This window comes from Chachezhania antarctica, assembly GCF_003646465.1.
GTDB lineage: Bacteria > Pseudomonadota > Alphaproteobacteria > Rhodobacterales > Rhodobacteraceae > Chachezhania > Chachezhania antarctica.
This window is the reverse complement of record NZ_QZEX01000002.1, coordinates 510,165-567,835: the sequence shown is the minus strand read 5'-3', so window position 1 is coordinate 567,835 and position 57,671 is coordinate 510,165. Positions and strand designations below refer to the sequence as shown.

Below are 57,671 nucleotides of genomic sequence, written 5' to 3'. Positions count from 1 at the left end.
CTTGTGGGGGCAGGCGTTCGACACGGCATAGACCGCGTCATCCGCCGTGCGGAAGACAGCGATGCAGCCCTCCGCCGTCTTCACCTTGCGCGCGCCCCGGACGGGGATGCCTTCGATCGGTCCAAGATCCAGCCAGCTCATTCCGCAGCCTCCAGTGTCAGATCTGCCAACGGGGTATAGTCGTCGGTGCGGTCCTTCACGTGTTCCGCCCAGGGGTCCTTCTGGTAGACCGATTGCGACAGCGCGAAGGCGTCGATCAGCCTTTGACGTTCGTCCAGGTCGTCGACAACGCGCGCCTTCACCCAGTCGAGCCCCACCTTCGCGACCCACTTGTAGGGCCGGTCCAGGTACTTGGCGTTCTCGCGATAGAGCTGGATGAAGGCGATGGTCAGCGCCATGGCCTCCTCTTCCGTCTTCGCATCGGCCAGACGCTCGGTCTCCTTCAGGTCCATGCCGGCAGCCCCGCCGACGCCGACCTGGTAGCCGGAATCGACGCAGATGATGCCCACGTCCTTGCAGGTGGCCTCCGCACAGTTCCGCGGGCAGCCCGAGACCGCCAGTTTCACCTTGTGCGGTGTCCATGATCCCCACAGGGCCCTTTCCAGCTTGATGCCCAGCCCGGTGGAATCCTGCGTGCCGAAGCGGCAATGATCGGTGCCCACGCAAGTTTTTACGGTGCGCAGGCCCTTGGAATAGGCGTGGCCCGACACCATCCCGGCGCGGTTCAGATCGGCCCAGATCCCGGGCAGATCCTCGCCTTTCACGCCCAGAAGGTCGATCCGCTGGCCGCCCGTCACCTTCACGGTCGGGACGTCGAACTTGTCGGCGGCATCGGCGATGGCGCGCAACTCGTCCGGCGTGGTGATCCCGCCCCACATCCGCGGCATGACGGAGAACGTCCCGTCCTTCTGGATGTTGGCGTGCTTGCGTTCGTTGATGAACCGGCTTTGCGGATCGTCCTGGTATTCGACCGGCCAGTCGGCCAGCAGGTAGAAGTTCAGCGCCGGACGGCAGCTGTGGCAGCCATCGGGCGTCTTCCACGCACCGGCCTGCCAGACGGCGGGCATGGATTTCAGCTCCTGCGACTTAATCAGGCGCCGGACGTCTTCATGGGTCAGGTCGGTGCAGCCGCACATGGGCTGGGCGGTAGGCATCTGAAAGCCGTCGCCCAGCGTCACCGCCAGCACCTGTTCCACCAGCCCGGTGCAGGTCCCGCAGGACCCGCTGGCCTTGGTCACCGCCCGGACAGCGCCCAGATCACCGGCGCCGCCTTCGATGGCCGATACGATATCCCCTTTGCATACGCCGTTGCAGCCGCAGATTTCTGCCTCATCCGGCAAGGCTGCAACGGCCGCCAAGGGGTCCACCGGGGCACCTCCCTGAAAGGCCGGTCCAAAGATCAGCGTGTCACGGTTTTCCGAGATATCCTCGCCCGACTGGATCAGGCCGAAGAACCAGTTGCTGTCCGCCGTGTCGCCGTAGAAGACGGCCCCGATCAGCCGGTCGTCTTCGATCACCAGCCGCTTGTAGACACCGCGCGCCGGGTCGCGGAACACGATGTCCTCGCGACCGTCGCCTTCGTTGAAGTCGCCAGCCGAAAACAGATCGCACCCGGTGACCTTCAGCTTGGTCGACAGCTGCTTGACGTTGAAGACATCGCCTTCGCCCAAGAGCGTTTTCGCCAGCACCTTCGCCTGATCGTAAAGCGGCGCGACAAGGCCAAAGATATTGCCGTCGAACTCCACGCATTCGCCCAGACCGTAGATATCCGGATCGGACGTGCTTTCCATCTGCGCGTTGACCAGCATGCCGCGGTTCACGTTCAGCCCCGCCGCCTTGGCGACGTTGGTCTCGGGCCGGATGCCGACCGCCATGACCACGATATCGGCAGGCAGTTCAGTGCCGTCGGCCAGCTTCACCATCTCGACCTTGCCGTCGCCCGTGATCTCGGCGGTCGAGGCTTCGGTCAGCACCCGGATACCGCGCCGTTCCAGATCGGCCTTCAGCAGGTGCCCGGCCGAGGCGTCGAGCTGACGTTCCATCAGGTGGCCCATCAAGTGGAGGACGGTGACCTCCATGCCTCGAAGGCGCAGACCGGCCGCGGCTTCCAACCCCAGCAGACCACCGCCGACCACCACCGCGCGCCCGCCGCGGGTGCCGGAGGCATCGATCATGGCGTTGGTGTCTTCCAGATCGCGGTAGGCAACGACGCCGGGCAGATCCTTGCCCGGAACCGGGATGATGAAGGGCGACGATCCGGTCGCGATGACCAGCTTGTCATAGGCCACGTCGCCCTTTTCGCCGGTCACGACCTTGCGGTCGCGGTCGATCTTCACCACCCGCTCGCCAAAGCGGCAGGTTATGCCACGGTCCGCGTACCAGGTGTCGTCATGGGTGACGATTTCGGGGAAGCTCTTTTCGCCCGACAGGACCGGCGACAGCATGATGCGATTGTAGCAGCCCCGCGGTTCGGCATTGAACAGCGTGACGTCATAGGCGCTCGCGTCAGCCTCCAGCAGGTGTTCGAGCAACCGGCCCGAAGCCATGCCTGCACCGATGATTACCAGTTGTTTACGTGTCATCTGCCCTTCCTCAGCAATACCAGGCGACGACGCGAGAGACCTGGCCCTCGCGATAGATCGGCAGCCCGACGAAGGTTTCATATCCATGGGTTCCGGCACCGCCGCGCTCCACCACCGGCAGGCCGGAGCCCAGCACCTTGCCCACAAGGCCCTCCCACGCCTTCACCCGGCGCTCAGCTTGCGTTTCATCCGACCACAAGGCGCCTTCGCGGGCGCAGATCCCGTCGGCCAGCACGGCGGCCTTGTCCTGACCCACTTTGGACGGGCGGGCATCCCAGATCTCGAACCGGTGCGCGATGGGGGTGCCAAGCGCAGACAGAAGCGTCAGCACATAGGTTGTCTTGCCCGGCGCGGGGATCGGCAGGCCCAGACCGGTGGTCAGCCCCGCCTTGCCGGCACTTTCCGCGCGGATGAACTTGTAGCCCGACCCGAGGTCGCGCATCAGGATCGGCGTGTCGGACGCCCAGACGCCCCCCGGCAGGCCCTGGCCCGGTGGGAAATGCGTGTGCTGCGAGACCCATTCGAACTGCTTGGCGGCACCGTAGTAGCCATCGTCCAACATCAGCAGATCGTCGCGATTCTCCCAGATCTCGATAGCGCCGATGCGGTCTTCGCTGTCGGAGCACAGGACCACCAGAACGGCTTTCAGAGTGCTTCCGTCAAAGACCGGGATGGCGACGGCGGCGGTCAGGCCAGCGGCCTTCGCCGCCTCCGTCCGCTTGAAATAGGAACCATCAAATTCCTTCAGCACCACGGGGCGGCCTTCGGCCCACGCCTTGCCCGGAAGACCTTCGCCCTTGGCAAAGCTTTCCTGTTCAGACTGGGACCGGAATTCCGTCAGGTCGCCGTAATTGCCGCCGGCATGCACCAGCCTGTCCCCGTCGGGGACCCACATTTCGGAGGCGTCGATGAACGGCTTCACCAATGTGTCGACTGCGGTATCCATCACGCGGCCTCCTGCTTGCTGCCGGGCTTTTCAGCCTCGGATTTGGCTTCGGTTTTGCCCTTCGCGCCGTGCTCGTATTCCTCGAGGAAATCGAGCACCTGCTGGCGGAAGAGGTAGTAATCGGGATGCTCCAGCAGCGCCTTGCGCGTGCGGGGGCGGGGCAGGTCGACATCGACGATCTTGCCGATGGTGGCCTGCGGGCCATTCGTCATCATCACCACGCGGTCGGCCAGAAGGATGGCCTCGTCCACGTCATGCGTGACGCAGATCGCGGTCACCTTGGTGCGGGACCAGACCTCCATCAGCACTTCCTGAAGCTCCCACCTTGTGAGGCTGTCGAGCATGCCGAAGGGCTCATCCAGCAGCAGCAGTTTCGGGGAAAGCGCAAAGGCCCGCGCAATGCCGACCCGCTGCTTCATGCCGTTCGACAGCTCGCTGGCCTGCTTGTTCATCGACTCCGCCAGACCCACGCGTTCGAGGTAGTATTCCACCACGTCCTGTCGTTCGGCCTGGCTCGCGCGGGGGTAGACCTTGTCGACCCCGATGGCGACGTTTTCGCGGGCCGTCAGCCACGGGAACAGGCTGGGCGACTGGAAAACTACCGCGCGTTCGGGATCGGCGCCCATCACGGCCCGGGCATCAAGCTTGATGGCCCCCTTCGAGATCTCGTTCAGACCGGCGGCCATGGTCAGCACCGTGGACTTGCCGCAGCCGGAATGCCCGATGAGCGAGATGAATTCGCCCTTGTTGAGCTTCAGGTTGAAATCCTCGACCACCGTCAGGGGACCTTTCGGCGTGGGGTAGATCTTGTGAAGCTGCGAGAACTCCAGATAGTTCGTGTCGCGGATCGATTTCTGCGCTTCCTCGACCACAACTGGCACCTGTTCGGCATGGATCGGGGTGACCTTCGGCAGAATGCGCGTGCCTTCGACGGTGCCTTTCACGCCCACGTCCATCAGGTACTTGGTGACCTTGGCGCGAAGCTTCTTGAAGCCTTCGTCATGGTTCATCGCCGACCGGTCGCGGGGGCGGGGGATGTTCACTCGGAACGCCTCGCCCAAGGTCCCGTCGGGGTTCAGTGCGATGATGCGGTCCGCCAGCAGGATCGCTTCGTCCACGTCGTTGGTGATCAGAACGCAGGTTTTCTTGTCCTGCTCCCAGATGTGTTCGATCTCGTCCGCCAGGTTGGCCCGCGTCAGCGCATCGAGCGCCGACAGAGGTTCGTCGAGCAGCAGCACCTCGGGGCTCATGGCCAAGGCGCGCGCCACGTTGACCCGCTGGCGCATGCCACCCGACAGTTCGGCGGGGCGGCGCTGCGCGGCGTGGGAGAGGCCCACCATCTTGACGTAATGGTCGACCTTTGCCGTTTTCTCCGCGCGGCTCATGCCGGGAAACACCGTATCCACGGCCAGCGACACGTTTCCATGCACCGTCAGCCAGGGCATCAGCGAATAATTCTGGAAGATCACGCCCCGTTCGCGCCCCGGGCCGGTGATCGGCTTGCCCTTGAAGCTGACCTTGCCGGCGGTCGGAAACTCCAGCCCCGCCAGCAGGTTGATCAGTGTCGTCTTGCCGGTGCCGGAGAAGCCGAGGAGCACGAGGAATTCGCCCTCCTCGACGCTCAGGTTGATGGTCTTCAGCACGTCCGTCCTGTGCGTGCCTTCACCAAAGCTTTTGGCGACGTCTTTGAGTTCGAGAACTGGCATGGCGCTCACCGATTGTTCGTGAAGGTGAAAAGGGACTGCAGCGCGAACATCACCCGGTCCAGCAGGAAGCCGATGATCCCGATGGTGAAGACCGCCACCATGATCTTGGCGAGCGAGGACGAAGACCCGTTCTGGAACTCGTCCCAGACGAATTTCCCCAGCCCCGGGTTCTGCGCCAGCATTTCCGCCGCGATCAGGACCATCCAGCCGACACCAAGCGATAGGCGCAGGCCGGTGAAGATCAGGGGCAGGGCCGAAGGCAGCACCAGCTTGGTGATCTTGGTCCAGGTGTTCATCTTCAACACCTTCGAGACGTTGATCAGGTCCTTGTCGATGGACGCGACCCCCAGCGAGGTGTTGATCAGCGTGGGCCACAGCGAACACAGCGTCACCGTGATGGCCGACACGAGGAAGCTTTTCGAAAACAGCCCGTCATTGGTGGCATAGATGGCCGACACGATCATGGTCACGATGGGCAGCCAGGCCAGCGGCGAGACCGGCTTGAAGATTTGGATCAGCGGGTTCAGCGCGGCATTGGCGGTGGGGGACAGCCCGGCGGCGATGCCCAGCGGCACGGCCACGACCGTGGCGATCAGGAAGCCGAAGAACACCGTCTTGATCGAGGTCCAGATCTGCTCGTAATAGCTGGGCGACCCGGTATAGGGGATGTCCTTGACCTTCTCGGGCTCACCACGGTCGATGTAACGCTGGTTGCGCTTTTCGACGCGGTCGTAATGCTGTTCCTTCTTCTCGCGTTTCTGGATCGCGTCCTGGTTCAGGAGCTTGGCTTCGGTCCAGACCTGCGACGGTCCCGGAACGGCGCCCAGCGATGTCTGCACCTGCGGGGCCAGCCAGGCCCACAGCATCAGGAAGCAGATGATCGACAGGATCGGCACGCCCAGCAAGCGCCAGACTTCGGCCATCTGCGCCTTCGGGTTGTCGCCGGCCGCGCCCTTCATCAGCGGCGTGATCCATGCCAGGCCTAGAACCTGGAACCACTTGTCGGCGGCGTTGATGCGGGTGAACAGGCGGGCCCGCCGCTCTTCGCGCCGGCGGGACGATTGGAAATCTGGATCGACTGTCGTCATGTTTGGAAATCTCCGGATGCAGGCCTTGCGGGCAGCAGGGGAAGGGACCGCCCGGCGATGGGCGGCCCTGTGGCTCAGGTCAGCCCTGAACCGAGTTGCCGACGACCGTCTGGCCCGACTTCAGGCCGATGGGCAGGCTGTCGAGATAGGCGTTGGGGGCGCGGCCATCGAAGGGGATGCCGTCGATGATGTCCTCGGCCGGGGTCGGCACGCGGTAGCCATCGGTCTCCCAGGGGAAGTCCTTCTCCTGCACGTGGCCTTCCTCGACCAGCATCTTCGCGGCTTCCAGGTAGATGTCCGGGCGATAGACGGACTTGGCGACCTCGTCATACCAGCTGTCGGGCTTGGTGTCGGCGATCTGGCCCCATCGGCGCATCTGGGTCAGGTACCAGACCGCGTCGGAATAGTAGGGATAGGTCGCGAAGTAGCGGAAGAACACGTTGAAGTCGGGCACCTCGCGCTTGTCGCCCTTTTCGTATTCGAACGTGCCGGTCATCGAATTCGCGATGACCTCGTAATCTGCGCCCACGTAATCCGGGCGCGACAGGATCTCGACCGCCTCTTCCCGGTTGGCGTTGTCGTTTTCATCCAGCCACTGCGCGGCGCGGATCAGCGCCTTTGTCACGGCGAGCGTGGTGTTGGGGTACTGTTCGGCGAATTCGGCACTCATGCCGAAGACCTTTTCCGGGTTGTTCTTCCACAGCTCGTAATCGGTGATCACCGGCACGCCGATGCCCTTGAAGACGGCCTGCTGGTTCCACGGCTCGCCCACGCAGTAGCCGTTGATGGTCCCGGCCTCCAACGTTGCGGGCATCTGCGGCGGCGGGGTGACGGACAGAAGCGCCTCGGCCCCGATCTGGCCGGTCACGTTTTCGGGGCTGTAGTAGCCGGGTTCGATGCCGCCCGCGGCCAGCCAGTAGCGCAATTCATAGTTGTGGGTCGACACGGGGAAGACCATGCCCATGTTGAAGCTCTTGCCCTGGGCATTGAACGTGTCGATCACCGGCTTCAGGTGGCTGGCCGAGATGGGATGAGTGATCTTGCCGTCGGGATCGGTGGGCAGGCCGGGCTTCATCATCTCCCAGACCTCGTTCGATACGGTGATGCCGTTGCCGTTCAGGTCCATCGAGAAGGGGGTGATGATATGCGCCTCGGTGCCGTAGCCGATCGTGGCTGCCAGCGGCTGACCCGCCAGCATGTGCGCGCCGTCTAGCTGGCCGTCGATTACGCCATCCAGAAGCACTTTCCAGTTGGCCTGCGCTTCCAGCGTCACGAACAGGCCTTCATCGTCGAAAAAGCCCTGTTCGTACGCCACGGCAAGCGGGGCCATGTCGGTCAGCTTGATGAAGCCAAAGGTCAGGACATCTTTTTCAAGGTCCAGCATTTCGGCGAAGGCGGGGCTGGCAAGGGCCGATGAGGCAAACAGAGCGAGCGCGATTTTCTTCATTACGTCGTTCCTTCCTGTGGGACGGATGATTTTTTTGAAGTCGGAAAACAAAAAAGCCGCTGACACGATTCGCGGTTTCGCGAACGGTCGAGCGGCTTTGCTCAGCAGTCCCAATCATCGGGACAAATTCTGTCAGAGAACGACACTGCTCCCTGTGGTCATCTTGTTGCCGCATCCTGCCGTGATGCTGCAAGTGCAAACTGGTCTGCGGGTACTCTGTTTCGCGGTTTCTCGACGTACTCTTGTGGTTGTGGTGCCGCGATCAGATGAATTTTTGCGCGTTATGTCCCGGTGGGGTCAAAAATTGCATCGTCGAAGAAAGCGTCAGGCTCAAGGAACAGGCGGCCGGTTTCCGAGGCGACGGCGGTCGTGTGCCGAATCGCGCCTTCCAGTTTCTCGGAGGCGCCGGGAAGCACGGCGCCCGCGGCCTTCAGTTCGCGACGGTAGAGATCGGTGCGGAAGACGGTTTTGCCTGCCTCGATGGCTCTGGCCGGGTCCAGCCCGCTGCGCAGGGCAATCCGGTTGGCGATCCACGCAGCCTGGCTGCGCCACGGGAAGGTCGCGGCCCCGGCGTGGAATTCAAGGAAACGGTCGACCTGCCGCTGATCTCCGCGCGGTGAAATCGTCAGCGTGCCGGTCAGCGCCCGGTCGATCACCTCGGCCGGAACATCCAGGTACTGGCTGCGCGACAGGATCTCGGCCGCGGTGATGCGGCTTTCGGGTTTGGCCAGCCATTGGCCCGACCGCCAGACCGCCCGCATCAGACGGCCCAGCAGGTGGGGTTCCGTTTCCGCCCAGTCGGTGCGGACGGCCAGCACCTTTTCCGGCGCAAAGCCCCAGATCGCGGTGCCGGGGAGGAGGAGTTCGCCGAACCCGTTCTCCACCGCCATGGATCCCCAGGGTTCGCCCACGCAGAACGCGTCGATCTCGCCCGCGCCCAGGGCATCGGCCATCAAAGGGGGCGGGATGGTGTGGATCTCGGGTGCGTTGTCGCCCGCAAGGCCCACGGCGTCGAACCAGTAATGCAGCAGCTCGGCATGCATCGAGAAGGGGAAGGGCACGCCCACGCGCAGCGGGCCTTCGGCGGCTACGGCCAGCGCTTCACCGGCCGCGCGGGCATCGCGGAAGTCGAACCCGTATCCGTTGCCGCGCAGCCGGTCGGCCAGGGACTGGCTTACGCCCACGACATTGCCGTTGACCGACAGCACCTCGACGGCGGAAATCCCGCCCGCCACACCGCCCAGTCCCAACGCCATGGCCACGGGGACGGGGGACAGCAGGTGCGCGGCGTCCACCCGACCGAAGGACAGCATGTCCCGGACGGAGGACCACGACGGCGCGCGGACAAGATCCAGCGTCAGGCCTTCGGCTTCGGCAAAGCCCATCTCCTCGGCCACGATCAGGGGGGCCGCGTCGACCAGCGGGATGAAGGCGGCCGAGACGGTGACGGTTTTCATGACAGCAGTCCCGCGGCGGTGACCAGTGCTTCGGCGACATCAGCCACCTTGCGGCCCTGGTCCATCGCCGTCTTGCGGAGAAGCGCATAGGCCTCGTCCTCGCCCATGCCCTTGGCTTTCATCAAAAGCCCCTTGGCCCGGTCGATGACCTTGCGTTCCTCCAGCGCGCGCTTGGTTTCGGCAAGCTCGGTCCGCATGCGGCGGAACAGTTGGAACCGCGCGGTGGCGGCGTCGAGCACCGATTTCAACCGCTCGGGCTGAAGGCCGTCGACGACATAGGCCGACACGCCCGCCTCGATCGCGGTGCGGGCAAGGCCTCCTGCGTCATTCGATACGAACATTGCCACGGGCCGGTCCAGCGGGCCCGAGGCCAGCGTCAGCTCTTCCAGCGTATCCCGGGACGGGTTGTCGATGTCGATCAGCACGATGTCGGGCGCGTGGGCCGCGATCTGGCGGGCCAGCGCCGTGGGTTCGCTGATGACGTGGACTTCGAAATCGTCCGCCACCCGCAGGGCGTCGACGATCTGGATCGCCCGGTCGCGGTCCTTCTCGACAACGACGATGGTCAGGCGGTCGGGCATGATTTCCTTTCCAGGGTCCCGGCGGGCGGGACGGATGGGGCACGCGGCAGAGCGGCATCGTTCCGCCGCATCGCAGCATAGCGCGAGAGGGCCAGCGGCGGCAACGGGTGTTGCGATGGCCTTCGGGTGCCAGTCCCGGAACAATGGCAGGTTCGCGCCCGACCCGAGGGCGGGCCGAAACGCTTGGACAGCCTTCCCGTATGCGCGCGACTTCCGAATGCTGCGAACGGGTGAGCCATTCGCGCCTGCGTCGTGCCGAAGGCATGTCTCCGGTGTGACGGGGCGGGTCGGGCGCGAACCGGATCGCTTCGCGCTACGGGGTCTTTGAGGAGTTGCTTTGAAAGACGTGTCGGGCCGAAAGGTTGGCGCCGAACTCTTATCTATCAAAACGAAAATGGCCCGGTCACCAAGTGACCGGGCCATTCTGATTTCTGATTTCCGGAACCGACCGTCAGGTCAGTGGGCGTGGCCCTTGTCCCAGTCTTCCCGCTTCGGGAGCTGCTCGAACGTATGCTCCGGCGGCGGGGAGGGCAGGGTCCATTCCAGCGTGTCCGCGTATTCGTTCCAGTAGTTGTTCTCGGTCACCTTGGCGCCGCGGGTCAGCGTGTAGAAGATGATCCCGATGAAGAACACGAAGGACGCGAAGGACAGGTAGGCACCGATCGACGACCAGAAGTTCCACTCCGCGAAGGGGGCGGGATAGTCGATGTAGCGGCGCGGCATGCCCTGACGGCCCAGGAAGTGCTGCGGGAAGAAGGTGAGGTTCGACCCGATGAACATCATCCAGAAGTGCAGCTTGCCCGCCCATTCAGGGTACTGACGGCCCGACATCTTGCCGATGTAGAAGTAGATCCCGGCAAAGATGGCGAAGACAGCCCCCAGCGACATCACGTAGTGGAAGTGTGCCACCACGAAGTAGGTGTCGTGGTAGTAGCGGTCGATGGCGGCCTGCGACAGGATCACGCCCGTCACGCCACCGGCGGTGAACAGGAACAGGAAGCCGAACGCCCAGAGCATCGGTGTCTTGAACTCGATCGAGCCCTTCCACATCGTGGCCAGCCAGCTGAACACCTTCACGCCCGTGGGCACGGCGATGACCATGGTTGCCAGCATGAAGTAGGCCTGCTGGTGGATCGACATCCCGACCGTGTACATGTGGTGCGCCCACACGACGAAGCCCAGCACGCCGATGGCGATCAGCGCCCAGACCATCGGCAGGTAACCGAAGATGGGCTTGCGGCTGAACGTGGCGATCACGTGAGAGATGATGCCGAAGCCGGGCAGGACGATGATGTACACTTCCGGGTGGCCGAAGAACCACAGGATGTGCTGGTACAGCACCGGGTCGCCGCCGCCGGACGGATCGAAGAAGGTGAAGCCGAAGTTACGGTCCATCAGCAGCATGGTGATCGCGCCCGCCAGAACCGGCAGGGCCAGCAGGATCAGCCACGAGGTGACGAAGATCGACCACGCGAACAGCGGCACCTTGAAGAGCGTCATGCCTGGCGCGCGCATGTTCAGGAAGGTCGTGATCATGTTGATCGCGCCAAGGATCGACGAGGCGCCCGAAAGGTGCACGGCGAAGATGGCGAAATCCATCGACAGGCCCTGCGCCCCGGACGTGGAGAGTGGTGGATATAGAACCCAGCCCACGCCGGCCCCCAGCTTGCCACTGGCAGCCCCCGGCACGAACAGCGACAGCACCGCCATCGACGTCCCGGCAACATAGAGCCAGAAGGACAGGTTGTTCATCCGCGGGAACGCCATGTCCGGCGCGCCGATCTGCAACGGCATGAAATAGTTGCCAAATCCGCCGAAGAGAGCCGGAATCACCACGAAGAACATCATCAGGATGCCGTGGGCCGTGATCATCACGTTCCACAGGTGTCCGTTCGGGGTGCAGGTCTCGGCACTGGCGAACAGGCGGAAGCCTTCGTCGCACAGATGCTGGACTTCGGGGTACATGAGCTCGAGCCGCATGAAGACGGTGAAGAGCACCGAAATGAACCCGACCGCGCCAGAGACAAACAGGTAGAGAATGCCAATGTCTTTGTGGTTCGTGGACATGAACCAGCGCTGGAAGAAGGTCCGCGTGTCTTCGTGTTCGTGGCCGTGAATGGCTGCGTCCGCCATTAGGTCCCTCCTGATTGAAAGCGCATCACCGCCGTATTTCACCGGCGGAGTGTTATGCAGGTTTTAGAATGTCGCTCCCCTGCCGGCAATGGCACATCTCTTTTCAGGCCAAGATAAATTGACGCGGTTGGTCCGGTTGCAGGGGGCCGGTCGGCAGCACTTGGCCGCGCCCGGGGCCTTGTCGCTTGACCTGCCCCATGCCCCCGTTCAGAACACGAGGGACCCGTTTTTGTTAAGGTTTTGCGACATGAGCTATGCGCCCGAAAGCTACGATCCCGACAATATCTTCGCCAAGATCCTGCGCGGCGATCTGCCCTGCCACAAGGTTTTCGAAGACGACGACACATTCGCCTTCATGGATATCATGCCCCGCACGCCGGGCCATGTTCTGGTGATCCCGAAAACCCCCTGCCGCAACATGCTGGATGCGAGTCCCGCCCAGATCGCCGCGGTGATGGCGACCGTCCAGAAGATCTCGCTGGCGATGCTGGAAGGCTACGGCGCCGACGGGATCACGCTCCAGCAGTTCAACGAACCGGCCGGCGGGCAGGAGGTTTATCACCTCCATTTCCATATTCTTCCGCGGCACGAGGGCGACACGCTGCTGCCGCCGCGCACGATGGCCGATGCGGACGATGTCGCGGCCGAGGCGGAAAAGATCCGCGCAGCACTGGGATAGGTGGCTCATCTGCTGGAAGCCTGCTCGCGGGCAGGGTAAGGCTGGACGCACAGGCCCGTTCAGCCGATGGAGGCATGAATGACGGACAAGACGGCGGAACACGATCACGACGGTCATGGCGGTCACGATCATGGCGGGCATGGCCACGGCGGGCATGGTCACGGGCATGGTCATCACCACCATCATCACATCGACCCGTCGTCGGGCGATGCGCGCATTATCGGTGCGGTGATTGCCAATTTCGCACTGACCATCGCGCAGATCATCGGCGGGATCCTGTCGGGCTCGCTCGCGCTGATTGCCGACGCGCTGCACAACATGTCGGACGCGATGGCTCTGGTCATCGCCTTCGCCGCCCGCAAGATCGCCCGTCGGCCGGCCAGCGAACAGATGAGCTTCGGCTACGGCCGGGCCGAGGTGGTGGCGGCGCTGATCAACTACGTCACGCTGATCATCGTGGCGCTCTACCTTGTCTACGAAGGCATCATGCGGTTTTTCGAGCCGGAGCCCGTCGCAGGCTGGATCATGGTCATCATCGCGGGCGTGGCGCTGGTGATCGATCTTGCGACCGCGGCGCTGACCTACACGATGGCCAAGACCAGCATGAACATCCGCGCGGCCTTCCTCCACAACGTGGCGGATGCGCTGGGGTCGGTCGCGGTGATCGTCGCGGGGACGCTCGTCATCCTCTACGGATGGACATGGGTCGATCCGCTGGTGACGCTGATGATCTCGGCCTACATCCTGTGGCACGTGCAGATGGAAATCGGCGGTGCGATCCGGGTTCTGATGCTGGGCACGCCGGGGCATCTGGATTTCAACGAGGTCGTCGGCGCCGTGCGCGCCGTGCCGGGGGTGACGGATGTCCACCACGTCCACCTGTGGCAGATGCAGGAAAACGACTCGGCGCTCGATGCCCATGTCATCATCGACGAAGGTGCCTGGGGACAGGCCGACGGGATCAAGGCCGCGATCAAGGACGTGCTGAAGGGCAAGTTCGATATCGGGCATTCCACGCTGGAACTGGAATGCGCCCATCATGCCTGCGACGATCCACAACTGATCGGCCACGGGTAGGGCTTGTCGGAAGGCCGTTCCCAAACGGCTTTCCGCAGGCTGTCATTGGCCTTGGTCGAACGAAACCGCGAGGGTCAGCCCTCGAACACCTGCGGGAAGGTGCGTTCCAGCGCCAGGTCCAGGTCTTCCATCGTCACCGGCAGTCCCAGATCGACAAGGCTGGTCACGCCGAAATCGTTGATGCCGCAGGGGACGATTCCGTCGAAATGCGACAGGTCCGGGTCCACGTTGATCGAAATCCCGTGGAAGCTGACCCATTTCCGCAGACGGATACCGATCGCCGCAACCTTGTCTTCTGCGGGCAGGCCCGTGGCGGTCAGCGGCTTTTCAGGTCGGGCGACCCAGACGCCGACGCGGCCGTCGCGAATCTCTCCGGTCACGTTGAACTCGGCCAGTGCCGCGATCACCCATGCCTCCAGCGACTGCACGAAGCGCCGCACGTCCCGTCCGCGCCGGTTCAGGTCGAGCATCACGTAGACGACGCGCTGTCCGGGGCCGTGATAGGTGAACTGCCCGCCGCGGCGCGTCTGGTGGACGGGGAAACGGTCGGGCGCGCGGAGATCCTCGGCCCGGGCGCTGGTGCCCGCGGTGTAAAGCGGCGGGTGTTCAAGGAACCACAGGCATTCCGGCGCCTCGCCCGCGGCGATGGCCGTGGCGCGCGCTTCCATGAAGGCCAGCGCCTCGTCATAGCCCACCAGCCCGTCCGACCGCTTCCATTCCAGCGGCGCGGTGTGGGCGTGGGCCAGCGTCTCGTCCTTCATGCGGCTTCTGCCTTGCAGCGGCGCAGAACGTCGGCATAGGTCGCGGGCTCCTGCGCGCCGGTCAGCAGGTAGCGGCCGTCGAACACCATGGTCGGCACGCCGGAAATGCCGTTCTCCGTCCAGAATTCTTCCTTCTCGCGCACCCGCGCCGCATGATCGCCGCTTTCCAGCACCTCTGCCGCCTTTTCCGGGTCAAGCCCGGCCTCCCGCACTGCGTCCAGCAGCACGCCGGTCGCCGACACGTCGCGGCCTTCGGTGAAGTAGCTGTTGAACAGCGCCATCTTCAGCGGATGCTGCAGCCCGTATTCCGCCGCCCAGTCCAGCAGCTGGTGCGCCCGGAACGTGTTCACGATCCGCGACTCGGGCGTGAAGGCGAAGGTGAAGCCCAGGGCTGCGCCCATCTCGGTCAGCCGCGTTCGGGCGGCCTGGCTTTGTTCGGCGGTCGAGCCGTACTTTTCGGCCACGTGTTCGGCGATGTTCTGCCCTTCGGGCGGCATGCCGGGGTTCAGTTCGAACGGATGCCAGCGGATCCGCGCGCCCATGCCGGCCATGGCAAGCCCTTGCTGCAACTGCAGGAATCCGACGATGCACCAGGGGCAGACGACGTCTGAGACGATGTCGACCTGGATCGCGCTGGCTTCCAGTTCGGTCTGGTCGGGCTGGGTCATCTTGCGGCTCCGCTAAGGCTGAAAACGGGGCCAGCCTAGCAGAGCTGGCGGGCGGCGTCCAAATCAACTCTGCGCGCGATTTTTCCGTCTCTTCCGGTCTTCACATCGGTTTCGGCTTCGTCTATACGCCGTCCACCAAGTCAGGATGCGGTCGTGGCGGAATTGGTAGACGCGCAGCGTTGAGGTCGCTGTGGGGTAACTCCCGTGGAAGTTCGAGTCTTCTCGACCGCACCATTCTCACTCAATATCAAGCCGTTGGGTCCGCAGATCATCTGCCGGACCTTTTCGCGTTGAGGGTGCCCCACGCGCTGGCGCGGGGCACGGCCTGATCATTTGCTGTTCTGGATGGCCAGGTAATCGTCAAGATACTGGTAGTTCGTCTGCGGGCTGCCATCGGGGTGCGGTTCGACCCCGCCCAGATAGAACAGACCGCCCATGTACCAGGGCGGACGGTCGGTGCTCATCTGCTTCCGGCTGGGACCATCGTCATCCTGCGTCAGGACGAAGGTCGACCCCCGGACGCCGTATTCCTGGAACAGTTTGTAGGAATCGAGGATGAAGTTATCCAGCCACCACTCCCGGCTCGCCATGAAGTCGTTCCATTCTGCCTGGCTGACCCGCCAGTCCTTCCTGCATCCCTTGGTCATGCCGAAGACGTTGCACGCCAGGTAGTCGGTCGTTTTGGTGTTCGGGTCGTAACCCCAGGCCTTGGCGAACTCCGGCCCCAGCGTGCCGTCCTCCAACCCCTTCTTCGTCCGCCAGACGAAGCTGAACTCGGTCACCAGCATCGGTTTCGTCGAATACTGGCGGGCGAACTTCAGCGCCTTTTCCAGCTGTTTCACGGTGGTGACATGCGTGTGCAGGTCGATGCCGTCGACGAAGGTCGCGTTTTCCGCATAGCCGAGAAGCGCCTTCAACGCGGGCTGGTCCTGCATCTTCTTGGTGTGAAGGCGCGTGAATGCGCCCATGTACAGGTCGATCCGGTCCCGCATGTCGTTTTCGACCAGGTAGTCGTTCACGTGCTCGGTGACCCGTTCATAGAACGCGACCAGGGGTATTTCCTGCCTCTTCTTGTTGAAGGCCCAATCCTGTTCGCGTGTGTTCACGAACGGTTCGTTGCCCGACACGATGATGTCGGCATAGGGCGCCAGATCGTCCAGGATCCGGGTGTCGAGATAGGCGAACAGCTCTGCCTCGCGCTTGGAACCCGGGGCGGGGGGCGCGATCTCGTAGCGTCCGAAATCCCACATCAGGTTCAGGATGGCCTTGCGGTCGTCGTCTTCGACCGCGGCCTTGAAGACATCCCAGTCGCCGTACTGCCACCGCTTGTCTTCGCTGCCGGCCTTGTCCTGGGCTTCGTACATCAGGATATCGACATTCGCGCGAACCCAGTCGGTTTCCGATACCTCCAGAAGTTCGGGCATCAGCAAGCCCGGTCTCCGGTTCACGTTCGCGCCCAGGAAGTATTCCAGCGTGATGCAATCGTGGTAGCGATAGCTGTCGCTGCCCGACATGTCCCCGGCGTCGCAAGTGCGGGTCTGGGCGACGCTGTCGCAGCTTTGGCCCTTGGGCACGCTGCGAGCGCTGTAGAAGGCGCGGCCTTCCCCCTCGACGACCTTCGCACCGTCGAGGTTGCAGACCAGCGTCTGCGCCATGGCGGGCATGCCGCCCAGCAGCAAAAGCGACAGGGCCAGCGCCGTGCGCAAGCCCCGGTTCCTTCCTGACGTAAACACCGTTCCGATCATCGTGCCCTCCTGTCGTGTCGCGTCCTTCAAGCCCGCCACGTTCGCCGGCGCGGGACAGTTCCCTGACAACTTGCTACCCCCAGATGCCATTTGCATCCAGAATTCTTCCGTGGGGAAGCGGCATTTTGTGCGACGGGTCACAGTCGAAGGCAGGCGGCCCGGCGGACAGGACATGTGACGCCCGCGGTGCGGCGCGGCGTGTTTTCCGTGATTTCCTGCGCATGCCACGGCGGCTACCATCCCGAAAAAACAGGGGAGCCTTCAGGATGGCCGAACCCGACAGGGACGCAGACCGCAGCGATCTTCAAGGGCTGGCTCAGCTCGACCGCGCCCCGGCCCAGGAGATCGACGAGGCCGCCATGCGCACCTACCGGCAGGGGCAGGTCCGCGCCGAAATGGCAAAGCTATGAAAATCAATGCTAGTAAAGGTCGATCACACCGGCCTTCATGGCCTTCGCGTCCAGTTCCTCCATCGTGCCGTCAAGCTGCGCGTGGACCTTCATCACCGTGCGGATATCCTGCAAGCCTTCCGTCGATGGCCAGGCCCCGGGCTCCCACAGGTGGGAGCGGATGACGCATTTCGGGCAGTGGATCATCACCCGGGCGATCTCGATCACGATGACCAGCTTCGGCGCGCGCCCGTTGATTTCGAATTGTCGGGTCAGGGCGTCGTCCCGGACCAGCTTCGCGGTGCCGTAGACCCGCAATGTCTCGCCCCAGCCGGGAATCAGGAACAGTAGCGCCGCGTGCGGGTTGCGGATCAGGCGGCGCAGCGTGTCGGCGCGGCGGTTGCCGGGGCGTTCGGGCAGGGCAAGGTGGCGGTCGTCAAGGATCGCCACGAACCCGGCCGGATCGCCGCGGGGGGAGATCTCGGGCATGCCGTCCTCGTCGGCGGTGGCCAGGACCGCGAAGGGCGACCGCGCGATGTAATCGCGGCATATGGCGTCGAGGCAGGGCAGCTCCTTCGCCGCCGCGGGCGGGAAAGGGGCGCCTACGGTGGCTTCCAGATCGGTCTCGGTTTCGATCAGGTCGGTGTAGGCGTCGATTGGCGTGTCGGTCATGGCCTGCCCTCGCACGTCGAAGCAGGGCGCGGCCGTCCGGCGTCGCGCCCGGTTCTGCTCAGGATGCGAACAGGTGCGGCGTCTGTCCAGAGAAAGTCGGCCCCGCGAATTGCCGGCGCCGCGCGGCAGACGTAAGGATTGGTCGAAACACCCCGGGAAGATCCACATGCCCCTGATCGACATCGTCCGCACCAAGGCCAGTTCCGGTCTGCCTCCCAGCGCCTATGCCGCCGATGTGGGGTCAACGGACCGGGTCGGGCTGATGTCCGACATCCGCACCGACGTGGCTATCGTGGGCGCGGGCATCATGGGGCTGTCGACCGCCCTGTCGCTTGCGGAAAGCGGCGTGAACGTTGTGGTGCTGGAAGCCAACGAACCGGGCTGGGGCGCGTCGGGACGGAACGGCGGGCAGGTGAATTCCGGCCTGAAGCACGCCCCCCAGATCATCGAGCGCGATCAGGGCGCCGAGGCAGTGCGCTTTTCCTACGATGCGCCGAACCGGGTGAACGCCCTGGTGCAGCGGCTGGGGCTGGAGTGCGATTACGTCAACGGCGGCGGCTACCGCGCGGCGACCGATGCGAAGCTGCAGCGCGAGGTCGACGAGCTGATCGCCCAGCTGGAGCGGCGCAACATCCCGGTCCAGTCCCGCAGCGCCGGGGATTTGCAGGCGGCGACGGGGACGGATCGTTATACCGGCGGGCTGTTCGATCCGGCGGCAGGACAGCTCAATCCGATGAAGTATTCCCGCGCGCTGGCTATGGCCGCCCAGGATGCCGGGGCGGCGGTCTATTCGAATTCCCCGGTGGTGAAAGCCTTCCAAGGCAATGGCTGGGTGCTGGACACGCCCGGCGGCAAGGTGACGGCGGAAAAGGTTCTGTTCGCCACCAACGGCTACACCGACGGCCTGATCCCGCGGCTGCGGCGGTCGCTGATGCCGGTCTTTTCGACCATCGCGGCGTCGCGGCCCTTGCCCGCGGCGGTGCAGGCCCGGATCCTCGCGGGGCGCGAGGTGCTCTACGAGACGGGGCTGGTGACCTATTACTACCGCGTCGACGCGCAGGGCCGATTCCTGTTCGGCGGCCGCGGGCCCATGCGCCCGATCGACGGCGCCGAAGCGCCGGGGCATCTGCAGGCGCTGGCCGAGCGGCTGTGGCCCGAACTGCGGGAAATCGGCTGGGAATACTACTGGAACGGCCGGGTGTGCCTGACGGCGGATCACTACCCGCATGTCCATGAATTCGGCGAGACGGGACTGGCCTGTGTCGGCCTGAACGGCCGCGGCGTGGCGATGGCAACGGCGCTTGGCCCGGTTCTGGCCGCGCGGCTTCGCGACGGTAGGCAGGCGGCGCTGCCGTTGCGATCGTCGCAGATCAAGCCGGTGCCGTTTCAGCCGTTCTGGCCCCTGGGCGTGGAGGCCCGGTTGATGTGGAACGGTCTGGTTGGCCGGTAGGGTGTGTGCTCTGCACGCACCGTAACCCGGTTGCCAGCGAGTGGTGCGTGGAGACCACGCACCCTACGGTTGGCTGGGCACAACGGCCCGGTTAATGTGGAACGGTTTCGTAAGGCGGTAGGGTGTGTGCTCTGCACGCACCGTAACCCGGGTGCCAGCGAGTGGTGCGTGGGGACCACGCACCCTACGGCCAGTCCATTGGACAGTCGGCAATCCTGACCGGTGCCGCAAATGTCGGGCGCGAACCGGATCACACGTGATCCGGGGTCTGTAACATGTGGCGTTGCGGTTAATCTTGGATCAGCCAAGAATCCCCGGCAACCGCAAGCCGTTCTCCCGTGCGCAGTCCAGCGCCTCGGGGTAGCCGGCATCGGCGTGGCGCATCACCCCTGTCGCCGGGTCGTTCCACAGCACGCGGGCGATGCGGCGGTCGGCGTCTTCCGTCCCGTCGCAGACGATGACCATGCCGGAATGCTGCGAGAAGCCCATGCCCACGCCGCCGCCATGATGCAGCGACACCCATGTCGCCCCGCTCGCCGTGTTCAGAAGCGCATTCAGCAGCGGCCAGTCCGATACCGCGTCCGATCCGTCGCGCATGGCCTCCGTCTCGCGGTTGGGCGAGGCGACGGAGCCCGAATCCAGATGGTCCCGCCCGATCACGACCGGGGCCGACAATTCGCCGGTTCGCACCATCTCGTTGAACGCCAGGCCCAGCTTGTCGCGGAGGCCAAGGCCCACCCAGCAGATCCGGGCGGGCAGGCCCTGGAACGCGATCCGCTCGCGCGCCATGTCGAGCCAGTTGTGCAGGTGCGGATCGTCGATCAGCTCCTTCACCTTGGCGTCGGTCTTGTAGATGTCCTCCGGATCGCCCGACAGCGCGCACCAGCGGAACGGGCCCACGCCGCGGCAGAAGAGCGGGCGGATATAGGCGGGGACGAAGCCGGGGAAGGCGAAGGCGTTCTCCAGCCCTTCGTCCTGCGCGACCTGCCGGATGTTGTTGCCGTAGTCCAGCGTCGGCACGTCGGCGTTCCAGAAATCGACCATCGCCGCGACATGCACCTTCATCGACGCGCGCGCGGCCTTTTCGACCTCGGCCGGTGCCGTTTCGCGCTTGGCGCGCGCTTCCGCCACGGACCAGCCCGCGGGCAGGTAACCGTTCAGCGGATCATGGGCCGAGGTCTGGTCGGTCACGATATCGGGGCGGGGGCCGCCGGCCTTCATGCGTTCGACAAGCTCGGGGAAGACTTCCGCCGCGTTGCCCAGAAGTCCCACGGATTTCGCCTCGCCCGCCTTCGTCCAGCGGTCGATCATCTCCAAGGCCTCGTCCAGCGTCCGGGCCTTTTCGTCGACGTACCGCGTGCGCAGGCGGAAATCGATCCGGGTCTCGTCGCATTCCACGGCCAGACAGCAGGCGCCTGCCATCACTGCGGCCAGAGGCTGCGCGCCGCCCATGCCGCCCAGTCCCGCGGTCAGGATCCAGCGGCCTGTCAGATCGCCGCCATAGTGCTGGCGCCCGGCTTCGACGAAGGTCTCGTAGGTGCCCTGAACGATGCCCTGCGTGCCGATATAGATCCACGATCCGGCAGTCATCTGGCCGTACATGGCCAGCCCCTTCCGATCCAGTTCGTTGAAATGGTCCCATGTCGCCCAGTGGGGGACAAGGTTCGAATTGGCGATCAGCACGCGGGGCGCGTCGGCGTGGGTGCGGAAAATGCCTACCGGCTTGCCCGACTGGACGAGCAGCGTCTCGTCCTCCTCCAGATCCTTCAGGCTGGCGCAGATCCGGTCGAAATCCTCCCATGTCCGCGCCGCACGGCCGATGCCGCCATAGACCACCAGCTCGTGCGGGTTCTCGGCCACGTCCGGGTGCAGGTTGTTCATCAGCATCCGCATCGGCGCTTCGGTGGTCCAGCTTTTCGCCGTGATCTCGGGGCCGGTCGGCGGGAAGACATCGCGGATGTTGTGGCGGGGATTGGTCATGCGTTCGGGCCTTCCTGCGAATGAGTCTGGGCAAGGGTCGGGGCAAGGGATTCAAGAGCCGTCAGAGCGTCCGCCAGGACAGCGCGCGCAGGCGCGGCCCGGGTGGGGTCATAGGTCCAGGGCGGCTCTTCGGCGGCAAGGTAGGTGGTGTAGGCCATCTCCATCTGGATCGCGTGGAGGCCATTGGCAGGCTGGCCATAGTGCCGTGTCGTCCAGCCGCCGCGGAAGCGGCCGTTCAGGACAGAGGTCTGAGGCGCCTCGGCACAGACCTTTGCGACGGCCTCTTCAAGGACCGGCGCGCAGGTTTCGCCATTGTTCGTGCCGATGTTGAAATCGGGCAGGGTCCCGTCGAACAGGTAGGGGATGACCGAGCGGATGGAATGACAGTCCCACAGGATCGCCACGCCATGTTTCGCGCGGACCCGCTCCAGTTCCGCCTGCAGCGCCGCATGATAGGGCGCGTGGTAGGCGAGGCGGCGGCGCTCGATCTCCGCCGCGTCGGGTTCGGTCTGCCACAGGGGGGCGCCGTCGAAATCGGTCAGCGGGACCAGCCCGGTTGTGTTCTGCCCGGGATAGAGGGACGCGCCCGACGGATCGCGGTTCGCGTCGATCACGTAACGGTGGAAGGTGGCCCGCACCACGGTCGCATCGGCCAGCAGCCCGTCATACAGCTGATCGACATGCCAGTCGGTATTCGCCAGCTCCCGCCCGGTGTCGTTCAGCATTTCCATGACCTCAGGCGGCACGAAGGTCCCGGTATGGGGCATACCCAGCACGATTGGCCCAACGCCGCGGGTGATCTCGACCGGAGTCATGCCGCCAGCTCCGGCAGTTCCAGACCGCGGGTCAGGGTGCCGTCATGGACCATCGACGCGGCGCGTTCCATGTCGGGCGCCATGTAGCGATCTTCGTCCAGAGCGGGCACATGGGCCCGCAGGCGGTCGATGACGCCCTGCAATGCCGCGCTGGTCTTCAGCGGTCCGCGGAATTCCACGCCTTGCGCGGCGCACAATGCTTCGACGCCAAGGATCACTTCGAGGTTCCGCACCATCCGCATCAGCCGCCGCGCGCCATGGGCGGCCATCGACACGTGGTCTTCCTGATTGGCAGAGGTCGGCGTGGAATCGGTAGAGCAGGGGTTCGCCAGGTGCTTGTTCTCGCTCATCAGTGCAGCTGTCGTGACCTCGGCGATCATGAAGCCGGAATTCAGGCCGGGTTTCGGCGTCAGGAACGGCTTCAGGTCGAAGGACAGGACCGGATCGACCATCATCGCCACGCGGCGCTGGGCGATGGCGCCGATTTCGGCCAATGCCAGCGCGATCTGGTCGGCGGCGAAGGCCACGGGTTCGGCATGGAAGTTCCCGCCCGACACGATGGCATCGCTCAGCACCAGCGGGTTGTCGGTGACGGCGTTGGCCTCTACCTCAAGCGTCCGGGCGGCAAAGCGCATCAGGTCCATCGCGGCGCCGGTCACCTGCGGCTGGCAGCGGATGCAATAGGGGTCCTGCACGCGGGCATCGCCCTCGCGGTGGCTTTCGCGGATCTGCGAGCCGTCGATCAGCGCGCGCTGGGCGGCGGCGGCCTCGATCTGGCCGCGATGGCCGCGCAGGGTGTGGATTTCGGACAGCAACGGCGCGGTCGATCCCATGATCGCATCGAGCGACAGCGTACCCGTGACAATCGCTGTGCATGCCGCCTGCCAGCCCCGGAACAGCGCCGCCAGCGCCAGTGCGGTGGAAAACTGCGTGCCGTTGATCAGCGCCAGACCTTCCTTCGGGCCCAGCACGACAGGCTTCAGCCGGGCCAGTCCCAGCGCGGCACCGCCAGGCAGGCGGGCGCCGTCGTACATCGCCTCGCCTTCGCCGATCATCACTGCGGCCATGTGGGCGAGGGGGGCAAGGTCGCCGCTGGCGCCGACCGATCCCTGTTCGGGGATCACCGGGATGACACCGCGGGCCAGCATGGCCTCGATCTGGGCCACGGTCTCCCACCGCACACCCGACGCCCCGCGCCCCAGCGACAGGAGCTTCAGCGCCATCATCAGGCGCACTTCCTCGGGCGGCAGGGCGGCGCCCACGCCCGCACAATGGGACAGGATCAGGTTGCGCTGCAGCTGCTCGGTATCCCCGGGCGGGATCCGGACCGAAGCGAGCTTGCCGAAGCCGGTGTTCACGCCATAGACGGCCTCGCTCCCTTGCGCCGCATCGTGGATCCGGCGTGCCGCGGCCTCGACCGCCGGGCGGCAGTCGGGCGTCAGCGTGACGGGATCGTCCCCGGACCAGATCGCGTGCAGGTGGGCCAAAGGCGTTGCGCCCGGAACAAGGGTCAGCATGGGCGTCCTCGGTAATAGCGTTGGTGAAGCGGGTTGAAGCCGATGCGATAGCTCAGCTCCTCCGGCGCGCCGATGTTCCAGACGCAGAGGTCGGCGCGCTGGCCTTGGGCGATGTCACCCCGGTCGGTCAGGCCAAGCGCCTTCGCGGCGTTGGTCGTGACCCCGGCCAGGCATTCGTCGGGCGTCATCCGGAAGAGCGTCGCCGACATGTTCATCGCCAGCAGAAGCGATGCCATGGGGGAGGAACCCGGGTTGCAATCCGTCGCCACGGCCATCGGCACGCCGGCGGCGCGCAGCGCCTCGATCGGCGGGGCTTGCGTTTCGCGCAAGGTATAGAAGGCGCCGGGCAGGATCACGGCGACGGTGCCGTGCTGGGCCAGGATCTGCACGTCATCGGCGTTCAGGTATTCCAGGTGATCGACCGACATCGCGCCCCGCTCGGCGGCCATCGCGGCACCGCCGAGGTCGGACAGCTGTTCGGCATGCAGCTTGATCGGCAGCCCCAGCGCACGGGCGGCGTCGAAGACGCGGGCGATCTCGTCGGGGCTGAACGCGATGCCTTCGCAGAACCCGTCCACCGCGTCGACCAGCCCCTCGGCATGGGCCGCGCGCAGGGCAGGGATGCAGACCGTGTCGATATAGCTTTCGGCCTCTCCCTTGTAATCCGCCGGAACGGCATGGGCGCCAAGGAAGGTCGTCACCACGTCGACCGGGCGGGCATCGCCCACGGCGCGCGCCACGCGGAGCATCTTCAGCTCCGTCGCCTCGTCGAGCCCGTAGCCGGACTTGATCTCCAGCGTCGTCACCCCTTCGGCGATCAGCGCATCGGCGCGGGTCAGGGCATCGGCCAGCAGGGCGTCCTCGGTGGCCTCCCGCGTGGCGGTGACGGTCGACACGATCCCGCCGCCCGCCCGCGCGATGGCGTCATAGCTTTCGCCTTCCAGCCGCATCCGGAATTCCCCGGCGCGGTGGCCGCCATGGACGATATGGGTATGGCAATCGATCAGCCCCGGCGTGACCAGACGGCCGCCCAGATCCTCCCGCTCCCAACCGGCGTAATCCCCCGGCAGATCGGTCAAAGGACCGGCCCAGGCGATCGTCTCCCCGTCGATGGCGATGACGGCATCCGGCACCGATTCACCCGGGTGGGGGACAAGGGTGCAATTTGTCAGAAGACGCATTTGTAATCCTTGCGTGCGAAACTGAGTCTGGATTATGTATGCACATAATATCAAAAGCAAGCGGTGATGGCGATGCAAAAGATCCGGGCCGGGCAGGCCTTGTTGCCGACGGGATGGGCGCAGGATGTCTGCGTGACGGTGGATGATGGCCGGATCGTGGCGGTCGAGCCCGGCGGGGCGGGGGACGCCTTGGTCGACGTGCTGCTGCCCGCACCGGCCAACCTCCATTCCCACGCCTTCCAGCGCGCCATGGCGGGCCTGACCGAAGCGCGCGGGCCTGATGCGTCGGACAGTTTCTGGACATGGCGGCGGCTGATGTTCCGCTTTCTGGACCGGATGACACCCGATCAGGTCGAAGCCATCGCCGCCTTCGTGCAGATGGAGATGCTGGAGGCAGGCTTCGGCGCATCGGTCGAATTCCACTACCTGCATCACCAGACCGACGGCACGCCTTATGACAATCCGTCCGAGATGGCCGAACGCATCGCGGCGGCTGCGGGTACGTCGGGCATCGGGCTGACGCTGCTGCCGGTGCTTTACGAACACGGCGGCTGCGACGGGCGGGCGCTGTCGCCCGGGCAGGTGCGGTTCGGGTCGGATCTGGACCTTTACGCGAAGATCGTGGAGGGCGCCGGTGCCAGCCTCAGCGCCTTGCCTGCCGACACGCGGCTGGGCGTCGCGCCGCATTCGCTGCGGGCCGTGCGGCAGGAGTCCTTCGCGGCTCTGCCCGGTTTGGCGAATGGGGGCCCGATCCACATGCATCTGGCCGAACAGGTGCCCGAGGTTGAGGAGGTCGAAGCCGCCTGGGGCGCGCGGCCGGTCGAATGGGCGCTGGCCAATCTCAAAATCGGCCCGGAATGGTGCCTGATCCACTGCACGCAGATGACGCCGGACGAAACGCTGGGCCTCGCCGCCACGGGCGCCGTCGCGGGGCTGTGCCCGATCACCGAAAGCAATCTGGGTGACGGGATCTTCGATGGTGTCCGCTACATGGACGCAGGGGGCCGCATCGGCATCGGATCGGACTCAAACCTGCGCATCTCGCTGGCCGAGGAGATCCGCGTGCTGGAACATTCCCAACGCCTGCGTGATAGGGGCCGCGCGATGCTGGCCTCCGCCGATAAATCCTCGGCGCGGCGGATCTTCGATGCCGTGGCGGCGGGCGGCGCGCAGGCTGCGGGCCGCGATGCCGGGCGGATCGAAACCGGGGCCTGGGCCGACCTGCTGGCGCTCGATACAAGCCACCCGGATCTGGACCGGCTGACGGGGGACACGGCGCTGGATGCCTTCGTCTTTGCCGGCAGCGCGACCCATGTCGCGGATGTGTGGTCGGGCGGGCGGCACGTGGTACAGAATGGCCGCCACGCGCGCCGGGAGGAGATTGTGGCCGGATACCGCCGCGCACTGGCCGGCCTGAGGGACACGATGTGACGACCGACACCAAACAGGCCCGCGCCGGCTGGCGCGAGATCCGCGACGAGGTGCGCCGCCGCATCCACCGCCGCGACTGGCCGCCGGGAGAGCTCATCCCCCACGAAACCGCCCTTGCCGAGGAATTCGGCTGTGCCCGCACGACGGTGAACCGTGCGTTGCGCAGCCTCGCCGAAGACGGGCTGGTCGACCGCCGCCGCAAGGGCGGCACGCGGGTTGCGCTGCATCCCGTCCGCCGCGCGGTGCTGGACATCGCCATCATGCGGCAGGAGATCGAGGACACGGGCGCCACCTATGGCTACCGCCTTGTCCAAAGCGGCATCGAGCGCCCGCCCGCGAACATCCCGGGCGGGAAGGGGTTCGATGCGTCCTGCCTTCATGTCGTCGCCCTCCACTTCGCCAATGGCGCGCCCTATGCCGTCGAAAACCGCTGGATCGACGGCCGCCTGCCGGGCCTCGACGACGCACCGTTCGAACGGATCAGCGCGAACGAATGGCTGCTGGAGAACATCCCCTACACCGGCGGGACGCTGTCCTTCGCCGCCGAACAGGCCGCGCCGGACACCGCGCGGCTGCTGGACATCGCGGCCGAAAGCCCGGTCCTGACGCTCGACCGTGTCACGCTGGACGGCGACCGCGTGGTGACCGCCGTGAAGCTGACCTATCGCGCAGGCCACCGGTTCATGGCGCGGCTCTAGCAGGGCCTCGTCTGGCCCGATCATGGGCAAGCGGCGAACGCCTGTCATGATCTCCCGGATTGCCGGCGGGGGAGGCCATGGTGACCGGAAAAACCGGGCCCGGACTGACGTCACCCCCGACAGATGTGGACTCGATGATCCGGACATGCGATCCATGATCCCGATGGTGCCGGCCCTTCGGGGCGGCTGAAAAGGGAATGCGGTGCGGGCCTCGGCCCAATTCCGCGACTGCCCCCGCAACTGTAGGCGGAGAGCGGCTCCGAGACTTAACCACTGGGCGAATCGGCCCGGGAAGGTTCGGACACCGCGACGACCCGCAAGTCAGGAGACCTGCCATCTCCGGTGCGACATTCGCACCGCAGCCACCTTGACCCTGGCGGGGCGCCATGGGGCGGAGTGACCGAGATGGACCGACACGGTTTCCCGTCATCGTCATGCGCCCGATCCCCCGCCCAATCTGCGCGGAGGGCGCGATGCTTCTGGAACGAACGATCACCACTTTGCAATCCCGGTCCGAGACACCCGAACGGGCGCGGGAACTGGCGCGGCTGGGCTATATCCAGTGGCTGGCCTTCCTTGACGCGGATGCCAGCTACACGGCCGAAGCCCAGCGTGCGCTGGCCCTGGCGGCCCCCTTCACCGGCACCGACCCGGCCGTCGCGGCCTTCTGCGACCTCGTCCGCCAAAGCCTGACCGGCACGCCCGGAACGCTGGATCTGTCGCTGCCCTGTCCACGGCGGCGGGGCGGCGCGCGGGAGCGGCGGCGCATGCTCTGAGGGCAAATCTGGGACACCAGAAACACGTCGTTTTCCGTCCGCAAAGCGGCGTGTTCCGGCGCGTTTCGTCCGCCAGTATGAATGAACCTCACTATCTTTGTTAGTATGATGAGTTTGCTATTGGTTAACTCCTGCCGTAGGTGCGAGACTTGCCTGACCGTGGGAGCGACATGCACCTTTTTGACCTACCGAAGACGCCGGCCTTCTCGGATCTCGAGCAAGCCGCGCGTGACCGAATTCTGATCCTTGACGGCGCCATGGGCACGCAGATCCAGGCGCTGGGGTTCGATGAAGAGGATTATCGCGGCAAGGGCGGCCAGCCCTGCGAGCATCCGACGGACCTGCCGCAGAAGGGCAACAACGACCTTCTGATCCTGACCCAGCCCAGGGCGCTGGAGGATATCCATTACCGTTATGCGATGGCCGGCTCGGACATTGTCGAGACGAACACCTTTTCGTCCACCACCATCGCGCAGGCCGATTACGGGCTGGAAGCGGCGGTCCATGACCTGAACGCCGAAGGCGCCCGCGTCGTGCGCCGCGCGCTGGACCGCGCGACCGCCGAAGATGGCCGCCCCCGCTGGGTGGCCGGTGCCGTGGGCCCCACCAACCGGACCGCGTCGATGAGCCCGGACGTCAACGACCCGGGCTACCGCGCCGTCACCTTCGATGACCTGCGCGTGGCCTATGGCCAGCAGATCCGCGGCCTGATCGAAGGCGGCTCCGACCTGATCCTTGTCGAAACGATCTTCGACACGCTGAACGCCAAGGCGGCGCTGTTCGCGTGTTTCGAGGCGTTCCGGGAGCACGGCAAGCGCCTGCCCATCATGATCTCGGGCACGATCACCGATGCCTCGGGCCGGACGCTTTCGGGCCAGACGCCCACGGCGTTCTGGCATTCCGTCCGCCACGCAAGCCCCTTCACCGTGGGGCTGAACTGCGCGCTGGGGGCCGCCGCGATGCGCCCGCACCTGGCGGAACTGTCCAGCGTGGCCGACGCGCTGATCTGCGCCTATCCCAACGCGGGCCTGCCCAACGCCTTCGGCGAATACGACGAAGGCCCGGACGAAACCGCCCAGCAGGTCGCGACCTTCGCCAAGGACGGGCTTGTGAACGTGGTCGGCGGCTGCTGCGGCACCACGCCCGAACATATCCAGGCCATCGCCGAGGCGGTGGCAGGCCATGCGCCGCGCGTTGTCCCGACATTGGAGACTGCCGATGCCTGATCCCCTTCTGCGCCTTTCGGGGCTTGAACCCTTTGTCCTGACCAAGGACATTCCCTTCGTCAACGTGGGCGAACGGACGAACGTCACCGGCTCGGCCCGGTTCCGCAAGCTGATCACCAACCGCGAATACGACACCGCGCTGGAGGTTGCCCGCGACCAGGTCGAAAACGGTGCCCAGATCATCGACGTCAACATGGACGAAGGCCTGATCGACTCGAAGCAGGCCATGATCGACTTCCTGAACCTTGTCGCCGCCGAACCCGATATCGCCCGGGTGCCGGTGATGATCGACAGTTCGAAATGGGAGGTGATCGAGGCCGGCCTGCAATGCGTGCAGGGCAAGCCGGTGGTCAACTCCATCTCGATGAAGGAAGGCGAAGACGCGTTCCGCCATCAGGCCGGGCTGTGCCTGTCCTACGGTGCCGCCGTGGTGGTCATGGCCTTCGACGAGGACGGCCAGGCCGACACGTTCGAACGCAAGACGGAAATCTGCGCCCGCGCCTACAAGATCCTGACGGAAGAGGTGGGCTTCCCCCCCGAAGACATCATATTCGACCCGAACGTCTTTGCCGTGGCCACGGGGATCGAAGAGCACGACAATTACGGTGTCGACTTCATCGAGGCGACCCGCTGGATCCGCCAGAACCTGCCGCATTGCCATATCTCGGGCGGGGTTTCGAACCTGTCGTTTTCGTTCCGGGGCAACGATCCCGTGCGCGAGGCGATGCATGCCGTGTTCCTGTACCACGCCATCAAGGCGGGCATGGACATGGGCATCGTCAACGCCGGCCAGCTGGCCGTCTACGACCAGATCGATGCCGAACTGCGCGAGGCCTGCGAAGACGTCGTTCTGAACCGCAAGCCCAAGGCGGGCGGCACGGCGACAGAGAACCTTCTGGACATCGCCGAACGCTTCCGCGGCGGCGCGCGCGAAGAACGGGTGCGCGATCTGGCATGGCGCGAATGGTCGGTCGAAAAGCGGCTGGAACACGCGCTGGTCAACGGCATCACGGAATTCGTGGACGAAGACACGGAAGAGGCGCGGGTGGCCGCCGACAAGCCGCTGGAAGTGATCGAAGGGCCGCTGATGGCCGGCATGAACGTGGTCGGTGACCTCTTCGGCGCGGGCAAGATGTTCCTGCCGCAGGTGGTGAAATCCGCTCGCGTGATGAAGCAGGCCGTGGCCCTGCTTCTGCCCTATATGGAAGAAGAAAAGCGCCTGAACGGTGGTGGCGGGCGCGACAATGCCGGCACGGTGCTGATGGCGACGGTGAAGGGCGATGTGCACGACATCGGCAAGAACATCGTCGGCGTCGTACTGGCCTGCAACAATTACGAAATCATCGATCTGGGCGTCATGGTGCCGCCGCAGAAGATCCTTGAAGTCGCACGCGAAAAGAACGTCGATGTGATCGGCCTGTCGGGCCTGATCACGCCGTCATTGGACGAGATGGTGCATCTGGCGTCCGAGATGGAGCGGGAAGGTTTCGACGTGCCGCTGCTGATCGGCGGCGCGACCACGTCGAAGGTGCACACGGCGGTCAAGATCTCGCCGCAGTACAACCGCAGTCAGGTGGTTTACGTCACCGATGCCAGCCGGGCGGTGGGGGTCGTGTCCTCGCTTCTCAGCAATTCGCAGAGGGACGGGTATATCGAGAATATCCGCACCGAATATGCCGACCTGACCGAACGCCACGAAAAGGCCGAAGCCGCGAAATCGCGCCTGCCGCTGGCGGCCGCGCGGGCCAATGCGCCCCAGATCGACTGGTCGGACTATTCCGTGCCCGCACCCAGCTTTACCGGCGCCAAGGTCGTCGAAGACTGGGATCTGGCCGAGATCGCGGCCCATATCGACTGGACGCCGTTCTTCCAGACATGGGAACTGAAAGGCGTCTATCCCCGCATCCTTGAGGATGAGAAGTACGGGGAGGCGGCGCGCAACCTGTTCGCCGACGCGCAGACCATGCTTGAGAAGATCATCGGCGAAGGCTGGTTCAAGCCCCGCGCCGTGACCGGCTTCTGGCCCGCCAACAGCGAAGGCGACGACATCCGCCTGTTCAAGGACGACGCCCGGACCGAAGAACTGGCCACGCTCCACACGTTGCGGCAGCAGACGGTCAAGCGGAAGGCCCGGCCCAACATGGCACTGGCCGATTTCGTGGCGCCGAAGGGGACGGATGACTGGATCGGCGGTTTCGTCGTGACGGCAGGGCCGGAAGAGGTCGAGATCGCGGAACGCTTCGAAAAGGCCGGCGACGATTACCAGGCGATCCTCGTGAAGGCCCTGGCGGATCGCTTCGCCGAGGCGATGGCCGAGATGCTCCACGAACGCGCGCGCAAGACATACTGGGGCTACGCCCCGGACGAGGCGTATTCGCCCGAGGAACTGATCCGCGAACCCTACCGCGGTATCCGCCCCGCGCCGGGCTATCCCGCGCAGCCGGACCACACTGAAAAACTGACTCTTTTCAGCCTGTTGGACGCCGAAGCTAAGACGGGTGTGAAGCTGACGGAAAGCATGGCTATGTGGCCGGGGTCCTCGGTCTCGGGCATCTACATCGGCCATCCGGACGCCGCCTATTTCGGCGTCGCCAAGGTGGAACGCGATCAGGTCGCCGAATACGCCCAACGCAAGGGGATGGAACTGGAGGAGGCCGAGCGCTGGCTTGCCCCGATCCTGAACTACCGCCCCGACGCCGCCGCCAAGGTCGCGGCGGAATAATCGAAGGCACGGCGCGTCCTTCGGGGATGCGCCGCGCCCGTCAAGCTCCGTTGTCTGTTGATCATACTGTACGGCGCCATGGGTCCATACGGGTGCAGGTAACGATGGGATCAAAGGCAGCCTGGCGAACCTCCATACTCGAATTATGTTGTGCAACTAACTGTATTAACTGGATAACGAACGAACATCTCCTCCCGCTTCAATGCCACGTCTCGATGCGTCGTATCGCCAGATACGGACCGTTCGCGTCCCTGGCACGCCAACCGGGAAGTGACGATGCCGTTCAGGGCGACCACCCCAAACCATCACGTCGCGAAACCGATTGACGTGCTGAGGCGAACGGATAGCAGTCCTTTGCTTCGAAGCCTGCGAGCTGCTATTAACCGGGCGCCCAAGCCTGCAAGACTTCGACCGGGGACTACATTTGTAGGCCTTGGTGCCGGGAACGACGGCAATCGCGGCTTTCGAGCTACCAAAACAGCACGGCCCCACCAGTCGGAAGAGCAATGAAACACGAGAAACTTGAGCTTCGCAGGGCTGCGCGCCTGTCCGTTGCGCCCATGATGGATTGGACGGATTGATCCAGAATACATTCATATAATCAATACAGTAAGCGGTGATCTTGTGTACCAAGTACCAAATTTTTCGCGGATGCCTTTTGTGAAGATCGCGGCGACGACATGTTAGGGCTAGTCCAAGTTTGGCCTGCTGCACCTTCAAGGCCGCCGCGGCATTGTTGCGGAACGATGGCTTGAGGCGTGATGGCCCCTTTATCGGTCTTTGTCAGGCGGTGCAGACGATCACGGCGGTGCCGAGGGCCGAGAAACGGTTCATCAGTGCAGCACGCATCTTGATCTCGGCGGATTGGCAGCCGGGGTTTCTAGCGGCAAAGCGTTTTCGAAGGATTTCAGGCAACGCATCTTTGGCTCGATACGCCTCCGTCCAGTCTAAGTCCGCCATCTTCAACGGGCTGGCCACTATCTCAGTCGCTTGCCGGGGCGGCAGCTTGAGCAGGACCTTGGTGGTCAAACGAACTGGATCGCCGCATCCGAGGGCAATGCAGGGCGATCGGGCTCCCATCTGCGGCGGGAGGGCAGTCTGAGGTTGATGTGCAGCTTCAGTGGCGCTGGTGCCAGTCAACGCGCGAGATGAATGCGTTATCCCCAATGCCACCCACTCCCTCAGTGATCATCTCCGTGGTGGCGAGTTCAGATCAGGGGGGCGCTGAAGGCCCCAAGTGCTTGGGGCATGACCGCTGTCACCTCATTGGGCAGTGGACGCTGGCCGGAAAACTGTTCAGGCTCCGCTTTAATGATTGAAATGATGTTCGTGTAAAATAGTGTGACTGAAGGGGGAGGGGCGATAGTGTCTTCATTACTCAAGTTTTTCCGAATTACATTCTTTCTTTTTGTCTACTTCATCTTTTGCATGATCGTGGTGGTCACAGTCCTCCAGGGGTGGCCGGTGGGTGGCCAAATGTTGTTTGCATTTGGTGCTCCTATCATTTTGGTCTGGTGGCAAGAAAAGCGGAGATCGCGGAAAGTCGCTGCAAAAGCGCAAGCCGTGGGAAGTTCCGAAACCCGAACACTCGGACCTGAGCTGGCAGCCCAACCAAGTGCCTACGACAAACGTATCGAGCGTGAGCGCGAACGAACTCGCGAAGCCATTGCGTCCCAAGCACCGGCTGCCATTCGAGCCTACTCCCCACCTACGCAGGACAACGCCGCAATCGCCCGTGCGGGACGGTCTTCCATGCCAGACTCATTGACCGCGGCCGAACGAGCGCAGCCTTCGCAAGCGACAGAGGCGGCCACCAAGGCCTACGTTCATCCGAAGCAGGACTACGCCGCGATCGTCCGTGCCGGAAAGTCCGCGGCGCCAGCTCTAGCTGCAGCGGCTGAAAGAAAGCAACCAGCGCCAGCTACCCTGTCTTGGAGATCACCAAAAATCGGGTGGATCCGATCTGACGAAACGACGAGCGTCGCGGGCCGCAACATCGGCGGGATGGTTTACGTCGGAACCCCTCCTTCGCTGAACACCAACGGCTATCGTTCAAAGTGCCGAGGCTATATCGATCCCGCTTTGCCAGTGGCAAAGCGGGGCACGGACGTTGCTGGAAGCGGGCTGCCGTATTGGCCGAACTACTCGGAAATCTCGCCGGACTGCAGGGCGACCTATCTCGATTGGCTTGCCGGCGGTCGAAAAGATGCATGGTTTGATGCAGGATACATGTTCCTGTATTTTTACGGGTTGGAGCGTCGTTTCTTCGTCGATCAGTCCCAGGATGACGCTAAGGATATCGTCCAGGAAGTTCGAAGGTTGCAGTCGCTGTACCCCGATAGTCACTCCGTCCGGCGCTACCTGGGGGAGTTCCTCGACATCGCGACTCTTGTCGAAATCGACTTCGACGCGATCGAGCCCATTTTTGAGAAGCAGGGCTGGGAACTCCCGTTTTCACTGAAGTACGCAATCGGGGCTCGGATTTACAAGGGCGAAAACTTGACTGCCGAATGGTTGTTGAGTTGGTTCATTTGTCACCCTGAAACATATCTGAGAACTCCGGCGACGCGATGCCGGGATGAGTTCATCGCTCTTTTCCGTATCCGGTTTGACCAGCGGTTTCCTGACGGGCTCAAGGTTGCCAAACCCCGGAAAACGCTCAAGGTATCCTATAGGGCTGCTTCCAGCGAGTTTGAGGGCTCAGCAAACCCAACTGTTGAAGGAAAGCCGGTGCCGGATATTTCTGGCCTGCGTAAGCCGGTCGAGATCGCACAAGAATTGGCCGATGAGGCTATGAACGATCTCGACAAGCTCAGTCGCTTCCTGGGCCGAAACCCTGACGGTCGCGGAAGCGTGGAAGCGCATGCATTGCTGCCTTCTGAACTGTGGGATGCCTTCCCATCCGAGGAAATGGACCGCTTGAAATCTTGGGCAAGCACTATCGTCGATCGGGGGGGATTGGTGCCGCTTGAGGAGGTGATCGGACGTCTGGAGGGAGAAACGAGCGAGAAGATCGGGAAACGGCAGATGACAGGAGCGGCCGACGCGCTCGCCCGTCTCGGTTTCGGTCTGGCGCCCGACCCTCGGTTTGCGCTCCGGTCGCCCAAGGCGGAGGAGCCTGTGGTACTGTTCAGCCTGGGCGAACCGATCGAAAGACTGGAGGAAGTTTCCGACAGCTATCGAAGCGCCCTGATTGAATTGGCACTTGGGTCGTTCGTTGCTCATGCGGATGGTCGCATCGCGGAGCCTGAGCGCAAGGCGCTGGAGGATCAGGTCTTCGCCGCGGACCTAAGCGATCAGGAAGGCCGCAGGCTGCGCGCAAACCTTGAATGGTTCCTGGCCGTGCCACCGGACATGACGCTCTTGCGCCGCAAACTGAAGGAAGTGGGCCAAGACAGCCAGGCCGCTATGCGGGCAGCGTTGGTTGGTGCAGCACATGCCGATGGCATTATTCACTCCGACGAAGTTGCAAGCATCGAGAAAATCTACAAGGCTTTGGGTCTAGATCCTGCGCTTGCCTACTCAGACCTGCATGCTGGCGAAGTTGCGGATGGTCCTCGCACTGTTCGTGCCTCGAAACCGGGTCGTCCGGGCGAAGCGATACCCGATCTTGTGAAAGCCAGCGGACCCAAGCTCGACGCTTCGCGGATCGCAGCAATCCGTTCGGACACCGAGCGCGTGTCGTCCGTCCTCGGTCAGATTTTCGATGTCGAAGAGGAAGAAAGCGGTGCCTCCACGCCTGACTACGAATGCCTGGTGGCAGGGCTTGACCCGAAACACGGCGCCCTTGTCCTCGAAGTACTTACTCGCGAGCATTGGTCTGAGACCGAGTTCGAGAAGATCTGCGCCTCGCATGGTTTGATGGTATCCGGGGCTTTGGAAGTCGTGAATGAATGGGCTTTTGAGACCTACGATGAAGCGCTTCTCGACGAGTATGATGGATATGACGTGTCTCCTGAGATTGCGGAGGCGGTAAAAGAAAAGATGAGTGCGGAGGGCAGGGATGTCGAAGTTGAAACCACGTGAACGCGATGCAATCGTGCAGGCGCTTCGGGCAGGGGTCGTGCCCAAGCTCGGCCTGCGTCACATCCAAGTCGGCCGCGTCCGCGAGATTGAAGAGCTCGTCAAGGACATGGACCGGATATCCGATGGCGGATCGGCGATCCGGTTCATCATCGGAGAATACGGATCGGGAAAGACGTTCTTCATGAATCTGATCCGTCTTGTCGCGCTTGAAAAGGGTCTGGTGGTGATGTTCGCGGACCTGGCGCCCGACCGGCGCATTCACGCGACCGGTGGTCAAGCTCGAGGCCTCTATGCAGAGATGGCCCGAAACCTGTCGACACGGACAAAGCCAGATGGCGGGGCCTTGGCCAGCGTGGTGGAGCGTTTCGTCAGCCAAGCACACCGCGATGCTGAGGAACGCGATGCGCCCACGGGGTCTGTCATTCGTGAACGCCTTGGTCACTTCGAAGAGCTCACCGGGGGGTTTGAATTCGCAGAGGTGATCCGGAGATATTGGGAAGGCCATGAGACCGGCGACGACGAGTTGAAATCCGCTGCCTTGAGATGGCTGCGTGGTGAATTCGCCACACGCACCGACGCGCGCAAGGCGCTTGGAGTGCGAACGATCATCGACGATGCCAGTGTCTATGACCATCTGAAGCTGATGTCGGCATTCGTGTGTGAAGCCGGTTACAAAGGCTTGCTCGTCGGCCTCGACGAGATGGTGAACCTCTACAAGCTGACCTCGTCGCAGGCTCGCAATGCAAACTACGAACAGATCCTCCGGATCCTGAATGATGTGCTGCAGGGCAGTGCCGAGAACCTCGGATTTCTCATGGGCGGCACACCGGAATTCCTGATGAACACCCGTCGAGGGCTTTACAGCTACGAGGCCCTCCAGTCGCGTTTGGCCGAGAACACCTTCGCGCGAGACGGGTTGGTTGACCTTTCAGGACCTGTTGTCCGGCTGGCCAGCCTGACCCCTGAGGACCTCTTCGTTCTTCTGGCCAATGTCCGGCGGATCATGCAGGACGACGCCGGTGCTCTGCCAGACGATGCGCTCGAGGCCTTCATGGCGCATTGCTCGGACCGGATCGGTGAAGCTTACTTCCGCACCCCGCGCAATACGGTGACGGCCTTCGTGAACCTGCTTTCCGTGCTCGAGCAAAACCCCGGTGTCGAGTGGAGCGACCTAATCGAAAAGATCGAGGTATACGAAGACCGCGGCGAAGACATGACCGAGGTCGACGAGTCGACTGGTGCCCAAGACCCCGGTGATGATGACCTGATCAGCTTCAAGCTCTGACGCCGATGAGCAGTGCGTTCGACAAGCTGGCGAGGCCTGTGCAGAAATGGATACGCCAGCAAGGATGGCGCGAGCTTCGCGACATCCAGGCGCGATCCATCCGGACGATCTGCGAGACCGATGCCGATTTGATCGTTGCGGCTTCCACGGCGGGCGGAAAGACCGAGGCGGCGTTCCTGCCGTTGATTTCACAGGTGCTTGACGAGCCGTTCGGCGGCATCGGCTTCGACCTGCTTTATATCGGTCCGCTGAAAGCCTTGATCACGGACCAGGCCATGCGGCTGGAGGGCATCTGCCAGGAAGCAGAGCTGCCGGTTGTTCCATGGCACGGGGATGTTTCTCAATCGATCAAGACGCGCGCGCTGAAATCTCCAAAAGGGATCCTGCTGATAACTCCAGAGTCCCTTGAGGCACTGTTCATTCGTCGCGGTTTGGAAATTAGCCGCCTGTTTGGGGCCACGCGCGCGGTCGTTATCGATGAGTTGCACACGGTTCTAGATAGCGAACGCGGTGTCCAGCTCCGTTCGTTGCTCACAAGGCTCGAGCTCACGATAAAGCGCCCACTCCGTCGGATAGGTCTGTCAGCTACGCTGGGCGACATGGACCTCGCCAAGGCCTATCTTCGCCCTGACGCTGCAAACGCTGTCCAGCTCATAGAAGCAGATGGCGGCGAGGCTGAATTGAGGCTCCAGCTTCGCGGCTACGTATCAGGCGATGAGGATGAAAACAGCCCATCCGCAACGGATGCCATCGCAGCCCATCTGTTCAAGCACCTTCGAGGCAGCGACAACCTCGTCTTCGCTGGGGCGAGGCAACGAGTCGAGATCTATGCAGATCGGCTGCGGGAACTCTGCGAGAGGGAACATCTGCCGCAGGAATTCTATCCTCACCACGCTAGCCTCTCCCGCGAACACCGAGACTTCGTGGAACGCCGCTTAAAGGACGCCGCAAAGCCGACAACTGCCGTCTGCACGTCGACGCTCGAGCTTGGAATCGACATCGGTGATGTGACCTGCGTGGCCCAAATCGGCGCGCCATTCAGCGTCGCCGCGTTGCGACAACGTCTCGGCCGGTCCGGCCGACGCGAGGGACAACCAGCCGTCTTGCGGCAGTATGCCGTCGAGACTCAGTTGACGCCAGAAAGCAGCTTCGTTGATCGTCTTCGCCTTGGTTTGATCCGGTCGATCGCGATGATAGACCTGTTACTTGAGGGGTGGTGCGAACCGCCAAGACCGCAGGCGCTTCATCTTTCGACGCTCGTCCATCAGATACTGTCTGTCATTGCACAACGCGGAGGTGCTTCTGCCAGTGTGGTCTACAGAATCCTGTGTCGCGAGGGCCCCTTCCGCAAGGTCACAACCGAAGTTTTCGCGGATGTGTTGCGTTCGATCGGTCATACCGAAACCGGTTTGATCGAACAGTCCGGAAGCGGACTGCTACTCTTGGGACCTGCAGGCGAAAAGCTGGTCGAACACTACAGCTTCTACGCAGTGTTTCAGACGCCTGAGGAATTCCGCTTGGTCGCAGACGGGAGGGATCTTGGCACCCTGCCGATTGACAATGTTCTTGCCCCAGGGATGCTTCTGATTTTCTCTGGGCGGCGGTGGGTGGTTCAGGAAATCCATGACCGCGAGAAGGTGATCGTGGTCAAACCCGCGAAGGCGGGCGTGCCTCCTGTCTTTGGCGGTGATCCTGGTGACATTCATGACAAGGTGATTGATCGAATGTTCGCAGTGCTCGAAGGAGGCACCCAACCGGCATACATGGACGCGGTTTCTCTAAAGATGCTAGACGAAGCGCGTGCACATTATGACCAACTTGGGTTTCGAGCCACAAATATCCAGGCTCTCAGCGAGCGTACATCGATCATCGCAACGCGAGTGGGGACGGTTAAGACGTCAACCCTGGCGCTCGCACTTAGAAGTGAGGGATTTTCAGTCGAGCAGCATGACGGGTTTCTGCTGGTGGAGGTCGGCGATGAAACACCTGATCTTCGAGCACTCCTGGCCGATATTCGATCCGGCGAACCTGTCGATTTGTTCGCGGGAGCAGGAAACCTGATGTCGGAGAAGTTTCATCCATATCTGTCTAGCGCGCTTCTAGTTCTGGACGCGGAATCCTCAAGGTTGTCGGTGCAGGCGCTTCCGGATGTGGTCGCAGCTATTGTTCGAAAAGGATCCTTAAAGGGAGTGTCCTGAACTTTGTGTATCCGGGTCGGCCCATGCGGTTTGGGATACTCAAGCGTCGAAGCGCTCGCCGAACATTATGGCGAACTGATTGCGGGCGGCAAACCATTCCCGGACATTTCGGCCATCCTTTTCGAATTTGCGGATTGCGAGGTAGATCAGCTTGGTCGCGGCCTCGTCGGTCGGGAACGAGCCCCGTGTCTTGATGGATTTCCGGATGACGCGGTTCAGACTTTCTATGGCATTCGTGGTGTAGATGATCTTGCGGATCGCGGGATCGAAACCAAAGAACGGGATCACCTCCTGCCATCCCCGGCGCCAGGCCGGGGCAATGGAGGCGTATTTCCCGGCCCATTTCTCCTCGAAGGCATCGAGCTCGGCCTCGGCCATATCGACGGTCGGGGCGCTGTAAATCCGGCGCAGGTCGGCAGCCACCACCTTCCGGTCCTTCCAGGAACAGAAGTTCAGGCTGTGGCGCACCAGATGCACGATGCAGGTCTGGACCATGGCCTCCGGGAAGGCGGCGGTGATGGCCTCGGGGAAGCCCTTCAGACCGTCCACGACCGCGATCAGAATGTCCTGGGTGCCGCGGTTCTTCAGCTCGTTCATCACCGAAAGCCAGAATTTGGCGCCTTCATTTTCGGCGATCCAGAGGCCAAGAACCTCGCGCTGGCCATCGCGGGTAACGCCCAAGGCGACATACACGGCCTTGTTCTTCACCGTCCGGCTGTCGGCATCGCGGATCTTCACCCGTAGCGCGTCGAAGATCACGATCGGATACATTCGTTCCAGCGCCCGGCTCTGCCATTCCCGGACCTCGTCCAGAACGGCGTCGGTCACGCGGCTGATCAGGTCGGGCGAGACCTTCAGACCGTAGAGATCGAGCAGATGGGCCTGAATATCCCGCACCGTCAGCCCGGCGGCATAGAGCCCGATGATCTTGTCGTCCATCCCGTCGATCCGGGTCTGGCCCTTCTTCACCAGTTCGGGCTCGAAGCTGCTGTCGCGGTCGCGGGGCACCGCCACCGGCATCTCTCCGTCCTGTCCCTTCAGCACCTTGGTCGAGGTGCCGTTCCGGCGGTTGCCCTGTCCCGGTGGAACCTCCTTGCCCTCTTCATAGCCCAGATGCGCGGTCAGCTCGGCGCCCAGCATCCGCTCCATGAGCTTGATCCTCAGCTCTTTCATCAGCCCGGCCTCGCCGAGCAGGTCCTCAGGGCGCTCCACGCCCTTCAGCAGTTCGTCCAGCAGTTCCTTGGAAATCGTCATGCGTGCTTCCTTTCGAAGAAGCATGGACCGGATCACTCATACACAGAAGATCTGACACTCTCTCCTTAAATTGAACGCTACGTCCGCCCCACATCTGCTGTCTTCACTAGTAAGGCCCTATCTGCCCCAAGGATTTGACGCAAAGGGCGGACAGCTGCCGTTCGCTGCGACCTGAACGAACGGCGGCTCTGGTGCTGAAGCGGATATGCAGTTCGGGCGGCTCCGCTGCCACAGCGACCGACAGTCCCGGACCTAACCGCCGATTGATCTCCTCATGAGCAACGTCCGCTTTGCGCCCAATCTCAGTCCTTCTAGCGTCCGGTGCTCTTCTCCTAAGACCTGTCGCCTAAGGCCGATGTCAGGCGCGTTCCAACATCACTGGCCAAGCTGCAAAATAGTTCGCAGAACGGTCGACAATGACTTTCCGGCTGCTCCCCATCGCCTGACTAGCGGCGCAACCACTCGTCGCGGATCTTGTCGATCGCAAGATCCTTCCACTCTTGCTGCCAGAGGTCCCAGTAAGGAATATCAGTCGATGCTGGAGCCACCGTGCATTTCTCGATTTGGACTACAGACGGTAGGGCGACAGCCTCTCCGACGAGCAGCGCTTCGCCCTGCTTAAACCCGGGCATCTTGTCGATAAGCGTTCCCAGCGAGTCTGGCAGCAACTTGCGAACGTAGCCTTGGTCGACCGGATTGGTCAGGCGCATTGCGATGAAATTGTTGCATTGTGAAAAGATCGTCTCCGAAATCTCTGAGGGCCTCTGACTCGCTAGGAGCAGGGTGACACCATATTTACGACCCTCCTTGGCAATGCGCTCGATCGACATTTTCGACGCTCGGAACTTTGAAAGTTCGCTAGTCGGCACGTATTTGTGCGCTTCCTCGTAAACAAGGAGGATCGGTGCATCGTTGTTGATCTCTTCCTTCGGATTGGCGGCACAACGCAGCCGCTTATAGAAATAGCCATGCTCGAAAATCAGCCGCGAAATCAGGGAGACCGTGATGCTCAGGACCTCGAACGGGACGCCGCTCAGATCGATGACCGTAACGTTGTTATGCTTGTCAGCGCTATAGCCGAGAATGGATCGGAGCGTTTCCTCAAAAGAGATCGATTTAGAATTCTCGCTAAGGAAGAAGTCGAGGCGCCGATCATTAATCTTGTTCTCGAGACGATTCACAAAGTTGGTCAGCCGCCCATGAAGGCTACCCTGCGTGAGTTTCGGTTGTCCGGCCTTCGCCTTGTTACTAGCAGCATACACCTCGCCGGTGTCGACCATCTCGGTGTTGAGATGGTTGGCATGATCCAAAACGTAGCGAATGTCGAACGGGAGCGGGGTGTCCAGATGGATCCGGTTCCTTTCGTCGTCATTTCCCGTAAACTCAGCCTTACGGCTTTGGATCACGGCATCCTTGAACACGTTGCGCTGATTGTGGTCATTCGCCTCTGTGTCGAGAAAGAACTCTTCCAACTCCTCGCCGCTCAGCATCCAGTAGGGGAGAACCAAGCTGGTGCTGTCGATGAAGTTCGCCTCCGGAAAAGCCGCACGATATTCCGAATGGATATCGAATATGATCACGTGAGAGTTGTTGAGCGTATAGTCGCCCTTGGCGCCAACCGCCTTCTGAATGATCTTCGCGACGGTGTGCGACTTGCCAGAGCCCGTAGAACCGACCACTGCGATATGCTTGTTGAAGAATTTATTCCCGTCGACAGGAACCTCGACCTCATTGTTCGTCGCGAGGTTCGAAAAGCAGAAGCGATCCTTCACGGCTAGCGAACTTCCATAAATCAGTCGGATATCGTCGATCGTCGCCGGTTGGACTGTCTTTGGTGGGATGGCGAGGGCGTCGCCCCCGCGCTCAAACTTCTGATCGCGCAGAACGCCGAGCGGGAAGGCCTCGATCACGTAGTCTTGGCTGCCGTCATCGCGCGCCTGAATCTGGAAATTCTCAATGATAGCGACCAGAACCGCGTTCTCATTGTCGGCGATCTTCAAGTAAGATCCGACGCGGAGAGACTCTTCAGCGATTCTGAAATTCTCGAGGTCATCGACAACAATCTTGACCTTGTTTGGAAAGACCGCGACTACTTCCGCTTTTACATCACTCATGTCATCTCCTAAATTATCTTATTGATATCTTCGTATTTTGGAACCTGGAACCGGGTATGGTTGATGGCGACATCACCAAAGTCTTCAACCGGCTCACTGCTATAGAATTCGTATATCTCGCGTGAGCGACGGAATGACAGAAAGGTCTGCCGCGCCTCTGTTAGATTGCAGAATAGCCTCAGTGCCGGGCCGGCAACGGACGCGCGGCGGGAGATAGACCCGGCGTCGAACTGGGCCCCCTTGAAATCGTAGCCATCGACGAAGCGAACGTCTTCGTTGTGTAGCTCCTGTTTTAGACCGACAAGTTCGCTTTCGCCGATACCGACGAGCAGAACGTAAGGCGAGAAGGGCTTCGCGTCGCGCTTGGACAGCTTAGAATATTTCCGGGATATGGTCTTCAGAAGCATTTTAACCGTGCTTCGGCTATAGCTTCTACCACCCAGATGGATGATGAAAAGCCGTTCCACAGGGGAGACGTTGACGCCACTTGCGAAGAACTCTTTGCGCAACTCAAGATAGTATTTATCCATACCGAGCTTAGCGATAAACCACTCATCAAAGAGATACGATGATGTGTCTATTCGCTTTACAAAGGCTTTTCTTGTTATGACCCGCCGAGCCTCCTCCGATTCGGTGGCCAGTTCTTTGATAACTCGCAGGGCGCTGTTATAATAAAAGAACTCAGCCACGAACGGCGAGCACTCAAATTCTTCTGCCAGACTCTCGATGATACTCCGAAACTGATCGTCGAATTTCGCCGCGTTCACGTCGATGGATAGAAGTTTCAAGAAGCCTTCAAGCTCGGCGTCACTGACACCCAGCTCTTCATGCTTTCTGATCGTTTTCCCCTTCGATGTAGTGGTGAGAAAATTCGACTTGAGGAATCCGATATCGAAAGGGAGCGCGAGCTTGTTCTGCCCAGACGCAAAATGCCCGCTAAGCTGATACTGGATCTCTGGCCGACCGGCGGTGAGGCCCGATTTGTAGTGTTCGAGCATGAAAAGGATCGCGGGCTTGATAACAGAATGGTTGTACTCGGATTTCTCATAATATTTACACTGGACGGCGGTTGTTTCCGTGGCCGTTTGGACGTCAATGTCCTCGATGCATTCGATCGCCACAGAGTCATTATCTCCGGTTAGCGCGAGGATGCTGAGTATAGAGCGGTCGAACTGATAGAAATAGCCAGTAATCGTGGAAACCGCGCTCCGATCGGTCATCATTACCCCCTGTGGAGATCCGCGGCGCGGACGTCACGTCTGCCCTTGTTCGCCATAGAAATACTCATTTTCGATCATTCCTTCTTTTCTACGCTCGCATATCGGAGATTGATGACATCATGGTCGCAACACGATCCGATTTCCAGCGGCATGTCTGAAAGTGCGCCTCGGCAGGTTGGCCAGGGAGCGGAAATCCATGGTCACTGATGTAAGCGACTGGCTCTGGTGATCAGATGTCGGGAATGACGGCCATCTCAATCGGGGGACCGCCAAGCGAACAGACAGAAGACGACCCCAAAACGGTCGTTGGTCGGTGCTACCGCGAAAGGCAATTCCCCGCCCTCGGTGTCAGCGCTCGGTCGCATGCAGCGCTTAACACGAATGTCTTGAGCGGGGCTGAGACCGGTCATCCGTTGCTCCTGGCTCGAATGTCTCTTGAGGGCCGAGGCTGCATGGAAGCTCTTATTTCCCGAATTCGTGAAGAATGGTTTCCTTGCTGGCCTGCCTGTGGCGGCCCGCATTGGAACAAACTTACACAGGTGCGCCTGTCCAAGAATATCGTTCCGGGGCAGGCAATGTTCGATCGAGTTTCCACACAGCCTCGGCCGAGAGCGAACATCCCGAGTTGGTCGACCGCGATGATGAGATCCAGTTCTGAGGAACGGGTCTCCCCTCAGACCCAGCGGAGAAACCCGCCAGACTGAAGGCGTTTCGCGCCTGCCGGTGCCCGGCGAGTTGGTTGTCGAAGCCGCGCAGGCTAAGGAGCTATCGGTTTCCACCCCTTTCTTCCACGATGCCTTTACTGCGGTAGGCATCAAGCATCATGCGCGTATATTCGGCCGTGCTCCGGGTCATAGTGCCCAAACCTGGCCATGCGAACAACGGATCCGACCAAGTAACTTCCAACTCAATTTCGATCCCAAGCAGTGCGGCCACTTTGATCGCAGCGGTCGGCTCTTTGTCCTCGGGCCAGTAGTGATCCTCGAGGGAAACAATCACCTCGAGATCGTCATCAACCCAGATCTCGGCCAGACTCGCTCCCATTCGCTCGCTGGCACTCGCGGCATCCTCGAACAGGGCTGATCGGATCAGATGGGTCACCTGGTTCTTGTTGAGATCAAGCCTAGGCCGCGGATCAACAACTGACACGATGGGTTCAATCTCTTGCTCTTCGGCGCGGGATTGGACTGGCGCTGGCTTTTCATCGTTCCGTCCCAGCCAGAAGGCTTCTGGAAAGATGTTGATCGGTGAAGCGCCGCAGCCGGGGCAGTGCCATTGGTTTCCAGCGATCTGTGGACCGGTGATCTCTGCGTCGCAGTGAAGGCAGTACCAGAGGTTTGATTTCTCCATCTCCAAGAACGGATGGCGGACCGTTCCCTCTGCATCCGGTTTTGTGGCGCGCCGTGGCCAATCAGAAAATCGTCGTGCCTTGACGCTCTTCATCAACTCCTTGGCAATTCCGATCGCCTCTGCAAGCAGCACTCGATCATTTATCGGGCTGGTCTGGGCGTGGCTGATGTCTATCTCGACATTAGGGGCCGCCGAGGGGTTTTCTGGCAGCACTATTCGCCAGCCCTCACCTTCCATATAAACGTCGCCGAGCATTGTCTTCAACTCGTATGGATGCCCCCTTACATCTCCCCGAGTAATTGCATTGGGCCCTCCGAATACATGGTCAAAGGCCGCGCCTTCGTAGGAAGTAATGCGTTCCACAAACGCCTTGATTGAGGCGACTTGTGCTTCGGATGGGGTCCACTCTCTATTGGCGCTTCCTGTCAATGCGTTCCAATGAGGAAAGCCCAAACGATTGGCAACAAAGTCGAGTGCCACATGTTGCGGTTGCCCCATCGCTCTGGCGCAACGCTTTGCCAAGAGCTTCAATGTTTTAAGCTTGTCGTTCTCTGTCATGATCCATGTCCAAGCTGGATCCGACTAGGTGCCCGCTGCTAATCAGACCCGCCGATGGCATGAAGTCTGCTGTTCGAAGTCAAGGTCGCTGCAAAGCTTCGCATGGCGGGCACACCGGCCTGCGAGAAAGGCCGAGATCAACATCTGCCATTTTCGAGCGCAGGTCAACACCGATGAATTACAGGCGTGGGAGTCCAACAACTAAGCATCGTTTGCCAGAAAGGGTACCAGTTTGACCGGTTTCACGGCGACGGGTTGAGGCCTGGGAGAGTGGTTCCCGGCGCCTGTCGCGGGAGATACCCAGATGATGTCCCGGCAACTTGTGTAGCTCCCCGCGGGCCTCGCGCTTTTAAGCAGGCCATCGCGCTTGAACTTCGACGCGGCCGCTAGAGCGGTTGAGCATCGCCCTAGGGACAGTGCTCACTAAAGCTTGTCGAACACTGAGCCCATCCTCGGCTCGAACAGCCTTTCATAGGTCTTGAGCAGATAGGTGTCTGTCATACCGGCCACGAAATCGCTGATGTGCCGGAGGTCGCCATCTGCTGCGTCGAATTTCGCTTGCGCATCGCGCGGGAGCAAACGTTCTGGATCTGATTGCATGGCTTCAAAGACCGAGACAACCATGGATTGCCCCTTGAATTCGAGATGTTGCACGCCCGGACTGCGAATAACCACCTGCATTACGAGCTCTTTTAGGGCCTTGAGGAAGCGGGCCTGACCTTCTGGAATCTCGACGCGCCAGCGGAGCAAGGGGTCTTGGAATTCGGGACATTCGATGAAACGGACGGGTGTAATCAGATGATTGACCCACCGGCTGATCCAGCGCTTGCGCGTGTTGCTGTCGCCAAACAGCCCGTCGACCATGGCCTCGTATGGGGCGTTGCTCTCGGTGGGGCCCTTCAGCCGCCTTTCTTCGACAAAGATCTTGCAGGATTCCTCGGGAACGAGGTCGCGGAACTGGCGCTCTGTGACGAGCCGAAGTGCAATGGCATCCTCCAAATCATGGACCCCGTAGGCGATATCGTCCGCGAGATCCATGATGCTGCAATCGAGAGACTTGTGGAGAGTGCGGGCATGCTTGCCTTCGCGCTTTTCGATCAACGTGAAGGCATCCCGATCGGCATTGCCGAGCGGCTCGAGAATCCAGTCGACGACGTCGGTTTCGCTGTCGAGATATCCCTTTGGCGGAGTCGAGGCTTTCAAGTCGATGGTTTGCAGAACCGAAGGGCCCGCCTGCAACCGCGGGCGCAATTCGGGGTTGCGCAACCTTGAGAGTGCAACAGGGTATTTCAAGACGCCAAGCATGGAACGACGTGACAGGTTGGCCCCCGCAGCGGCAGAGAAGTTTTCGAGCCGTGCCAGGAGACGCAGGGTCTGGCCGTTGCCCTCGAACCCTTCCGCATCGCGCATGCAGTAGTTCAGTGCGACTTCACCGCCATGGCCAAATGGTGGGTGGCCCAGGTCGTGGGAGCAGGCGATCGCATGGATTTGGCTGCGGTCCGGGAGACTTGCCGTTGCCGAGTGATCGGGGAAACTGCGCGCGAGCTGGACTGCGAGCCCTCCCGCGATCTGAGCAACTTCCAAGGAATGCGTCAAGCGCGTGCGATAGAAGTCACTGTCGCCGAGATTCAGGATCTGGGTCTTGCCCTGCAATCTTCTGAATGATGCCGAATGGATCACCCGGCCATAGTCGACATCCCCGATATTCCGGGCGTCTTCCTTCTGCGGGTTCCAGGCCTCTCGGCGAGCATTCCAAGTACTCAAATCAACTCTCCTCGGCGCGATGTCTTAAAGTTCATGAATGACCGGAGGCGTTACGCAAACGCTCTTTGCGATCTCGACCACGTGGCGGTGGTGGGTCAGGTAGATCGCTTGGCCGCGCGCGCCGATGGCTTCCATGACGCGGCAGGCGGCGCTGGTGCGCGCCTCGTCGAAGGTTTCGAATATGTCGTCGCAAAAGAACGGAAGCCTCGTGCCCTGCGCGACAAGTTGTTCGTGGGCCGCTGCCCGCAGAGCTAAGTATAGCTGAAAGCGCGTGCCCTTGGACATTTCGGCCGCACGCTTGCTGACCCCATTGCCATCGACGGCGAGCAAAATCTCGGACTCCTTGTCGATCTGGGTACTCAGCGTCGGATAGGCGCCTTGCGTGAGACTGGCGAAGCAGTCTTCCGTGGCCGTCAACATGCCGCTGCGATGGCTGTCGCGATAGCGCCGGATGGCGTCGGAGGCGAGGTGATGGCCCAGGGAAAGTTCGAGATGCTCCAAGGCAGCCTCTTCGAGCTGCAGTTCCAGCGTCGCTTTCTGCTCGACCAATTCCGCAACCGTGTCGTCTCCCTTCACCTCGGCTAGGGCATATTCGGCGGCTGTGCGGTTTTGAATGGCGAGGGTCAGCTCTTCCTCGGCATGGGCAAGATCGGATCGGTTGCTGTCGAGTTCGCCCTCCAATGCGGCAACTGAGGTCTCTGCAAGCTGGGCGCGGGCTGTCTCGATGTCGGTCGTGCCCAGTTCGGCCAGGACCTGGCGGGTGATTTTCGCCAGCGCGGCGCGGTTGTCGATTGCTTTCTGCGTGCGAATTGCGGCCTCGCGCAGGGCGCCGATATCGCCCGGGGTGGTCGTATTGGGGAAAAGCATGGCGATGGTCGCGACCTCTTGGTCGATGGCGTTTTGTCGATCCTTGTGTTCGACGAGATCGGCCTCGGCCGTCTCGATCGCGGTGTCGAGTTTTCGGCCCGTCTCAGTGGCCGAGCGCGCTTTTTCCGCCAGGGTTTTGAGGGCGGCGAATGTCTTTGCCGCCGTTGCGTGAGGCTCCTGCCCATGGGCGCGTGCCAGGCTGTCGATCTCCTGGGTGAACTGCTTTTGGTCCGCCTGCATGGTTGTGATCCGGCGCCCGGCCGCGGCCCGTGTGTTTTCGTGTTCGCGCAAAGCGCGCAGGGGCTCCAGCGATGCCTCCAGCCGTTCGGGGGGCAATGCCACTCCGAGGAGGTCGTGGACCAGTGCGCGCCAGGTCTTCTTCGTATCCTCCCTTGCCTTAAACGCTTTTGCGTAACGCTCTTCGCGCCGGGCAAGATCCCGCTGCGCCTGTCGCAGGGTTGCCTCGGCCGTTGTATGGGCGTCGGTTTGCTTGCGGTCGTCCTCGGCCTGACGCCGGGCCGCCGCCAGGGCGCCGGTCAGATCTGTCGGGGGAAAGGGCAGGGTCCGGGCCAGCTCGGCCAGTAGGGCGTCGGCGCGTTGGAGGGTGGATTGATTGGTCTCTTCGGTATCGCGCAGGGCCTGGGCATCTTCGCTGGCCGCCTCGTGACTTCGCCGCCAGTCCAACCATTCCGCAGCCGTGATGCTGTCTGGAAGGCCAACCTGAGCCGCCGCCGCGCTGACCGAGGCCTCGATATTGGTGCGTTCTTCACGAAGGGTTTCCAGGCGTTTGTCGGTCTGAGCCGCACGGGCGCGGGCCTGGGCTTCGGCCTGGCCGATTTCGCGGAGCTGTGCCAGTTCGCGGGACTGCGCCAATCGCGCTTCGGCAGCGATATCATGCCCTTGCATTGCCTCGTGGAAGTCGGCGGCGGTCTGTCTGTCCAAGGCGGCAAGATGCTCCGCCCAGCGTGCATCGCGCCGCGCGCGCAGATCCTCGGCATCGGCATCCGAGATGAGCTTCGCGTCCCGGGCCAGTGATTTGGCCTGAGCCCCGCGGGCCTCCGCATCCTCCAGATGCTCGTCGCGCTTTGCCGTTGTCGTGCGCAGGTCGTGAAGCAAGTCCTGATGGCGCTCGGCCCAGTTGGTTGCCTGGTGACGGGAGGTCGGGCAGGCGGGTAGGTGATCGAAAGTGACGCCTGCGAATGAGAGCGCAGCCAGGGAGCGCCGCGCCTTGATCTTCATATCCGCGATCGCCTGTTGCGCTGCGGCGTAGGCAGGGGCGAGGGTCTCCGCATCGAAGCGCAGCAGAATATCTGCTACCTGTGGGCGTTCCTCATCCGCGGGCGCGCCATCCTGCATGGCTTCGGTCGCGGCGATCACCCGCTCTTTCAATTCGGCGGTTTCGCGCGCCTCGATCTTTTCTTGGGAAATCGCCTCGCGCAAAGCTTCCCTGGCGCTCTCCAGAGACGCAATATCGGCGCCCGACAGGACCAGCCCTTGCAGATCGACGTCTGGCGAGGTGACCCCAAGATCCCATGCAGCCTGCTTCATCGATGCCTCCGCGGCCCGCCGTTCGTCCTCGCGCCTGTCAAGGTCGAGCTGTGCGGTTCGATCCCGCGCGGCGAGATCCTCCAGCGCTGCCAGCGCGGTCGAAAGCTCAAGACGCTTCGGATCCAAGGCGACGGCGTCGCGATTTTCCCTGAGGTTCGCGATCTCCTCGGTCAGGCGTGCGATATTCTGTGTGGCCAGCCCACGGTCTCTGTTTAGCTCGATCAGCCGTTCCGGATCGAAATCCAGATGATCGGGATAACTCGCGAAAGAGGCAATCGCCTGTTCCAGGTCCCGGATCTCGCCCATCAGGGGCAGGGCACGCCGCTGCGCCTCCATGCGCGCCTTCGTCAGATTCAGCGCATCCCGCGTCTTGCGCGCCTCCCGCTCGGCCTCTTGTGCCTTGCGCAAATCTTTCTTGAGGGCCTTCCAGGCGCTGGCGGTCACGTCGCGGTCTTTGATCTCTTTTTCAACGTCGGCCAAGGCGCGTTTCAATTCGGCCATGTGGGTGGTGCGTCCGCGTTTCTTCCATAGCGCGTCGGCCCGCTCGCGGACTTGATCCAGAACGGTGCTCAGGTCGGCCACGCCCGCTGCAGCGGAAAAGAGCAGGCGCCCGATATCCCCTTCGGCATTTGCGATCTCTTCGCCGCCGCGTTCGATTGTCTCGTCGTCAAGGCAGAGCAGGCGGCGGTAATCCTCTTCGGACAATCCCGCGAGATGGGCGGAGAGGGCAGCCTCGGGCAGCGGGGTGCCGGTCGCGTCGACCAGCGATCCGCTGCGCGTCGGTAGTCGCGTGAAATCACGCAAGACACCGTCGATGTCCAGCCTGGCCGAGACTTGGAGGTTATTGCGCGGATGCTTGAACGCATAGCCCTCGCGCAGCGGGAAGCCGTAGAATAGCCGTAGGACGGCTTCCATCGTGGTGGTTTTTCCGGCTTCGTTCGGGCCATAGATGATGTGGAAATCATGGCCATCGGAGGCCGAGCCAAAGTCGAAGTGCCGGTCGGTGAAATGGCCGAAACGATCAAGGGAGAGGCGCTGGAGCCGCATCAGTGTCCGGCCCCCTTCATCTGGGCCAGGACGACGTCGGCGCCGGCCTTGGTCAATTTATCCACCATCGCATCGCGCGCGGCCTCATCCGGCAGCAAGCGGTCGCGCAGGGTAACGGGCAGTTCCTGCAGGACGGTCTCGACCTCGTCGCGGGCGAGGGCGGCAAAGCCGGGCTCGCCGCGGATCGTTGCCATGATCGTCGCCAGTTCGTCGGCGGCGCCGCTTGCGCCTTCGGTTGCGTCCGGCGGCGGCAGGTCGAACAGGAGTTTGTCGATCCAGAGATCCCCGGTGGCCTGGGCAAGCTCGTTCACCTGTTCGATCCAGACATCGCGATCCCGTAGGATTTGCCAATGGCGCTTCGGCGTTCCGGTCAAGATCAGTCGGATAACGCCGATCGGCGCCGCGATCTGGTTGCGCATCGCACTCAGGTGGGACTTCAGCAGCCCGCGCAGAGCCTCGTCGCTCTCCGTCTCTGTCACATCCAGTTCGCTTTGGGCGAATTCCACGACCGAACTGGGTACTTCGCTAATATCGATCTGGCCCTGATCGATGGTCAGCAGCGTCGCGGATTTTGGGCCGGACTCGCCTATATCTCGCCCCTGCGGGGTGCCGGGCATGACAATCCAGGGTGCGGCCGAATGGACCTGCCGTTTGTGGATATGGCCGAGCGCCCAATAATCGAACCCCATGCCGGCCAGATCGGCGAGGCTGCAGGGGGCATAGATATCATGACCCGCCGCACCGCCAAGCGAGCTGTGCAGCATGGCAATATTCACCACGCCCGGAACCGGCGGTTTGAACCGCGGCAGAAGGCTGTCGGGCGCGTGACGGTCCGCGAAGCTGACACCGTGGATCACGATGTCGTCTGTCAGCGGCACCATGCCGCCGCGTGCATCGAAAGCGTGAACTTGGGCAGGCAGATCAAGCGCTCCGGTGATCGGGTTCTCGGCATCATGATTGCCTTTGATGTAGAAAACTTTGATCCCCGCATCGCCAAGGCGATCAAGCTCGGCCATCAGGAAGGCGCCCGTTCTTGCGCTGCGCTCTTTTCCATCGAACAGATCGCCGGAAATCAGGACTGCGGAGAGCTGTTCGGAGATGGCGAAATCGACCAGTCCGCGGAAAGCGGACCGGGAGGCTGCTGCAACCGCGTCGCGAAGGTCCGAGTTGCGCAAGGCCAGTGACCTGAGGGGAGAGTCCAAATGGACGTCAGCAGTGTGAAGAATTTTAATCAAGATCGAACCCCTGACATAGATCACGTGAGCCTGGCGCTTGCGTATTGAACAGTAAGGGAAATTTCATTGGACTCTGGGCGCGAGAGGTTGCTCGATAGTGAAGTTTCTGTGGCACGTTTCTTCCTGCGGGCCACCATGCCATCCTCCATCCAAATTATGCGATAGTGGCCTGTTGCTTCATGAAGTGACTGGGGTGCGTCAACAACTTTTCAGCTAAAGTTCTGAGGCGGCGGGTCATGCGGTGGGGGATCGCAAGTGCGGCAGACACGATCGTCGCCCATGCACTATCCTCCGAATAAATCTCCTGTTTTGGATCGTTCGTCGAGGAGATCATAGAAGGTTTCCATGTGTTTTATGAAGCCCTCTTCAGTAACTCTGTAACGAAAATCAAAGGTTTCTGCTCTGAATTTTCGTATCCCGGACAGTTCTGGGTACTCTGCCAAAATTAAGAAATGCGGGACTTTCCTCTCGGTCGCGGCAATGGCGTTAACGATCGCATGCCTCTGTTGCTGCTTGAGTGGAGGTGACTTATAGGGATAAATGAAGACTTCGAAAATTTCCTGATTTGCCTTGAAGCTAAAGTCAGGTGAAATGTCGACTTCATGTTTTCCGAAGGCGATAGCCGTAAGCGCTGTCGCCACCCCACGCCTGTTCAGCTTGACGGGGTGAAGTTCCAAGGTAGCAGCTCGTCGATCCTGCTGGCCGGGTGACCGGCGGCGATGGCTTCAAGGGTCGCCTTCAAATAGGCCATGGGCTCGACGCCGTTGAACTTCGCGGTTGCGATCAGGGAGGCGATGCGGGCCCAGGTGCGGCCGCCCTCGTCGTGGCCGGCGAAGAGTGCGTTCTTTCTTGTCAGGGCGATCGGGCGGATCAGATTTTCGACGGCGTTGGAGTCCATCTCGACGCGGCCGTCGTGGAGGAAGGTCTGCAGGCCGCCCCACTGGCGGTGGATGTAGGTCAGTTTCTCGCCGAGGCGCGACTTGGCCGAGATACGCAGACGCTGTGCCTGCAGCCAATCACCGAACTCGGCCACGAGGGGCGCGCTGCGGGCCTGACGGGCCGACAGACGTTGGCCCGGGCCCAAGCCCCGGATCTCGGCCTCGATGCGGTAGAGCTCAGCGATCCGGCGCAGGCCCTCGGCGGCGATTTCCGAGCCGTCGCGGTCGAAGACNGCGGCGGTTTCCGAGCCGTCGCGGTCGAAGATCTCCTTCAGCTTGCGCCGCGCATGCGCCCAGCAGTGGGCCACCGTGATCGGCGCGCCGCCCTTGCGGGACGGGCGCGTCAGCCGGTCATAACCGGTGTAGCCGTCGAGCTGCAGGATACCGTCGAAGCCCTGAAGGATCTGTTCTGCGTGGGCGCCGGCGCGGCTGGGCTGGTAGGTGAAGGCGACACCGGGCGGGTCTTCTCCGCCCCATCCGCGATCATCGCGGGCCAGGGCCCAGAGGTAGCCGGTCTTGGTTCGGCCGCGTCCGGGGTCGAGGACCGGAGCCGTGGTCTCATCCATGAACAGCTTTCCGGAGGACTTGATGTGTTCCGCCAGCCGGTCGACCACGGGGCCGAGGTGGAAGGCGGCGGTGCCTGCCCAGTCCGCCAGGGTGCTGCGGTCGACCTGGATGCCGGAGCGCGCCAGGATCTGGCCTTGGCGGTAGAACGGCAGGTGGTCCGCGAACTTCGAGACCAACACATGAGCGATGGCGCCCTCGGTCGGCAGACCGCCCTCGATCAGCCGGGGCGCGGCGGGCGCCTGGGTGACCCCGTCTGAGCAAATGCGGCAGGCATACTTCGGCCGGATGTCGACCAGCACCCGGAGCTGCGCAGGCACGATGTCGAGACGCTCGGTCCGATCCTCGCCGATCTGGTGCATGCGGCCGCAGCCGCAAGGACACTCAAGGCTCGCCGGTTCGATGACACGCTCGATGCGCGGCAGGCCCGCGGGCAGATGGCCGAGATTGCGCTGCCGTTTCTGTCGCGGGGTCTGGGTGGAGGGGGCGGCCTGCTCCCTGCGGGTCTCGACCTCGACGACGGCGGTTTCCAGGTCTTCGAAGGCAAGCTGCCGGTCGTCATCACTCAGCTTCTCGGACCGTTTGCCATGCACGACCTGGTTCAATTCGGCCACGAGATGCTCGAGCCGCCGGTTGGCTTCCTTCAGGGCGCCGTTTTCCTGCAGCACCGCCAGAACGGCGGCGCGCTGGCTCTCGGGGATCGCGGACAGGTCGATGGGCGCGGCGTCGGGCATGGCTGGATTATACCGGGCCCGGGGCGCCGGTGCCCGGTTATTCAATAGGCCGAGTCACTCTGCCACAGCCGGTCGGCGCACCTCCAGAGATCGAACCCGGCGCCAGTCCAAACCGGCAAACAGGGCCTCGAACTGCGCCCGGTTCAGGGTCATTGCCCCGTCGCGGATCGCGGGCCAAGTGAAGGTGTTTTCTTCCAGCCGTTTGTAGGCCATCACGAGTCCGCTGCCGTCCCAGAACAGGATCTTCAACCGGTCGGCGCGCTTCGACCGGAACACGAAGACCGTGCCCGTGAACGGATCCTCGGCAAGCGTCGACTGGACCAACGCCGCGAGACCGTCATGCCCCTTGCGAAAGTCGACCGGCTTCGTCGCCACCAGGATCCGCACGCCCTGCGAGGGCATCAGCATGGATGAACCTCCAGCGCGTGGGCAATCTCGGCAATCCGGGCCGCAGGTGCATCATGGGCGAGTTCGATCACGACAGCGCCTCGAGTGATCCTGATCGGGGCAGCCTGCGATGCGACCTCCGGGCCCGCTTCCCCCTCGGCGACCTCGCAGACAACGAGAGGCGCAAAGACAGGGCCCTCGACTTCTGCCGCAGGCAGCACGAGCTTGCCCTGTTTGGCTTCACGTCGCCATGCCGAGAGTTGATTGGGCAGAATGCCAAACCGCTCCGCCACGGCATTCACCGTCGCACCAGCCTCCAAGGTCATCGCGACGGCCAAGGCCTTGGCCTCATCCGGCCACCGGCGGTGTCCCGACGCGTAAATCTCGACGCCCAGCGATTTGAGAAACGAATTTGTAGCGCACATTTCGAAACGCACTCCCCATCATGAGATGGAGATCACCTCGCAGCCGAAGCCATTAGCAGCAACGTGGGGTCGAGACGGCGCTTACCGATAGCCCGTCGCTCACGTTCGATGAAATTTGCTTTACCAATTGGAATATATCCGCAGATTCCGTCAAAGATTCCTAATTTTGCAGCGGCTTCCCCAGGCCCATCCAAGGCCGCAATCGTGTCGCGCGCTTTATCTACGGGGTATCCTTTCAGGATCATAGTCAGGATATGATAGAGATCTTCGTAGTTCCAAACGCCGCCGCGTTGAGCATCATATGCGGCGATTTTTTCTTTTAGTCTTTGCCGCTCTGAGGATGTTCCCGAAGGCCCATGTGCGCCGGGATTATATTCGCCTAACCCTCTGAGAAATTCGGTCTTTGACGTTCGTCGCACGCGCGCCTCGGATGCAGGATGAAGTACAGATTTGAAGTCAAAACGACCCTTGGCATTGCGTCAAGACGTGACATTGCCAAGATCATCGGATTTCCGCTATCTGGCGTGAAGTCTGTATGCCCACCTGCTCAGGTGCGGATGTGCTGATTGTTTTCTGCGAGCTTTGCGCGCTCGGCAATGGATGCGCAACGTTCGATGAGGTCGTCGAAACGCTCAGCGTCTTCAAGCAATAGGCCGTCGTCGACCATGTGCGCGTAGTCGGCCGCGAGCGCGGTGCGAGCCTCTCCGTTTGGGACCAGTTGCAGATTGCCATGAACCGCGGCTTCATAGTCCACGGGTGTTCCGCCGGCCGTCTTCTCCGGGAAGAACATACGCTTGTGCCGCGCGACTGCTGAGGCGAGGTCTCGGTCGGAAATAGCCACATCCGCGATGCCTGCATCGTCGAGGCGTACCAGGTCATGCCAATGGCGCGCGAAGCGCTCCCCGCGGAGCCGACCCTGTACGCAAAAGACATGGATCGCCGTGGCCTTCTCCCAAAAGGTTCGTTCGGCATGCATCACGCGCGGTGTCGCGGTCGGAAAGGTCACGCCCTCGATCAGCCCGTTCGCATCGCAGGTGACGTCACGCAGGCTCGCCGGTTCGCCGGTCGATCTCGCGCCGAATTCCAGCATGACGCTGGGGGCGACATAGCCGGAGCCAGAAGAGGCGGCTTTGTAATCGATGAAAAGCTTGTCGCCATCTGCCCGTGTCGAGGCCGATAGCCCTTGCGCTGCAATGGCGTCCTGGATCAAGGGCTGCGTCGTTTCGACGACCCATTTTGGCAATCTATCCCGAACAGCTTTCGACCAGCGCTTTTCCTCACTGCGTGTGGTTGGCAGGGCTTCGGCGCGTTCTCCCACCAGATCAGGTGCGATTGCCCGTATGTCATAGGTCAGATCGACATCTTCAGAGAAGCGCTGGATCACCCCATAGGCCTTGGAAAGGGATGTTCCGCCCTTGAAAACGAGGTGCTCACCAAGCTCGGAACTGAAGAGGGTCTGAAGGGCCCAGACAACCCAGACGTCCTTTTCGAGCAGGTGCGCGGGCCGCCCGGAGCGATCTGCAGCTACGGCCAGGGCTTCCTTGCGGTCTCTAGGCGGCAAAGACAGGAAGGGTTCAGACATGCGCCGCATTTCCGACACTGCGTGCAAGCCAGGTCGGGAACTGCGGTGCGGCGGTTACCAATTCGTCAAACGCCGCTGCGGGCAGTTTCTGCTTCAGCGATCTAAGAGCTGTCTCTGCCTGTTCCGGCCCGAGCCAGGCCAGAGCGCGAACAGCACTGCCAGCCGGCCTCTTCCCGAGGGCGAGTTGCCATCGGGGGGCGTGGCGCAGTTCCACGAGTTGTTTGCCCAATGAGAGCGTGCGGCTGCGACCCGAGGTCAGGTACACGGAGCGAACAGGCACTTGCGTGGTCAGGCCGAGTGCATTCGCTTCGGCGGCGCCGGTTGGAACGATGATTTCGCCACGTTGCGCCGCGAGGGCCTCGACGGCCTGTTCCACGGACGGAGCGCGCGTTCCAAACCGGCTTTTGATCGGTCGCAGGTAAACGCCGCGCCCGGCACGGATCAACTGGCCGCGCTCGGCAAGGCGCGACAAGGCCTGATCCACACCGGCACGGCTGCCGAGGTGCAGCAGGCCCTTTGCGGCAAGTGGCGCTCCTTCCGGAAGTCCCTCTGCATGGGTCAATATCTGTTCTGCAAGGTGCTGCATGATCGTTCTCCTGTCAGAAGTATACGCAGTTTTCTGACAGAATTCAATGCGTGCTGTTGAGCGAGACGAAGAGGGTGGTGGCTTCGTGCCGTGGGTAGCAGGCAGGCCATCGGCGATTTTCAGAGGGGAACACGCTTACCGAAGGCCCTGCAGTTGCAGGCATTCCTTGACGGCTGCAGCCCGCCTCTTGTCCAGGTACTCGGCCAGATCGTCGATATGGACGCCTTTGGCGCATTTCTGCGACGCTTCCATGCGGACGAGA

General features: G+C 62.5%; 44 protein-coding genes, 1 tRNA gene, 1 pseudogene and 1 riboswitch (2 of these 47 cut by a window edge). Of the genes and pseudogenes, 13 read left to right on the top strand and 33 right to left on the bottom strand.

Annotated elements, in window-relative coordinates:
• The 9 genes from nirD to ctaD form a co-directional block, all read right to left on the bottom strand.
• Nucleotides 1–141, bottom strand: the 5' portion of a protein-coding gene (nirD, locus tag D4754_RS06405) for a nitrite reductase small subunit NirD (RefSeq protein ID WP_121062071.1). Its footprint begins 192 nt before the window's first position; 141 of the gene's 333 nt are visible here — the first part of the coding sequence; the start codon lies at nucleotides 139–141; its stop codon lies off the left edge, out of view.
• Nucleotides 138–2,582: a nitrite reductase large subunit NirB gene (gene nirB, locus D4754_RS06400; RefSeq protein ID WP_121062070.1), complete on the bottom strand. Its 2,445-nt coding sequence runs from the start codon at nucleotides 2,580–2,582 to the stop codon at nucleotides 138–140. The genes nirD and nirB overlap by 4 nt, the downstream gene beginning before the upstream one ends.
• 10 nt (nucleotides 2,583–2,592) lie before the next feature.
• Nucleotides 2,593–3,528 (bottom strand): GAF domain-containing protein, encoded by a 936-nt coding sequence (locus D4754_RS06395; RefSeq protein ID WP_121062069.1) that lies wholly within the window; start codon nucleotides 3,526–3,528, stop codon nucleotides 2,593–2,595.
• Nucleotides 3,528–5,234, bottom strand: coding sequence for an ABC transporter ATP-binding protein (locus D4754_RS06390; protein ID WP_121062068.1), 1,707 nt, complete (start codon nucleotides 5,232–5,234; stop codon nucleotides 3,528–3,530). The genes D4754_RS06395 and D4754_RS06390 overlap by 1 nt, the downstream gene beginning before the upstream one ends.
• 5 nt (nucleotides 5,235–5,239) lie before the next feature.
• Nucleotides 5,240–6,322 (bottom strand): ABC transporter permease, encoded by a 1,083-nt coding sequence (locus tag D4754_RS06385; protein ID WP_121062067.1) that lies wholly within the window; start codon nucleotides 6,320–6,322, stop codon nucleotides 5,240–5,242.
• A 79-nt stretch (nucleotides 6,323–6,401) separates the two neighbouring features.
• Entirely contained in the window at nucleotides 6,402–7,769 is a 1,368-nt protein-coding gene (locus D4754_RS06380) for a CmpA/NrtA family ABC transporter substrate-binding protein (RefSeq protein ID WP_121062066.1), read from the bottom strand.
• Nucleotides 7,770–8,050: 281 nt separating this feature from the next.
• The gene (locus tag D4754_RS06375; protein ID WP_121062065.1) at nucleotides 8,051–9,226 is read right to left on the bottom strand and encodes an ABC transporter substrate-binding protein; all 1,176 of its coding nucleotides are present in this window, start codon (nucleotides 9,224–9,226) and stop codon (nucleotides 8,051–8,053) included.
• A complete protein-coding gene (locus D4754_RS06370) occupies nucleotides 9,223–9,807 on the bottom strand; it encodes an ANTAR domain-containing response regulator (RefSeq protein ID WP_121062064.1) in 585 nt (194 codons plus the stop codon). The genes D4754_RS06375 and D4754_RS06370 overlap by 4 nt, the downstream gene beginning before the upstream one ends.
• Before the next feature lie 456 nt (nucleotides 9,808–10,263).
• Nucleotides 10,264–11,940: a cytochrome c oxidase subunit I gene (gene ctaD, locus D4754_RS06365; RefSeq protein ID WP_121062063.1), complete on the bottom strand. Its 1,677-nt coding sequence runs from the start codon at nucleotides 11,938–11,940 to the stop codon at nucleotides 10,264–10,266.
• 247 nt (nucleotides 11,941–12,187) lie between these two features.
• On the opposite strand from ctaD, the gene D4754_RS06360 reads away from it, so the two are divergent.
• Complete coding sequence (locus tag D4754_RS06360) at nucleotides 12,188–12,619, top strand: HIT family protein (protein ID WP_121062062.1); 432 nt, start codon at nucleotides 12,188–12,190, stop codon at nucleotides 12,617–12,619.
• Nucleotides 12,620–12,697: 78 nt separating this feature from the next.
• Complete coding sequence (locus D4754_RS06355; RefSeq protein WP_121062061.1) at nucleotides 12,698–13,696, top strand: cation diffusion facilitator family transporter; 999 nt, start codon at nucleotides 12,698–12,700, stop codon at nucleotides 13,694–13,696.
• A gap of 74 nt (nucleotides 13,697–13,770) precedes the next feature.
• On the opposite strand, the gene lipB is transcribed toward D4754_RS06355, so the two are convergent.
• Both lipB and D4754_RS06345 read right to left on the bottom strand, forming a co-directional pair.
• Nucleotides 13,771–14,457 (bottom strand): lipoyl(octanoyl) transferase LipB, encoded by a 687-nt coding sequence (gene lipB / locus D4754_RS06350; protein WP_121062060.1) that lies wholly within the window; start codon nucleotides 14,455–14,457, stop codon nucleotides 13,771–13,773.
• The gene (locus D4754_RS06345) at nucleotides 14,454–15,125 is read right to left on the bottom strand and encodes a DsbA family oxidoreductase (protein WP_121062059.1); all 672 of its coding nucleotides are present in this window, start codon (nucleotides 15,123–15,125) and stop codon (nucleotides 14,454–14,456) included. Before D4754_RS06345 ends, lipB begins: the two co-directional genes overlap by 4 nt.
• A gap of 147 nt (nucleotides 15,126–15,272) precedes the next feature.
• Between D4754_RS06345 and D4754_RS06340 the strand changes: the two genes are divergently transcribed.
• A tRNA-Leu gene (locus D4754_RS06340) sits at nucleotides 15,273–15,359 on the top strand.
• Between the two features lie 95 nt (nucleotides 15,360–15,454).
• On the opposite strand, the gene D4754_RS06335 is transcribed toward D4754_RS06340, so the two are convergent.
• Nucleotides 15,455–16,870, bottom strand: a complete 1,416-nt coding sequence (locus D4754_RS06335) for a hypothetical protein (protein WP_163025801.1) — start codon at nucleotides 16,868–16,870, stop codon at nucleotides 15,455–15,457.
• 266 nt (nucleotides 16,871–17,136) lie between these two features.
• Between D4754_RS06335 and D4754_RS23885 the strand changes: the two genes are divergently transcribed.
• Nucleotides 17,137–17,280: a hypothetical protein gene (locus D4754_RS23885; RefSeq protein ID WP_163025800.1), complete on the top strand. Its 144-nt coding sequence runs from the start codon at nucleotides 17,137–17,139 to the stop codon at nucleotides 17,278–17,280.
• 9 nt (nucleotides 17,281–17,289) lie between these two features.
• Here D4754_RS23885 and D4754_RS06330 read toward each other — a convergent pair whose 3' ends face one another.
• Complete coding sequence (locus D4754_RS06330; RefSeq protein WP_163025799.1) at nucleotides 17,290–17,931, bottom strand: MSMEG_1061 family FMN-dependent PPOX-type flavoprotein; 642 nt, start codon at nucleotides 17,929–17,931, stop codon at nucleotides 17,290–17,292.
• Between the two features lie 166 nt (nucleotides 17,932–18,097).
• Here D4754_RS06330 and D4754_RS06325 point away from each other — a divergent pair, with 166 nt between their 5' ends.
• Nucleotides 18,098–19,381, top strand: coding sequence for an NAD(P)/FAD-dependent oxidoreductase (locus tag D4754_RS06325; protein ID WP_163025798.1), 1,284 nt, complete (start codon nucleotides 18,098–18,100; stop codon nucleotides 19,379–19,381).
• A 300-nt stretch (nucleotides 19,382–19,681) separates the two neighbouring features.
• Here the strand turns inward: D4754_RS06325 and hutU are convergent, their stop codons facing one another.
• The 4 genes from hutU to hutI are packed head-to-tail and all read right to left on the bottom strand — an operon-like array spanning nucleotide 19,682 to nucleotide 24,874.
• A complete protein-coding gene (gene hutU / locus D4754_RS06320; RefSeq protein ID WP_121062056.1) occupies nucleotides 19,682–21,361 on the bottom strand; it encodes a urocanate hydratase in 1,680 nt (559 codons plus the stop codon).
• Nucleotides 21,358–22,176 carry an N-formylglutamate deformylase gene (gene hutG, locus D4754_RS06315; protein ID WP_121062055.1) on the bottom strand — a complete coding sequence of 273 codons (819 nt, stop codon included), beginning with the start codon at nucleotides 22,174–22,176 and terminating at the stop codon, nucleotides 21,358–21,360. Before hutG ends, hutU begins: the two co-directional genes overlap by 4 nt.
• Nucleotides 22,173–23,693: a histidine ammonia-lyase gene (gene hutH, locus D4754_RS06310; protein WP_121062054.1), complete on the bottom strand. Its 1,521-nt coding sequence runs from the start codon at nucleotides 23,691–23,693 to the stop codon at nucleotides 22,173–22,175. The genes hutG and hutH overlap by 4 nt, the downstream gene beginning before the upstream one ends.
• Nucleotides 23,687–24,874, bottom strand: coding sequence for an imidazolonepropionase (hutI, locus tag D4754_RS06305; protein ID WP_121062053.1), 1,188 nt, complete (start codon nucleotides 24,872–24,874; stop codon nucleotides 23,687–23,689). Before hutI ends, hutH begins: the two co-directional genes overlap by 7 nt.
• A 72-nt stretch (nucleotides 24,875–24,946) precedes the next feature.
• Between hutI and D4754_RS06300 the strand changes: the two genes are divergently transcribed.
• From D4754_RS06300 to metH, 5 genes are all read left to right on the top strand, one after another.
• The gene (locus D4754_RS06300; protein ID WP_121062263.1) at nucleotides 24,947–26,305 is read left to right on the top strand and encodes a formimidoylglutamate deiminase; all 1,359 of its coding nucleotides are present in this window, start codon (nucleotides 24,947–24,949) and stop codon (nucleotides 26,303–26,305) included.
• Entirely contained in the window at nucleotides 26,302–27,003 is a 702-nt protein-coding gene (locus tag D4754_RS06295; protein ID WP_121062052.1) for a GntR family transcriptional regulator, read from the top strand. The genes D4754_RS06300 and D4754_RS06295 overlap by 4 nt, the downstream gene beginning before the upstream one ends.
• Before the next feature lie 147 nt (nucleotides 27,004–27,150).
• A riboswitch (cobalamin riboswitch) is annotated at nucleotides 27,151–27,355 on the top strand.
• 121 nt (nucleotides 27,356–27,476) lie between these two features.
• Nucleotides 27,477–27,779 (top strand): hypothetical protein, encoded by a 303-nt coding sequence (locus D4754_RS06290; protein ID WP_163025797.1) that lies wholly within the window; start codon nucleotides 27,477–27,479, stop codon nucleotides 27,777–27,779.
• Between the two features lie 170 nt (nucleotides 27,780–27,949).
• Nucleotides 27,950–29,005: a homocysteine S-methyltransferase family protein gene (locus tag D4754_RS06285; RefSeq protein WP_121062050.1), complete on the top strand. Its 1,056-nt coding sequence runs from the start codon at nucleotides 27,950–27,952 to the stop codon at nucleotides 29,003–29,005.
• The gene (gene metH / locus D4754_RS06280; protein WP_121062049.1) at nucleotides 28,998–31,727 is read left to right on the top strand and encodes a methionine synthase; all 2,730 of its coding nucleotides are present in this window, start codon (nucleotides 28,998–29,000) and stop codon (nucleotides 31,725–31,727) included. Before D4754_RS06285 ends, metH begins: the two co-directional genes overlap by 8 nt.
• A 783-nt stretch (nucleotides 31,728–32,510) precedes the next feature.
• Here the strand turns inward: metH and D4754_RS24345 are convergent.
• Nucleotides 32,511–32,668 (bottom strand): annotated as a pseudogene (locus D4754_RS24345) (IS5/IS1182 family transposase); the annotation flags it as partial.
• 424 nt (nucleotides 32,669–33,092) lie between these two features.
• On the opposite strand from D4754_RS24345, the gene D4754_RS06270 reads away from it, so the two are divergent.
• Genes D4754_RS06270 through D4754_RS06260 form a run of 3 tightly spaced genes read left to right on the top strand, consistent with a single transcriptional unit; the run spans nucleotide 33,093 to nucleotide 39,236 of the window.
• Entirely contained in the window at nucleotides 33,093–35,753 is a 2,661-nt protein-coding gene (locus D4754_RS06270) for a tellurite resistance TerB family protein (protein ID WP_240453770.1), read from the top strand.
• Nucleotides 35,731–37,038, top strand: a complete 1,308-nt coding sequence (locus D4754_RS06265; RefSeq protein WP_088624412.1) for an ATP-binding protein — start codon at nucleotides 35,731–35,733, stop codon at nucleotides 37,036–37,038. Before D4754_RS06270 ends, D4754_RS06265 begins: the two co-directional genes overlap by 23 nt.
• Before the next feature lie 5 nt (nucleotides 37,039–37,043).
• Nucleotides 37,044–39,236, top strand: coding sequence for a DEAD/DEAH box helicase (locus D4754_RS06260; protein WP_121062048.1), 2,193 nt, complete (start codon nucleotides 37,044–37,046; stop codon nucleotides 39,234–39,236).
• 39 nt (nucleotides 39,237–39,275) lie between these two features.
• Here D4754_RS06260 and D4754_RS06255 read toward each other — a convergent pair whose 3' ends face one another.
• From D4754_RS06255 to D4754_RS06190, 15 genes are all read right to left on the bottom strand, one after another.
• Complete coding sequence (locus D4754_RS06255) at nucleotides 39,276–40,490, bottom strand: IS256 family transposase (RefSeq protein ID WP_121062047.1); 1,215 nt, start codon at nucleotides 40,488–40,490, stop codon at nucleotides 39,276–39,278.
• 446 nt (nucleotides 40,491–40,936) lie between these two features.
• Complete coding sequence (locus D4754_RS06250) at nucleotides 40,937–42,604, bottom strand: ATP-binding protein (protein ID WP_121062046.1); 1,668 nt, start codon at nucleotides 42,602–42,604, stop codon at nucleotides 40,937–40,939.
• 8 nt (nucleotides 42,605–42,612) lie between these two features.
• On the bottom strand, nucleotides 42,613–43,824 hold the full coding sequence (locus D4754_RS06245) for a DUF4297 family anti-phage-associated protein (RefSeq protein WP_240453769.1): 1,212 nt from the start codon (nucleotides 43,822–43,824) through the stop codon (nucleotides 42,613–42,615).
• 765 nt (nucleotides 43,825–44,589) lie between these two features.
• Nucleotides 44,590–45,732, bottom strand: coding sequence for a hypothetical protein (locus tag D4754_RS06240; protein ID WP_240453768.1), 1,143 nt, complete (start codon nucleotides 45,730–45,732; stop codon nucleotides 44,590–44,592).
• 423 nt (nucleotides 45,733–46,155) lie between these two features.
• Nucleotides 46,156–47,496, bottom strand: a complete 1,341-nt coding sequence (locus D4754_RS06235) for an anti-phage deoxyguanosine triphosphatase (RefSeq protein ID WP_121062043.1) — start codon at nucleotides 47,494–47,496, stop codon at nucleotides 46,156–46,158.
• A 24-nt stretch (nucleotides 47,497–47,520) separates the two neighbouring features.
• Nucleotides 47,521–50,958 carry an ATP-binding protein gene (locus D4754_RS06230; RefSeq protein ID WP_121062042.1) on the bottom strand — a complete coding sequence of 1,146 codons (3,438 nt, stop codon included), beginning with the start codon at nucleotides 50,956–50,958 and terminating at the stop codon, nucleotides 47,521–47,523.
• Nucleotides 50,958–52,217, bottom strand: a complete 1,260-nt coding sequence (locus D4754_RS06225; RefSeq protein WP_121062041.1) for a metallophosphoesterase family protein — start codon at nucleotides 52,215–52,217, stop codon at nucleotides 50,958–50,960. Before D4754_RS06225 ends, D4754_RS06230 begins: the two co-directional genes overlap by 1 nt.
• Nucleotides 52,218–52,477: 260 nt before the next feature.
• Nucleotides 52,478–52,834 (bottom strand): hypothetical protein, encoded by a 357-nt coding sequence (locus D4754_RS23880; protein WP_163025796.1) that lies wholly within the window; start codon nucleotides 52,832–52,834, stop codon nucleotides 52,478–52,480.
• An 11-nt stretch (nucleotides 52,835–52,845) separates the two neighbouring features.
• Nucleotides 52,846–54,429: an IS66 family transposase gene (gene tnpC / locus D4754_RS06215; RefSeq protein ID WP_121062040.1), complete on the bottom strand. Its 1,584-nt coding sequence runs from the start codon at nucleotides 54,427–54,429 to the stop codon at nucleotides 52,846–52,848.
• 54 nt (nucleotides 54,430–54,483) lie between these two features.
• On the bottom strand, nucleotides 54,484–54,837 hold the full coding sequence (tnpB, locus tag D4754_RS06210; RefSeq protein WP_048534829.1) for an IS66 family insertion sequence element accessory protein TnpB: 354 nt from the start codon (nucleotides 54,835–54,837) through the stop codon (nucleotides 54,484–54,486).
• Nucleotides 54,831–55,253 carry a transposase gene (locus D4754_RS06205; protein ID WP_240453767.1) on the bottom strand — a complete coding sequence of 141 codons (423 nt, stop codon included), beginning with the start codon at nucleotides 55,251–55,253 and terminating at the stop codon, nucleotides 54,831–54,833. The genes tnpB and D4754_RS06205 overlap by 7 nt, the downstream gene beginning before the upstream one ends.
• 20 nt (nucleotides 55,254–55,273) lie before the next feature.
• A complete protein-coding gene (locus D4754_RS23875) occupies nucleotides 55,274–55,660 on the bottom strand; it encodes a hypothetical protein (RefSeq protein WP_163025795.1) in 387 nt (128 codons plus the stop codon).
• A 128-nt stretch (nucleotides 55,661–55,788) separates the two neighbouring features.
• Nucleotides 55,789–56,823: a nucleotidyl transferase AbiEii/AbiGii toxin family protein gene (locus tag D4754_RS06200; RefSeq protein WP_121062038.1), complete on the bottom strand. Its 1,035-nt coding sequence runs from the start codon at nucleotides 56,821–56,823 to the stop codon at nucleotides 55,789–55,791.
• Nucleotides 56,816–57,409 carry a DUF6088 family protein gene (locus D4754_RS06195; RefSeq protein ID WP_121062037.1) on the bottom strand — a complete coding sequence of 198 codons (594 nt, stop codon included), beginning with the start codon at nucleotides 57,407–57,409 and terminating at the stop codon, nucleotides 56,816–56,818. The genes D4754_RS06200 and D4754_RS06195 overlap by 8 nt, the downstream gene beginning before the upstream one ends.
• Nucleotides 57,410–57,544: 135 nt before the next feature.
• Nucleotides 57,545–57,671: the end of a pyocin activator PrtN family protein gene (locus D4754_RS06190; RefSeq protein WP_121062036.1), read on the bottom strand. The gene runs 137 nt beyond the window's last position; only the last 127 of its 264 coding nucleotides appear in the window; its start codon lies beyond the right edge, outside the window; the stop codon is at nucleotides 57,545–57,547.

Excerpts from the sequence above, each read along its gene's own strand:
- D4754_RS06395 (WP_121062069.1), bottom strand. The coding sequence starts at position 3,528 with ATGGATACCGCAGTCGACACATTGGTGAAGCCGTTCATCGACGCCTCC.
- D4754_RS06230 (WP_121062042.1), bottom strand. The coding sequence starts at position 50,958 with ATGCGGCTCCAGCGCCTCTCCCTTGATCGTTTCGGCCATTTCACCGAC.
- D4754_RS06380 (WP_121062066.1), bottom strand. The coding sequence starts at position 7,769 with ATGAAGAAAATCGCGCTCGCTCTGTTTGCCTCATCGGCCCTTGCCAGC.
- D4754_RS06255 (WP_121062047.1), bottom strand. The coding sequence starts at position 40,490 with ATGACGATTTCCAAGGAACTGCTGGACGAACTGCTGAAGGGCGTGGAG.
- D4754_RS06385 (WP_121062067.1), bottom strand. The coding sequence starts at position 6,322 with ATGACGACAGTCGATCCAGATTTCCAATCGTCCCGCCGGCGCGAAGAG.
- D4754_RS06300 (WP_121062263.1), top strand. The coding sequence starts at position 24,947 with ATGCAAAAGATCCGGGCCGGGCAGGCCTTGTTGCCGACGGGATGGGCG.
- D4754_RS06375 (WP_121062065.1), bottom strand. The coding sequence starts at position 9,226 with ATGAAAACCGTCACCGTCTCGGCCGCCTTCATCCCGCTGGTCGACGCG.
- hutH (WP_121062054.1), bottom strand. The coding sequence starts at position 23,693 with ATGCTGACCCTTGTTCCGGGCGCAACGCCTTTGGCCCACCTGCACGCG.
- nirB (WP_121062070.1), bottom strand. The coding sequence starts at position 2,582 with ATGACACGTAAACAACTGGTAATCATCGGTGCAGGCATGGCTTCGGGC.
- D4754_RS06325 (WP_163025798.1), top strand. The coding sequence starts at position 18,098 with ATGCCCCTGATCGACATCGTCCGCACCAAGGCCAGTTCCGGTCTGCCT.
- D4754_RS06250 (WP_121062046.1), bottom strand. The coding sequence starts at position 42,604 with ATGAGTGATGTAAAAGCGGAAGTAGTCGCGGTCTTTCCAAACAAGGTC.
- D4754_RS06290 (WP_163025797.1), top strand. The coding sequence starts at position 27,477 with ATGCTTCTGGAACGAACGATCACCACTTTGCAATCCCGGTCCGAGACA.
- hutU (WP_121062056.1), bottom strand. The coding sequence starts at position 21,361 with ATGACCAATCCCCGCCACAACATCCGCGATGTCTTCCCGCCGACCGGC.
- D4754_RS06195 (WP_121062037.1), bottom strand. The coding sequence starts at position 57,409 with ATGCAGCACCTTGCAGAACAGATATTGACCCATGCAGAGGGACTTCCG.
- D4754_RS06245 (WP_240453769.1), bottom strand. The coding sequence starts at position 43,824 with ATGACCGATCGGAGCGCGGTTTCCACGATTACTGGCTATTTCTATCAG.
- D4754_RS06330 (WP_163025799.1), bottom strand. The coding sequence starts at position 17,931 with ATGACCGACACGCCAATCGACGCCTACACCGACCTGATCGAAACCGAG.
- D4754_RS06335 (WP_163025801.1), bottom strand. The coding sequence starts at position 16,870 with ATGATCGGAACGGTGTTTACGTCAGGAAGGAACCGGGGCTTGCGCACG.
- ctaD (WP_121062063.1), bottom strand. The coding sequence starts at position 11,940 with ATGGCGGACGCAGCCATTCACGGCCACGAACACGAAGACACGCGGACC.
- D4754_RS23885 (WP_163025800.1), top strand. The coding sequence starts at position 17,137 with ATGGCCGAACCCGACAGGGACGCAGACCGCAGCGATCTTCAAGGGCTG.
- D4754_RS06355 (WP_121062061.1), top strand. The coding sequence starts at position 12,698 with ATGACGGACAAGACGGCGGAACACGATCACGACGGTCATGGCGGTCAC.
- hutG (WP_121062055.1), bottom strand. The coding sequence starts at position 22,176 with ATGACTCCGGTCGAGATCACCCGCGGCGTTGGGCCAATCGTGCTGGGT.
- D4754_RS06200 (WP_121062038.1), bottom strand. The coding sequence starts at position 56,823 with ATGTCTGAACCCTTCCTGTCTTTGCCGCCTAGAGACCGCAAGGAAGCC.
- lipB (WP_121062060.1), bottom strand. The coding sequence starts at position 14,457 with ATGAAGGACGAGACGCTGGCCCACGCCCACACCGCGCCGCTGGAATGG.
- D4754_RS06285 (WP_121062050.1), top strand. The coding sequence starts at position 27,950 with ATGCACCTTTTTGACCTACCGAAGACGCCGGCCTTCTCGGATCTCGAG.
- D4754_RS06260 (WP_121062048.1), top strand. The coding sequence starts at position 37,044 with ATGAGCAGTGCGTTCGACAAGCTGGCGAGGCCTGTGCAGAAATGGATA.
- D4754_RS06360 (WP_121062062.1), top strand. The coding sequence starts at position 12,188 with ATGAGCTATGCGCCCGAAAGCTACGATCCCGACAATATCTTCGCCAAG.
- D4754_RS06390 (WP_121062068.1), bottom strand. The coding sequence starts at position 5,234 with ATGCCAGTTCTCGAACTCAAAGACGTCGCCAAAAGCTTTGGTGAAGGC.
- D4754_RS06265 (WP_088624412.1), top strand. The coding sequence starts at position 35,731 with ATGTCGAAGTTGAAACCACGTGAACGCGATGCAATCGTGCAGGCGCTT.
- D4754_RS06345 (WP_121062059.1), bottom strand. The coding sequence starts at position 15,125 with ATGACCCAGCCCGACCAGACCGAACTGGAAGCCAGCGCGATCCAGGTC.
- D4754_RS06240 (WP_240453768.1), bottom strand. The coding sequence starts at position 45,732 with ATGACAGAGAACGACAAGCTTAAAACATTGAAGCTCTTGGCAAAGCGT.
- D4754_RS06370 (WP_121062064.1), bottom strand. The coding sequence starts at position 9,807 with ATGCCCGACCGCCTGACCATCGTCGTTGTCGAGAAGGACCGCGACCGG.
- tnpB (WP_048534829.1), bottom strand. The coding sequence starts at position 54,837 with ATGCTGATGCCCTCGCAGGGCGTGCGGATCCTGGTGGCGACGAAGCCG.
- metH (WP_121062049.1), top strand. The coding sequence starts at position 28,998 with ATGCCTGATCCCCTTCTGCGCCTTTCGGGGCTTGAACCCTTTGTCCTG.
- hutI (WP_121062053.1), bottom strand. The coding sequence starts at position 24,874 with ATGCGTCTTCTGACAAATTGCACCCTTGTCCCCCACCCGGGTGAATCG.